Origin of the sequence: Ideonella flava (assembly GCF_051857595.1) — a bacterium.
Lineage (GTDB): Bacteria > Pseudomonadota > Gammaproteobacteria > Burkholderiales > Burkholderiaceae_C > Ideonella.
Genome location: NZ_JBPZHD010000013.1, coordinates 53,806 through 109,858 on the forward strand (window position 1 = coordinate 53,806; position 56,053 = coordinate 109,858).

A 56,053-nucleotide genomic window follows, 5' to 3' on the forward strand; every position below is an offset into this window, starting at 1 on the left:
CCTCCCACGGCGGCTGGGATGCCTTCCTCGCGCAGGCCGGTGAGTTCATGGAGGCGCAGTGGCTCATGAACCGCGACCTGCTGCAGGCGCCCATGCCCTACGCCGCGGCCACCGATCGCAAGAAGATCAACGTCTACCTCTGCGGCACCGGGCTGCCCTTCGTCGACGGCGGCGACCTGACGGACTGCTGGGCCAGCGCCGCCGACGCGATGTGGGTCAGCGCAACGGCCATGGTGCAGGGCCACGTGGTCATGCACGAGTACGGTCACGTGCTGCAGTTCTACTCGGGCGGCTTCCGCGACAAGCCCGACGCCGGCCCGATCTGGGAGACCGGTGCCCAGTGGAACGCCTTCTCGCTGGCGGGCTGGGACGACCTGCTGCAGGACTATGTCGACAACCTGGAGAGCGGGCCTCTTTTCTCGCACGCCCGCTACGGCGCCTATCCCTTCATGCTGTCCCTGCACGAACGCGACGCGACGCGCGACCTGCTGTGGTCGACCTGGCTGAACAACCTGCGCACGGCCACCGGCGCGACGGCCGAAGACTTCGTTCCGGCCTTCGTGCGGCTGGCGCAGGCCGCGGGCGTCTACCCGCAAGGCTGGAAATCCTTCGCCGACGACATGGGCTGGTACGGCGCCCAGTTGGTCGCGATGGACTTCCAGGCGCGGCAATCGCTGTCCGACCTGCTGCGCGGCCGAGATGGCGCCCTGCACTACACCAAGCGCTTCGTGCCGCTGGCCACCACGACGGTGGCGGGCACCTACGACTCATCCGCCGAACGGCCCCTGCTGGAGTTCGGCACCCACCTCGTGCCCCTGACGGCGCAACCCGGCAAGGTGACCGCGACGCTGACGGGAGGCACCCGAGCGAACCAGGCCGCATGGCGTTTCACGCTCGTCGCCGTGGGTGCCGATGGCGCCGTTCGCTACGCCAAGTTGACGCCGGTGGAAGGCACCGGCAGCGCGGCAACCGCCATCGAGTACGCGGCCGGCGAATCGCTCTACCTCGCGGTGACCGCCACGCCCTACACCTACGAGACGCTGGGCTGGCAAGCCGCCGGCGCGACCACCGGGACGACTTTCCCGTATAGCGTCCAGCTGGCCAACGCCGTCCCGTTGACGGGAGCGGCCGCCGCGTGCGACGCCGCGAACGCCAACGGCTGGGATCTCAACTACAACACCAACGGGCACGTCGCGAACGGCGCTGCGTGCCGCTGAATCGCGCCGGATCAATCCACCTCGACGTCGTGCGCGGGCTGGTCGAACTGGATCAGCCCGATGATCAGCAGGGCGGTGGCGGGCAGCATGGCCATCGGATGAACGATGCCCGCCACGACCGGCAGCACCATCAGGAACAGCCGCAGGCCCCAGCTGTACATCAGGCCGGCCCGGCGCACGTGAGTCTGTGCACTGGAGTTGAGTTGGCGGCGCTCGGGGCTGTCCTGCGGCATGGACATGATGAAGCTCGCGTGGCTGTAGTGCCGGGTCGACAGGGCCGAGCAGACGTACGAGGCGAACAGCAGGCCCACCAGGATGGCTTGCAGCGTGGTGTGCAGTGTGTTTTCGCCTGACCAGCGCGCCAGGTTGGCCGCCAGCGAGGCACCCGTCATGGTGAGCGCGCCCATCACGGCCAGCGCCGCCGTGGAGGCCGAGATCGACGCGGCCATGAGCGAGTTGCGCAAGGCCTGCACCGCCACGATCTCGAAACCGGGCCGGTCGGCCAGCGACACCACCCAGTGCATCCGCAGCCGAGCGTTGGCATAGCGGGCAAGCTTCTCGGGAGCGTGCTTGCCGGTGTGGTGGACATGCCATTCATAGGCCAGCAGCAGCAGCACGCTGAGGCCGAAGCTCAGCCAGGGGATCAGGGCATTCATGACGGGTCATGATAGGGGCCTGCCGCGGTCACCCGGGCTTCATCGAGGTCTCACGCTCCTGTCATCGTGGCCGGCCAGCATCGCCCTTCCACCCTGGAGGATGACGATGAACCTTGCCCGTATCGCCCTGGCCGCCACCATGGCCTGCAGCTTCGCCATCACCGCCCACGCCGCCGGCACGCTGGCCGGCTGGGCCGTCATGCCGGCCGACACCTTCGCCCCCGGCCCGACCTCGGGCCAGTTCGTGAGCGATGCCAACGGCCGCGACCTGCCACTGGTCGGCCAGCAGCCCGTGCAGGGCTTCTCGGCCGTGCTGCCCGGCCCCGTCGCCGGCACTTTCATGGTCATGCCGGACAACGGCTTCGGCACCAAGGCCAACTCGCCGGATGCGTTGCTGCGCCTGTACACGCTGCGGCCCGACTTCCGCCTGTGGGATGGCAACGCGCTCACCGGCAGCGCGGCCGTGGTCCCGGTCGATCGCGACAGCGGCGTGGCACTGCCGACCTTCGACGAGCGCAGCTTCATCACCCTGCACGACCCCAACCACCGGATCGGCTTCACGACGGTGGCCGAGCGCAAGTTCTATCCCTATGCCGGCACCGGGCCGGGCAGCCCGGACATTCCGGTCGACAAGGCCATCCGCCGCAAGCGCCTGCTGACCGGCAGCGACTTCGACATCGAATCGGTGCGCAGGGACCGCCAGGGGCGGCTGTGGTTCGGCGACGAGTTCGGGCCGTTCCTCCTCCAGGCCAATGCGCAAGGCAAGGTGCTGCAACGCGAGATCCCCATGCCCGGCGTGATGTCCCCCGACAACCCGTACCTCGATGGCGGCGTGGCCAACATCGGCAGCTCGCGCGGCTTCGAAGGCATGGCCATCGACGCAGCCGGCCGGACGCTGTTCACCCTGCTCGAAGGCACCGTGGCGGGCGACCCGGCGCGCAGCCTGCGCATCAACGCCTTCGACATCCGGTCGGCGGCCTACACCGGCGAGCAGTGGCTCTACAAGCTGGATCCGCAGGGCACCAACATCGGCGACATGACGGCGGTCAACGACCACCAGTTCCTCGTCATCGAGCGCAACGGCACCGAGACGCCGCGCTTCAAGAAGATCTTCCTGATCGACCTCGACGTGGTGGACGGCGAGGGCTTCGTCGGAAAGACCGAGTTGGTCGACCTGATGAACGTGGCCGACCCGCACGACCTGAACCAGGACGGCCAGTCCGTCTTCACCTTCCCCTTCGTGACGATCGAGGACGTGCTGGTGCTGGATGCGAAGACGCTGCTGGTGATCAACGACAACAACTACCCGGGCAGCAGCCGCGACGCGGGCATCCCCGACCCGACCGAGTTCCTGCGCATCGTGCTGGACGCCGAGTTGCCGGTCGGCGACCTTGCGCCGCGGCGCCAGCGCTGAAGCGGACCGGCGGCGGGTTCGGGTTCAGGCCTGGCGCCTGGCCTGGTAGAGCATGTCCAGCGTGATGTGGCGCACCTCGAGTTTGCTCTGCTCGATGTGCGCTCGCAGCAGGCGCTGCGCCTCGTCGGCGCGGCGGCGGGTGATGGCCCGCAGGATGCGGGCGTGCTCTTCGTAGGTGGCCTCGACCCGCGCACGCTTGGTGAAATCCAGCCGCCGGATGATGCGGATGCGCTCGGTGATCTCGCGGTGCACCCGGGCCATCTCGCGGTTGCCGCCGCCCTGCACCAGCAGGGCGTGGAAGGCCTCGTCGAGACGGCCCACCTCGTCGCCTTCGTTCACGCGCTCTTCAGGCGGCACCATCCACACCGCGGCCAACGCCCGCAGCGCCTCGCGCCCACCCTCGTCGCTGTCGTCGCGCTCGGCCAGGCGCCGAGCCGCATGGCATTCGAGCAGCACGCGCAGGTCGTACAGCTCGTCGAAGACGTCGAAGTCCAGCGGCGCCACCTGCCAGCCGATCTTGGGCATGACCTGCAGGAAGCCTTCGCGTTCCAGCCGCTGCAGGGCCTGGCGCAGCGGCGTGCGGCTCACCGCCAGGCGCTGCGACAACTCGCCTTCGCTGAAGCGGTCGCCCGGCATCAGCGTGAAGGCGAAGATCATCTGCTTGATCCGGCCATAGGCCTGGTCGGCGAGGGTCAGCGGCTCGACGGCGCCGGCGTGCAGGGCAGTGGGATCCGACATGGGTGGGATGGTAGCCACCGGCCCCTCACCCGCCCGCGAAGGGAATCATGCTGACGTGGGCCGCGACGATCTTCCAGCCTTCCGGGCCGCTCGCCATTCGGGCCCAGGTCTGCGTCTGGAAGCCATGCAGCGTGGTGTCGCTTCGCCTGAACTCGACCTGCGCCACCGCCAGGTCGGGCCCGAGCGCGAGGATGCGCGGCCGGTGCAGCGTGCGGGTGAAGTCCGGTGCCGGCGTGGCGGCGCGAAAGGCCACCAGCTCGGCTATGCCCAGCTGGCGGTCCGCAATGCCGTAGCGCGTCGTGCGCGGGTCCTGCCAGAAGAAGCCGTTGAGCGCGGCCACGTCGTTGGCCATCAGGGCCCGCTCGTAGGCCTCGAAGACCGCGCGCACCTCGGCCAGCACGTCGGGGCGGTCGATGGACTGCGGCGCCCAGCTCATGGCGTGCGGCGCGAGGCGAGCCAGGCGCGCCAGCCGCCGTGGGCGCTGATGTCCTCGGCGCCCGCCAGCGCCAGCGGTTCGCAGATGAAACCATGGACCCAGCGGCCGTCGGCGAGTTGCACCGAGCCCAGGCCCAGCGGCGGGGGGATGAGCGCGAGGAAGGAGCCAAGCTGGTCCGAGGGCATCTCGTAGACCTCCACCTCGATCGCCTGGCCGGCATCGGCCACCCGCGCGAGGCCCGGCTTGGGCGGCTTGGTTTCGGGCAGGGCGTAGAGCCGGTAGCTTGGCGCCGTGCGCGTCCGCTCGACGAAGCGGCAGCCCCGTTCGACGAGTTGGCCGTGCAACGGCATGCCTTGCAGGTGGGCGCCGACGACCGCGAGTTGCAGCGTGCTGGCGGCGCGGGGCAGCCGCGTGATCGCGCGGTCATCGCCCGTGGGCTGCCTCTGCATCCGGCCCAGCGGCAGGCCTCGTGCCGCCTCCCAGCGCGCGCCCAGCCGGGCCAGGGCCGCATCGCTGCCTCCCGGCGCGATGAAGGTGATGCCGAAGGGCAGGCCCGCCGGCGTGAAGCCGCTGGGCAGCGCCAGCGCGGCCAGGCCCAGGAGATTGACAAAGTTGGTGTAGCGGCCGAGCTCGCTGTTGCGCGCGATCGGCGCTTCGGCCACCGCCGCCCGCGTGGGGCAGGTCGGGGCGGTCGGCACCATCAGCGCGTCTATCGTGTCCCACATCGGCGCGATCTGCTGGCGCAGCGTCTCCAGCGCGTAGCGGCCCTCGAAGGCGGTGACGGCGTCCTGGCCTCGACCGGCTTCGATGACCTGTCGGACGGTGGGATCCATGCTTTGCGGCGCGGTGTCGAGCAGGCTGCGCACCGCGGCCTGTCGCTCGGCGACCCAGGGCCCTTCGTAGAGCAGCTGGGCCACCACGTGCAGGGGCGCCATCTCGACGGGCACCACCTCGACCTCCCACGCGCGCAGCTGCGCGAGGGCGGCGTCGAAGCACTCGGCATAGCCTATGCCCTGGTCCACCGTGGGCAGCGCCGGCACGCCGATGCGCAACGGGCCCTGGCTGCGGCCCAGCCAGGCTGGCCTCGGCTCGGCCCGATGAAAAGCCGGCTCGCATGGCTGCCGGCCCTCGATCAGCGCGGTGACCAGCGCCGCATCGGCCACGGTCAGGGCGAAGACCGACACCACGTCGAGCGTGCGGCAGGCCGGCAGCACGCCGGTCATCGGCATGGCGCCCGGCGTGGGCTTGAGGCCGACGATGTTGTTGAAGCCGGCCGGCACGCGGCCGGAGCCGGCGGTGTCGGTGCCCAGGGCGAAGGGCACGAGGCCACGTGCCACCACCGAGGCCGAGCCCGAGCTCGAGCCGCCGCTGACGTAGGCCGGGTCGAAGCTGTTCGGCACCTCGCCGTAGGGCGATCGCGTGCCGACCAGGCCGGTGGCGAACTGGTCGAGGTTGGTCTTGCCGACGAGCACAGCGCCGGCGTCCATGAGGCGCTGCACGACCGTGGCGTGGCGTGCGGCCCGGTAGGCGAAGGCGGGGCAGGCGGCGGTCGTCGGCAGGCCGGCGACGTCGATGTTGTCCTTCACTGCGAAAGGCACGCCGAACAGCGGCAGGGCCTCGCGATCGGCGCCTTCGAGCCGCGCCAGCTGCGCCTCGATGAAGGCGGCGTCGCAGCGCAGGATCCACGCCGGGTCGTCGTCGCGCAGCGAGGCCAGCACGGGGGACAGGAGCTCGCGTGGCGTGCTTCCGGCCTGCGCATATCGACGCCGCCAGTCGGCCAGTGTCAAGGGCGGCTCGTCCAGGGACACGGTCATGGCGTGGGGTGGCGCAGGGCCTCGATGAGTTCGGCGGAGGCGGCCGTCCAACCGACGATCGCGCCTTGCGCCGTCAGCATGGCCAGGGTCGCGGCCTTGAATTCGGGGAAGTAGCTGGCCGTGCCGTCCTCGACGAGCAGGCACTCGTAGCCGCGGTCGTTGGCCTCGCGCATGCTGGTCTGCACGCAGACCTCGGTCGTCACGCCCATGAAGACGAGCTGCGTGATGCCGCGCGACTGCAGCTCGGCCTGCAGCGGCGTGCGGTAGAAGGCCCCCTTGCCGGGCTTGTCGATCACCAGCTCGCCTTCGATCGGCATCAGCTCGGGCACGATCGAATGGCCGGGCTCCCCGATGACGAGCACGCGGCCCATCGGCCCGGCATCGCCGATGCGCAGGCTGGGGTGACCTCGCTCGCGCTTGGCCGGGGGGCAGTCCGACAGGTCCGGCAGGTGGCCTTCACGCGTGTGGACCACGAAGCCGCCGGCGGCGCGCCAGGCTTGCAGCACGCCACGGATCGCCGGGATGATCGCCTGCAAGGGCGTCACGTCGTTGCCGAGCGAGGCGCCGAAGCCGCCGGGCTCGACGAAGTCGCGCTGCATGTCGATGATGACCAGCGCCGCATGCGCCATCGAAAAACGGAAGGGGAAGGGCGTGGCGCCCGCGACCTCGATCACGCCGCCTCCTTCTGCTCGCCATGGCCCCGGCCGCCCATGAAGGCGCCCAGCTCGTGGCGGTCGGCCCCGGCGGCGGGCACGTCGTGCACGATGCGGCCCTCGCTCATCACCACGATCCGGTCGGACAGGGTCAGCAACTCGTCCAGGTCCTCGCTGACCAGCAGCACCGCGGCGCCGCGGTTGCGCGCGGCCATCAGGCGACCGTGGATCTCGGCCACGGCGGCGAAGTCCAGGCCGAACACCGGGTTGCTGACGAGCAGCAGGGCGGCGTCCCCGTCCAGCTCGCGCGCCAGCACGGCCCGCTGCACATTGCCGCCCGAGAGGGTGCGGATGGGCGCCTGCTCGCTGGTGGTCTTCACGCCGTACTCGGCGATCCACGTGCGAGCTCGCGCCCGCAGGCGGCGCCACTGCACCCAGCCGGCCCGGGCGAAGGGCGGCTCGTCGAACTGGCGCAGGGCCATGTTCTGCGCCACGCCGAGTTCGGCCACGCAGGCGTTGGCCAGCGGCTCCTCCGGCAGGCTGCGCACCTTGAGCACGCGGTTCTCACGCCGGGTCGCACGGAAGTCGCGGCCCGCCACGCGGACGCGGCCTGCCTCGCGCCGGCGCTGGCCCACGAGCGACTGCATCAGCTCGCGCTGCCCGTTGCCCGACACCCCGGCCACGCCGACGATCTCGCCGGCGTGCACGTCGAGGTCCAGCCCTCGAACGGCCGCTTCACCGCGGTCGCCAAGCACGACCAACTGCTCGACCTGCAGTTGCACGGCACCACGCGGCTGCTGCGCACGCACCAGCGGTGCCGCCGCGGCCTTGCCCTCGCCGACCATGGCCTGCGCGAGGCCGGCGGGCGTGCTCGCGGCCACCGACTGGCTCGCGACCAGGTGGCCGCGGCGCAGCACGCTCACGTCATCGGCATGCTCCAGCACTTCGCGGAACTTGTGCGTGATGAGGATCACCGAGCAGTGCCCTGCCCGGGCGCGATCGCGCAGCGCAGCCAGCACCTCGTCGGCCTCCTGCGGCGTCAGCACCGAGGTCGGCTCGTCCAGGATGAGCAGGCGTGGCTCGAGGAAGAGCTGCTTGAGGATCTCGAGCTTCTGCTTCTCGCCGGCCGACAGGTCCGCCGGTCGGGCATCGAGGTCCAGCTTGAACGGCGCGGTCTCGAGGAAGCGGCGCAGCTCGGCGCGGGCTCGCCGCCAATCGATCACCGCGGGCAGGCGGCCCCGGGCGAGCAGCAGGTTCTCCGCCACGGTCATGCCGGGCACGACGGTGAAGTGCTGGTAGACCATGCCGATGCCCAGGTCCCGCGCCACGGTGGGCGAGTGGATGTCGCGCTCGCGCTGGTCGATCATCACCGCACCTTCGTCGGGCCGGTGGTAGCCGACGATGCACTTCACCAGCGTGCTCTTGCCGGCGCCGTTCTCGCCCAGCAGCGCGTGCACCGTGCCGGGCCGCACCGAGAGCGACACGCCGTCGAGCGCGGTGAAGGCGCCGAAGCGCTTGGTGAGCTGGTAGGTCTCCAGGTGCAGCGCCGAGGTCGTCATGGCCATCTGCCCTCAGAGCGCCTGCAGCGCCTCGATCACGGCGCGCGAGTCGGAGACCGCACCGAACACGCCGCCCTGCATCTGGATCATCTTCAGTGCCGCCTCGTGGTTGCCGCGGTCGGTGGCGCCGGTGCAGTCCGACAGCATCACGCACTCGAAGCCGCGGTCGTTGGCCTCGCGCATGGTGGTGTGCACGCACACGTCGGTCGTGATGCCTGTGAGGATGAGGTTGCGGATCCCGCGGGTGTGGAGGATCAGCTCCAGGTCGGTGGCGCAGAACGAGCCCTTGCCGGGCTTGTCGATGATGGGCTCGCCGTCGATGGGCGCCAGCTCGGGGATGATCTGCCAGCCCGGCTCGCCGCGGACCAGGATGCGGCCGCAGGGCCCGGCGTCGCCTATGCCAGCGCCGATGCGTTGTGAACGCCAGCGCTTGTTGGCCGGCAGGTCGGCCAGGTCGGGCCGGTGGCCCTCGCGGGTGTGGATGACGTGCAGCCCCTTGGCGCGGGCGACGGCCAGCAGCGCCTTGATCGGCCCGATCGGCGCGCGGGTGAGCGAGAGGTCGTAGCCCATCTTGTCGACATAGCCGCCCAGGCCGCAGAAGTCGGTCTGCATGTCGATGATGACCAGCGCCGTGTTGGCCGGGCGCAGCTCGCCATCGAAGGGCCAGGCGTAGGGGGTGGAGGCGATCGTCGGCATGGGAAGGGATCTCCTTTCGGCAAGGCGTTGCGGCTCAGCGGGACACGCCCAGCTCCATGGGCGCACCCTTGAGCGCGCGCCGAGGCGACGAACTGGCGACCAGGATGGCCAGCGTCAGTGCATAGGGCATGGCGTTGAAGAGGTAGTAGCCGCCGCTGACGCCGATCGATTGCAGTGCGGGCCCGACGGCGCCGGCGCCGCCGAAGAGCAGCGCGGCACCCAGGCAGCGCCAGGGTTGCCAGCGGGCGAAGATGACCAGCGCCACCGCGATCAGGCCCTGGCCGCTGGACAGGCCCTCGTTCCAGCTGCCCGGGTACGAAAGCGAAAGCGACGCCCCTCCCAGCCCGGCGACGAAGCCGCCCACGGTGGTGGCCGCGATGCGCACGCCGTTGACCGAGTAGCCGAGCGCGCGGGCCGCGTCGCTGGAGTCGCCGGCCATGCGCACGACCAGCCCGAAGCGGGTGTTGGCCAGGCCCCAGGCCAGCAACGCGGCGAAGACCACGCCGAGCGGGAAGAGCGCGTTCACCGCCAGGGCGCTCTGCACCGCGGGCGAGTCGCTCCACGCGCCAAGCGGCAGCGAAGGGATCTGCGGCGCCTGCGGCTGGATCAACGGCTTGCCAAGGTAGAAGGCGAGGCCGGTGCCCAGCAGCATCAGCGCGATGCCGGTGGCGATGTCGGACACGCGGGGAAGCGAGCACAGCAGGCCGTGCAGCAAGGCCAGGGCAGCGCCGCTCAAGCCGGCGAGCAGCACGCCGGCCCAGGGCGAGCCGGTGAGGTAGGCGCCGCCGAAGCCGGCCATGGCCGAGAACACCAGCACGCCTTCGAGGCCGAGGTTGATGCGTCCCGAGCGCTCGGTCAGGCACTCGCCCAGGCTGACGAAGAGGAATGGCGTGCCGACGCGGATGGCCCCGCCGAGGATGGCGATGGCGACGTCGACAAAGGCGTTGGCGTCCATCACACCGTCCTTCCCATCGAGGCCACCACCCGCAGGCGAACCAGGCGCGGCATCCGCAGCGCGAACAGCCGCCCGCGCAGCGCCTCGGCCGCGAGGATGAACACAAAGGCGAAGCCCTGCAGCACCAGCACCGACGCATCCGGCAGGCCCATGCGCCGTTGCAGCAGGCTGCCCGCGGCCGCGAAACCGCCGAACAGCAGCGCGACCGGCGGGATGGCCCACGGGTTGTGCCGTGCCACGAAGGACACCAGGATGCCGGTGTAGCCGAAGCCGGCGATGACCGAGGCGTTGGCCGCGGTGTGGACGGCGGCCACCTCGATCGCGCCGGCGAGCCCGGCGGCGGCGCCGCCCAGCCCGCAGGCCGCGACGATGAGCCGGTCGGTGGGCAAGCCGGCGATGCGAGCCGCGCGGGCATTGCCGCCGACCACGCGCAGGGCAAAGCCCGAGGCGGTGAAGCTCAGCCACACGCCCGCGGCCACGCACAGCAGCAGCCCGATCGCCAGGCCCCAGTGCACGTCGCCGAGCAGGCTGTCGGGCGCGATCGCACCGATGTGCCAGGACTCGGCCAGCGGCCGGGTGCTCGGCTTGTTCAGGCTCGAGGGATCGCGCATCGGCCCTTCGACGAAGTGCTTGAACAGCGCAATCGCGAGGTAGCTCAGCAGCAGGCTGGCGATCGTTTCGTTGACGCCGCGCCATTGGCGCAGCAGCCCGGCCAGCGCCACCCATGCCGCGCCCACCGCAGCGCCTGCCGCCAGCACCGCCACGCTGCCGGCGAGGCCCTCGGGCAGCGGCACGAGATAGGGCAGCCCGGCGCATCCGAGCGCTCCCAGTACGAGGGCGCCCTCGCCGCCGATGACGATCAGCCCGGCGCGCGCCGGCAGCGCCACGGCCAGGGCGGTGAGCATCAGGGGCGCCGCTCGCTGCAGCGAGTTCTGCCAGGAGAAGGCATCGCCGAACGCCCCGCGGAAAAGCAGCGCCCACGCTTCGGCGGGGCTCTGCCCGCCGAACCAGACGAACAAGCCGAAGGCCAGCAGCGAGGCGGCCAGTGCGCCCACCGGCAGCAGCACCGCTTCGGCGAGAGCGTGCCCGCGCGCAGCGCCGGTTCCATACCAGGGCGTGCGCGGATCCGGCTCTGCCGGTCCGCTGCGCGAGCCCCCTCGGGGGGAAGCCCCCGGAAGGGGGCGTGGGGGTTTCATTTCACACCTTGCCGACCACGCCTTCGACCAAGTAATTCATCCCCTCGAGCGTCAGGTCGGTCTGCTTGAGCACCGTGCCCTTGGGGATGACGACCTTGCCGGTGTTGTCCTTCAGCTCGCCGGCGAAGATGTCGAAGCTGCCCTGCAGCATCTTCGCGCGCACGGCTTCGGCGTTCTTGCGTGCGGCCTCGGGCACCGAGCTGCCGTAGGGCGAGCTCTTGACGAAGCCCTCCTTCAAGCCGCCGCGCACGAAGTTCGGATGCGGCTTGCCGGCTTGGGCGGCGTCGATGATCTGCTTGTAGGCGGTGATCCAGTTCCACTCCGCGCCGGTCAGGTAGGCCTGAGGTGCGAGCTTGGCCTGCGAGGCGTGGTAGCCGCAGACGAACTTGCCGCGCTTGGCGGCGGTCTCGACGATCACCTTCGGGCCGTCGACGTGCATGGTGAAGACGTCTATGCCCTGGTCGGCCAGGCTGTTGGTGGCCTCGGCCTCCTTGACCGGCATCGACCAGTCGCCGGTGAAGATCACGGTGGTGGTGATCTTCGGGTCGACCGAACGCGCGCCCAGGGTGAAGGCGTTGATGTTGCGCAGCACCTGTGGGATGGGCTTGGCCGCGACGAAGCCGATCTTCTTGCTCTTGCTGACGTGGCCGGCGACGACGCCGTTCAGGTACTGGCACTCGTCGATGTAGCCGAAGAAGCTGCCGACGTTCTTCGGATGCTTGGCCTCGTTCCACAGGCCGCCGCAATGGGCGAAGCGCAGGTCGGGGTACTTCGGCGCCAGCGCCAGGATGTGCGGGTCGAAGTAGCCGAAGGAGGTGGGCACCAGCAGGCTCGCACCGTCCTGCGCGATCATGGCCTGCATGGTCTTCTGCACGGCCACCGTCTCGGGCACGTTCTCTTCCTCGACCACCTTCACGCCGGGCATCTTCTTGACCAGGGCGGCGGCTTCCGCATGCGCCTGGTTGTAGCCGTAGTCGTCCCGCGGGCCGACGTAGATGAAGCCGACGGTCAGCGGCTTCTGTGCCCAGACCGGCCCCGCGAGCCCCGATGCCGCCAGCGCCCCTGCGCCGGCCAACCACTCACGACGAGACCAATCCTGCTGCTGGGCCATGCTTGCCGCTCCTTGCTCGGTTGAAGAGACCACGCCCGCCCCACGTTGGGCGGCCATCTGGTGTTCCAGCTTGTATACATGCAAGGCGCGGGCCAGCCTTTGCAGGGCTTGGCGGCCGGTTCGTGCACCGCCAGCGTGCCTTTGGCGGTCCCCGCCACGACCATCGGCGGGCGTGTGCACCGGCGGCGTGCGGCGGTTCAGAACTGGCCGGGGTCTATCTCAGTCCGGATAGCGCGGGTGTAGCGTGCGCGCCACCGACCGCTGGTGGACGGGTGGCTGTCGAGCGGCCGGCCGAGGTCGGCCGTAAGTGCTCGTCCGGGTGGAGGGAACGCCCGTCGTGTGCGCACCGGTGCGCCCCGAGGCGCCTCAACGCACGGCCATGCCGGCGAACGAAGTCATCTCGTCCGTCGTCCGGGCCGTGACCTCGCCTGTCGAGAAGTCGAGCAGCGAGACCTCGCATTTCACCAGCCGGCCCAACTCGACGGACCACCAGCATTGGCGATCCGTCCGTTCCAGGCCCCCAGCCAGCCAAGCCAACGGCGTGATGCTGAGGTGGATCCTCAGGGCATCGAACGTCCCTGCCGGTACGCTGACACGCTCGTAGGCCTGCACTTCGCCTGCCGCCATCCCGTCGCCACTGTTCAGGTCGATGCAGTGGGTCGTGGTCCACGGCGCCTCCCAGCGCTGCTCGACATGGAGTGGAAACACGAACTCCGCCACTGGCGGAGAGAAGTGGCAATCGGAGGGGTAGTCGTTGCCGTCGGCGTCATAGGAAACGAATGCCCGGGAGACTGCGTTGTCTTCGCCGTCCAGTTCGGTATAGGCAATGGGCTTGCCGTCCTCGAGCCGATGCGTCACGACGAACGCGATGCCGGGTCCGGTGAAGTGAGTCGTGTCACGGCGATACGCCCAGACCTGAGGTTCCTGCCCGTCGCGCACGACGCTTGAGCGCCATTCTTCGCTTTCGCCGGGCTTGCGGGGTACGGCGGCGAACTGGCGGGCATCGATCACCACCATCAGGCGGATAGGAGGTCCGGCGCGATCTCGAGCGCTGGCTTCGAAGGTGGACCGGCTGCTGAGCACGCCATCGTTGACCAACGTGAGCTGCCTCGCATTGGCCACGGTCGATTCATCGCGGGGACTGGCTCGCACGAATTCGTCCGTCCAGTTCACCGGCTCGGACGCTCGCAGCTCGATCCGGCTGCCGTCGGGCACGTTGACCGTGAGCTCCTCGCCCTCGCGCAATGCGGGTCGGCTCGCCGTGACGCCGTTGACCACGAGAGTGACAGTCAGGCTGTCGCCGGATCCGCCGCAGGCAGCGACGATGGCAGCGACGAGCAAGGCTGCCGCCCGCTGCCATCGCTGCCACCTTGAGACAACCAGCATGTCCACGTCGCCCCCGTTGCGGCGCAAGCTTGCGCGCAACGATGGGACGCGTCAATGCCGTGACACGGCCCCAGCGGCGCTCGCAGCTGACCGCCTACCGCTTGGGGCGCCGGATTCCATGGCCGGCTCAGAACTCCTCGGTGTCGACCTCCGTCTGTGTCGCTGCGCTGTACCGCGCACCCACCACGGACTGCTGGTTGATCAGCGCGCCGGAGCGATCGAGGATGTCGAGCGGCAGGGCCAGGTCAGCGGCGCCGAGGTCGTCTTCCAGGTGCGCGACGTTCGTCGTGCCCGGGATGGGGATGATGTGTTCGCCCTGGGCCAGCAGCCACGCCAGCGACAACTGGGCGGGCGTGCACCCCGCTTCGACGGCGAGGTTTCTCAAGGCATCGGCCAGCGACAGGTTCTTCGCATAGGCTTCAGGCGTAAAACGCGGCATCGCGCGGCGAATGTCCTTGGCGTCGAAGGCACTCACGTCCCGCAGCGTGCCGGGCAGGAAGCCTCGGGCGAGAGGGCTGAAGGCGACGAGGGTGGTGCCGAGCTCGCGGCAGGCATCGAGCACGGCGATCTCGGGGTTGCGGGTCCACAGCGAATACTCGCTCTGGACTGCCGCGATCGGGTGCACGGCATGCGCGCGGCGCAGCGTCGCGGCCGAGACCTCGGACAGGCCGATGGAGAGGATCTTGCCTTCGCTCACGAGGTCCGCCAGCGCGCCGACCGAATCCTCGATGGGCACCGCCCGGTCCCAGCGGTGCAGGTAGTACAAGTCGATGACGTCCGTGCGCAGGCGCTTCAGGCTCTCTTCGCAGGTGCGCTTGAGCGTCTTGGGCCGGCCGTCGATGACGCGCTTGCCGTCGACGCCCGTCATGCCGCACTTGCTCGCCAGCGTGAACTTCGCGCGGTGCGGCGAGAGCACCTGGCCGACCAGCTCCTCGTTCGCTCCGAAGCCGTAGAGCGCCGCGGTGTCGAACAGCGTCACGCCGCGGTCCAGTGCGTGCATCAGCAACCGCTCTGCCGCCTCGAACGAGGGCGGCTGGCCGTAGGCATGGCTGAGATTCATGCAGCCGAGGCCGATGGCGGAGACTTTGAAGGGGCCGAGTTGACGTGCAGGCAGTGTCATGACGCGAGCATCCGTGGCTTGATTGGTCAGGTCGGCGTTTTCATCGCGTTGCCAGCCACGCATTGTGCAAGAGACGCTTGCACAGACTTGCGGTCCCGCCAGTCGCCCACGAAGCACCCATGTATTTGGGGTTGCGCGGCCAGAGGCCGGTCATGTCGTGGAAGGACTGTCGCAGATCGGCTGCCAGCCGGTCGATGAATCAGCCCGCCGCCAGCTGCTTCTCCAGCCTGTCCAGCACCTGGTAGCAAGGCAGCACCTGGGCCACGCTCGCGTTCGGCTCGCGGCCTTCGCGGATCGCGGCGAAGAACTCGCGGTCCTGCAGCTCGATGCCGTTCATCGACACGTCGACCTGCGACACGTCGATCTTCTCGTCCTTGCCGTTGAACAGGTCGTCGTAGCGGGCGATGTAGGTGGCGGTGTCGCCGATGTAGCGGAAGAAGGTGCCCAGCGGGCCGTCGTTGTTGAAGCTCAAGCTCAGAGTGCAGATCGCGCCATTGGCGGCCTTGAGCTGGATGGACATGTCCATCGCGATGCCGAGCGTCGGGTGGATGGGGCCTTGCAAGGCGTTGGCCTGGACGATGGGGCTGCCGCACTGGTAAGCGAACAGGTCCACCGTGTGGGCGGCGTGGTGCCAGAGCAGGTGGTCCGTCCACGAGCGCGGCTGGCCCAGCGCGTTCATGTTGGTGCGGCGGAAGAAGTAGGTCTGCACGTCCATCTGGTGGACCTTGAACTCGCCGGCCTGCACCTTCTTGTGCACGTACTGGTGGCTGGGGTTGAAGCGGCGGGTGTGGCCGCACATGGCCACCAGTCCTTTCGCGCGCTGCAGCTGGACCACCTCTTCGCCATCACGCAGCACATCGCACAGCGGGATCTCGACCTGCACGTGCTTGCCGGCCTTCAGGCAGGCGATGGACTGCTCGGCGTGCATCTGCGTGGGCGTGCAGAGGATGACCGCATCGACCTCCTTCAAAGCGAGGCTGTCGTTCAGGTCGGTGGTGACGTGGCCTATGCCGTACTTGGCCGCCACTTCCTTCGTCTTGTCCAGCTCGCGGCTGACCAGCGACACCACCTCGACGCCGGCGATGTTCCTGATGCCGTCCAGGTGCTTGATGCCGAAGGCGCCGGCGCCGGCCAGCGCGACCTTGATCGTCTTGTCGTTGCTCATTGCGGGTTCTCCAGGATCAGGTGGCCCACGGCCGTGTTGGATGCCGGCACGTGATAGAAGCGGTGCTTGACCAGGGGCTTCGGGCCGCCGGCCACGTCGGCCATCGCGCCGCGGGCGATGAGCCACATCACCAGCTCTATGCCTTCGCTGCCGGCTTCTCGCACGTAGTCGATGTGAGGCACCTGCGACTGCGCTTCAGGCTCGGCGATCAGGCGGTCGAGGAAGGCGTTGTCCCACTCGCGGTTGATGAGGCCGGCACGCGGGCCCTGCAGCTGGTGGCTCATGCCGCCGGTGCCCCAGATCTGCACCTTCAGCGGTTCGTCGAAGCTCTCCACTGCGCGGCGGATGGCCTGGCCGATCTGGAAGCAGCGCCGGCCCGAGGGCACGGGGTACTGGACCACGTTGACCGCGAAAGGGATGACCGGGAAGGGCCAGCGGAAGTCGGTTTGCGGCGGCTGTCCGCACATCAGCGACAGCGGCACGGTCAGGCCATGGTCGACGTCCATCTTGTTGACGATGGTGAGGTCGAAGTCGTCCTGGATCACGCTCTGCGCGATGTGGGCAGCGAGCTCGGGGTGGCCTTGCACCACGGGGACGGGGCGCGGGCCCCAGCCCTCGTCGGCGGGCTTGAACTCCTGGGCGCAGCCGATGGCGAAGGTGGGGATCATCTCCAGGCTGAAGGCGGTGGCGTGGTCGTTGTAGACGAGGAACACCACGTCGGGCCGGTTCTCGCGCAGCCACTGCTTGGAGTAGTCGTAGCCGGCGAACAGCGGCTGCCAGTAGGGATCCTTGGTCTTGCCCAGGTCCAGTGCCGCGCCGATGGCGGGCACATGGGAGGTGTAGACGCTGGCGGTGATCTTGGCCATTACTTCTTGTCTCCGGGCTTCTCGCCGATCTGTCGGTTGCCCTCGGGCGAACGGCCGCCGGCGAGCATCATGGCGGCGTACTCCTCCTGCGTCATGCCGGTCATGCTGGCGGCCATGTACTGGAAGCTCTTGCCATCGGTGGCGCCGATCTTGGCGAGGAAATAGATGTTGCCTCCGGCGGCGATGCAGCGGTTCAGGTCGCGCGCGAGCACGGCCTGCTTCTGCTCTTCCGTCATCGGCCATTCGTCGAGGTAGGCGCGCTCGTTCGACTTGAATCGCTCGCGGTTGTCGGCCTTCATCAGCGACATGCAGAACTGGTTGAGCCAGTAGCCCTTGCGGGACTGCTCGGCGTCGAAGATGGTGGTGCCGGGGATGTCGAGGTAGGGTTTGTGCAGCGACATGGAATCACGCCTCCTCGGGCCAGTACAGGCGCATGGGGTTGTCCACGAGCAGCTTCTTTTGCAGCTCGGGCGTCACCGCGATGTGCGGGATGAAGTCGACCAGCAGGCCGTCGTCGGGCATGTGGTCCTTGAGGTTCGGGTGCGGCCAGTCGGTGCCCCAGAGCACGCGATCCGGGAAGGTCTCGACGATGCGGCGGGCGAAGGGCACGACGTCGCGGTACGCGGCCTGCTCTCCGTCCAGCGCCTTCGGCCCGGTGACGGAAAGGCGCTCGGGGCAGCTCACCTTGCTCCACACGTTGGGATGCTCGCGCATGAACTTCACGAAGAGTTCGAACTCGGGTCCGTCGATCGGCTTGGACACGTCGGGCCGGCCCATGTGGTCGACCACCACGGTGGTGGGCAGGGCGGTGAAGAAATCCCACAGCTCGGGCAGGTCCACCGCCTCGAAGTAGATGACCACGTGCCAACCCAGCTTGGCGATGCGGCCGGCGATCTCCATCAGCTCGTCCTTGGGCGTGAAGTCGACCAGCCGCTTGACGAAGTTGAAGCGCACGCCGCGTACGCCGGCCGCGTGCAGCTCCTGCAGCTCGCCGTCGGTGACGGAGCGGCGCACGGTGGCCACGCCGCGGGCCCTGCCCTCGGAGGACAGGCAGGCATTGGCCATGGCGCGGTTGTCGGCGCCGTGGCAGGTGGCCTGCACGATCACGTTGCGCGAGAAGCCCAGGTGATCGCGCAAGGCGAACAACTGCTGCTTGGAGGCGTCGCAGGGCGTGTACTTGCGCTCGGGAGCGAAGGGGAACTCCGCGCCCGGGCCGAACACGTGGCAGTGGGCGTCCACGCTGCCGGGCGGCAACTGGAAGCGAGGCTTGGAGGGATGGGCATACCAGTCCAGCCAGCCCGGGGTCTTGTCGAAAGCCATGTCAGTCCTTGGTCTTCAGGTGGGCGAGGAGGCGGTCCGCCTCGGTGCGCCAGTCGGGGCTGCGCGCGAAATCCTGGGTGCCGCGCGCGCCGAACAGGCCCGCGTCGCCGAGGTCGGCCACCCAGGCCTGGCGCTCGGCGGTGCCGGCGGCGCTCCAGGGCTCGAGCCCGGCTTCACGGACGGTCTGCGCGACTTCGCGCACCTCCTCGCTGCGGCGGCGGCCATGCTCGATGACGCGCTGGAAGAAGTAGGCGGCTTGCTTCTCCCAGTCGATGCCGGGAAAGGTCTCGTACAGCGAGGCGATCACCGCATCCTCCACGCCGTAGTGGCGGGCGGTGGTGAAGCTCTCGATCACCATCGCCTCCAGGCCCTTGATCATCACGCTGCGGCACATCTTGGTGGCCGAGGCCACGCCGAGCTGGTCGCTTGCCACCTTGGCCGCGAAGCCCAGCGCGTTGACCAGAGGCTGCAGCACCGCCGCATCCGGCCCGCCCAGCAGCAACGGCACCTTGATGCGGTAGGGCGGCACGCTCGTCATCACCGCCCCTTCGACATAACGGCCGCCGGCGGCGTTGACGATCTGCGCCGCGCGAAGCTTGGCGCCCGGCGAGGCGGAGTTGAAGTCGAGGAAGAAGGCACCACCGCGCAAGGCCGGCGCGCAGGCCTCGGCCACCGTGACGGCCTGGCTGGCGGTCACCGCGCTGATGATGAAGTCGCTGCGCGCGGCCAGCTGGGAGTGGGTGGCGGCGAGCACCACGCCGTGCTGCTCGGCATGCGCGCGCATCGCGGCGGCGGTGGTTTCGCCGTCCAGCTTCAGGTCGTAGGCGCCGACGGCGATGCCCTGCGCGCGCAGGTCCTCCGCGAGGATGCGGCCTACTTCGCCGTATCCGACGAGGCCGATCTGCCAGTGCTTGGGGTCCATGGGGTCAGGCTGCAGGGAGATGAAAAGAGGGCTTCGACAAGCTCAGCCCGAACGGACTCACACCACTTCCGTTCGCCCTGAGCCTGTCGAAGGGCCGGGTGGTGCTGCGAGTGGGCTTCGACAGGCTCAGCCCGAACGGAATCACACCACTTGCGTTCGCCCTGAGCCTGTCGAAGGGCCGGGTGGAGCTGCGAGTGGGCTTCGACGAGCTCAGCCCGAACGGATTCACAACATCTCCGTTCGCCCTGAGCTTATCGAAGGGCCGCGTGGCGCTGTGAGTGGGCTTCGACAAGCTCAGCCCGAACGGACTCACACCAATCCCGTCCGCCCTGAGCCTGTCGAAGGGCCGCGTGGCGCTGCGAGTGGGCGTCGACAAGCTCAGCCCGAACGGATTCACAACATCTCCGTTCGCCCTGAGCCTGTCGAAGGGCCGGGTGGTGCTGCGAGTGGGCTTCGACAAGCTCAGCCCGAACGGACTCACACCAATCCCGTTCGCCCTGAGCCTGTCGAAGGGCCCGGTGGTGCTGCGAGTGGGCTTCGACAAGCTCAGCCCGAACGGACTCACACCAATCCCGTTCGCCCTGAGCCTGTCGAAGGGCCGGGTGGCGCCGCGAGTGGGCTTGGACAAGCTCAGCCCGAACGGACTCACACCAATCCCGTTCGCCCTGAGCCTGTCGAAGGGCCCGGTGGTGCTGCGAGTGGGCTTCCACAAGCTCAGCCCGAACGGATTCACAACATCTCCGTTCGCCCTGAGCCTGTCGAAGGGCCGGGTGGCGCCGCGAGCGGGCTTCGACGAGCTCAGCCCGAACGGATTCACAACATCTCCGTTCGCCCTGAGCCTGTCGAAGGGCCGGGTGGCGCCGCGAGTGGGCTTCGACAGGCTCAGCCCGAACGGACTCACACCACTTCCATTTGCCCTGAGCTTGTCGATGGGTCCGCGCATGGCCGCACCCCTTCCCATCAGTCGAGGGCGACCTTGGCGCGCTTGATCACTGCGTCGTACTTCGCTGACTCGGCGGCGATGAAGGCGTTGAACTGGTCGCGGGTCGTCGGGAAGGTCTCGTAGCCGAAGGTGGCGTAGCGCTCCTTGATGTCGGGCTCGGACAGCGCCGCCTCGATGTCCTTCTGGATCTTGTCGGCCACCGCCTTGGGCAGGCCCTTGGGGACGGCGATGGTGGTCCAGCCGGTCACCTCGTAGCCGGCCGGACCGCCGGATTCGGCCACCGTCGGCACGTCAGGGAAGGCGGGGTGGCGCTTGGGCGCAGTGACGGCGATGAACTTGATCTTGCCCGAGCGCTGCATCGGCCCGGCGGTGGCCAGCGAGCCCAGCGCGAAGTTGAGTTCGCCGTTGGCCACGCCGGTGTAGAGCATCGACGTCTCCTTGTAGATGACGTGCTGCATCTCGGTGTTGGTCATCGCCTCCAGCAGCGCCGAGCCCAGGTGCACCGGGTTGCCGACCGACCAGGAGCCGTAGTTCAGCACGCCCGGATGGGCCTTGGCGTCGGCAATGATGTCGCCCACCGTCTTGTACTTGCTGCCCGAGCCGACGCCCACGAAGAAGTAGGTGCGGAACAGCGGCGCGATCTGCTCGAAGTCCTTCGCCGGGTCGTAGGGCAGCTTCTTGAACAGGTGCGGATAGGCGACGAGGTGCACGTTGTCCAGCTGGATCAGGTCGGTGCCGTCGGTGGCGCCGCGCTTGAAGGCGTCGATCGCGATGAAGCCGTTGGCACCGGGCTTGTTCTCCACGACGACCGGCTGGCCCCACTTCTTCTGCAGCTTCTCGGCCAGCACGCGCACCACGGCCTCGGGCCCGGCGCCGGCCGGGAAGGGCGTGATGATGCGCACCGGCTTGGTCGGCCACTCCTGCGCCTGCGTTGGCAGCACGGTGGCCATCAAGGCCGCGGCGGCGGCAACGCCGATCGCGGCGCGGCGGGTCAGGGTCTTCGTCATGCTCTTGTCTCCATCCACATCCAGAGGCTGATTCGGTCGAACGCGAAGTCAGTCGATGTAGCGCAGGCCGGCTTTTTCCAGCGGCTCGCGCATCTTGTACATGTCCAGGCCCAGCACGCCGGAGGCCAGCTTGGCGCGCTTTTCGCCCTCGTTGGCCTCGCGCGCCGCGGCGGCTTCGAGCGTCTGGGCGGCGAGGGCGCGCGGCACGCAGACCACGCCGTCGTCGTCGGCCACGATCACGTCGCCCGGCGTCACGTACTGGCCGGCGCAGACCACGGGGATGTTCACCGAGCCGACGGTGGCCTTGATCGTGCCCTTGCTGCTGATGGCCTTGCTCCACACCGGGAAGCCCATCTCGGTGAGCGTCTTCACGTCTCGGCAGCCCGCGTCGATGATCAAGGCGCGGGCGCCTCGGGCCTGGAACGAGGTGGCCAACAGGTCGCCGAAGTAGCCGTCGGTGCACTCCGCCGTGACCGCCGCGACGACGATGTCGCCCGGCCGGATCTGCTCGGCGGCCACGTGCATCATCCAGTTGTCGCCCGGGTGCAGCAGCACGGTGACCGCGGTGCCCGAGACCTGGGCGCCGGCATAGATCGGCCTCATGTAAGGCTTGAGCAGACCTACGCGGCCCATGGCCTCGTGGACGGTCGCACTGCCGAATTTCGCGAGCGCGTCGGAGACGGCCGGATCGGTGCGCTGGATGTTGCGGTAGACGACGCCGAGTTCGTACATGGTCAGAGTCCTTTCGCCTTGAGTGCCTGGTCCAGGCGCGGGTAGACGCGCCGCGCATTGCCTTCGTAGATCTGCTGCTTCTGCTCGGGGCTCAGCAGCGTGCTGGCCTCGATGTAGCGCCTGGTGTCGTCGTAGTTGAAGCCGGTCTCGGGATCGATGCCGCGCACGGCGCCGATCATCTCGCTGGCGAACAGGATGTTGTCCACCGGGATCACCTTGGTCAGCAGGTCGATGCCGGGCTGGTGGTAGACGCAGGTGTCGAAGAAGACGTTCTTCAGCAGGTGGTCGGCCAGCAGCGGCTTCTTCAGCTCCTGCGCCAGGCCGCGGTAGCGACCCCAGTGGTAGGGCGCGGCGCCACCGCCGTGCGGGACGATGAACTTCAGGGTCGGGAAGTCCTTGAAAAGGTCGCCCTGGATGAGCTGCATGATCGCCGTGGTGTCGGCGTTGATGTAGTGGGCGCCGGTGGTGTGGAAGCAGGCGTTGCAGCTCGTGCTCACGTGCACCATCGCCGGGATGTCGTACTCGGCCATCTTTTCGTAGATGGGGTACCAGTGGCGGTCGTACAGCGGCGGCGAGGTCCAGTGGCCGCCCGAGGGATCGGGGTTCAGGTTGATTGCCACATTGCCGTACTGCTCGACGCACTTGACCAGCTCGGGGATGCACGTGGCCGGGTCCACCCCGGGCGACTGCGGCAGCATCGCGGCCGGAATGAAGTGCTCGGGGAAGAGCTGGCTCACGCGAAAGCAGAGCTCGTTGCAGATTGCGGCCCAGGTCGACGAGGTCTCGAAGTCGCCGATGTGGTGGGCCATGAAGCTGGCGCGCGGCGAGAAGATGGTGAGGTCCGAGCCGCGCTGCTTCATCAGCTTGAGCTGGTTGGTCTCGATGGTCTCGCGGATGTCGTCGTCGCTGATCTTCAGTTCCGAGGCCTTGGGCGCCTTCGAAGGATCCTTCAAGCCCGCGATCTGCAGGTCGCGCCAGGCGCCGAGCGCGGCGGGGGCGGTGGTGTAGTGGCCGTGGATGTCGATGATCATTCCAGTGGTCTCCTCTTGTTCGTTCAATGGGCCAGGGCCTCGCCCAGGCGACGCAGGCCGCTGCCGGGGCGATCGGGGTCGCTGGCGCGCTTGACCAGCAGCGCGATGGCCGCGAGCAGGCCAGGCACCGCGACGACGGTGAAGATGCCGGCGAAGCTCATCTGCTGCGCACTCAGCTGCGCGACCAGGAAGGAGCCGGCGATGCCGCCGAAGCGCCCTATGCCCATCATCCAGGCGACGCCGGTGGCGCGGGCGTTGGTGGGGTAGTAGGCCGCGGCCAGGGCCGGCAGCGATGATTGCGCGGTGTTCATCAGCACGCCGCCCACGAAGACCGCCACCACCAGCCAGGCCAGTTGACCCGAGGTCTGGCCGATGGCCCAGATCGACACGGCGGTCAGCGCGAAGCCGATGGCCAGGATGCGGTTGGGCTCGAAGCGGTCCATCAGCCAGCCGAAGACCAGCGCCCCGATGCCGCCGAGCGGGAACAGCGCGGCGATCAGCGTGGCGGTCTTGGGCTCCAGCCCGGCGTCCTTGAAGAGGATGGGCATCCAGTTGATCAGCGCGTAGAAGATCACCAGGCCCATGAAGTAGGTGGCCCACAGCATGAGCGAGCCCAGGCGGTACGGCCGCGAGAGCACCAGCGCCAGGCCGCCGCGCTCATTGGTCACCGGCCGCGTCTCGGTCAGGCGGAAGCGTTCCACCGAGGCCACCTTGGCGTGGCCGATCACCCGGCCGAGCACCGCGCGCACGCGCTCCACCGGCTGGCGCCGCGTGACCAGGAAGCGCACCGATTCGGGCAGCAGCACGGCCAGCAGCACGACCAGCACCAGGGGCGTCACGCCGCCCAGCTGCAGCACGCTGCGCCAGCCCCACTGCGGGATCATCCAGGCCGCCAGGAAGCCGCCGAAGGCCGCGCCGAGCGGGAAGCCGCAGAACATCAGGTTGGTCAGCGTCGAGCGACGCTTGGCCGGGCAGTACTCGCTCATCAGCGTGACGGCGTTGGGCATCGCGGCGCCCAGGCCAAGGCCGGTGAGGAAGCGCAACACGCTCAGCGAGGTCAGCCCGTCGGCGAAGGAGGAGCCGAGGCACGCCACGCCGAACACCGCCACCGAAACGACCAGCACCGCCTTGCGCCCCAGGCGATCGGCCAGGGGGCCGGCCGCCAGGGCGCCGGCGGCCAGGCCGAACAGCGCGGCGCTGAGCACCGGGCCGAGCATCGGGCGCGTGACGCCCCACTCCTTGATCAGCGAGGGCGCGATGTAGCCGATCGCTGCCGTGTCGAAGCCGTCGAGCAGCACGATGACGAAGCACAGCGCGAACACCACCCACTGGTAGGCGGAAAACGGGCTGTCGTCGATCAGCGCCTGGACATCGGCGCTGCGGGAGGTGTTCGAAGTCACTTGAAACGGTCCCCGAAGAATGGAAGTCAGCGCTGCCAGACGGAGGCGGGCACCATCGCCTCGCCACGCATCAACAGGCGTGCCGTGCGCAGAAGCGCGGCCTTGGTGACCTTCTGCGGGTCGGCGGGGTCGGTCTCGAGCTCGACGCTGAATTCGCCGGTGGGGTGCTCGACCGAGACCTTCTTGCTGGCGCCCGAGGGCATCACGGCCACGCCTTCGCAGACGCTGCCTTCGAGCACGCAGGCCGTGGCCACGGTCACGGCCGCCAGCACGCCGATGGCGTCGTGGCAGACGTGCGGGATGAAGCTGCGCGTGGTGATGGCCCCGCCTTCGCGAGGCGGCGCGACCAGCGTCATCTTGGGGTAGGGCTTGCCGCTCACGTCGCCCAGGCCCATCTGGCGGGCGGCCGCCAGGCGCAGGGCCTCGATGCGGGTCTTGAGCTCGCTGTCGGCGTTCAGGCCCGCGACACTCTCGTAGCCGGTGCGTCCCAGATCCTCGGCCTTGAAGATCACCAGGGGCATGCCGTTGTCTATGCAGGTCACGTCGATGCTGAAGGGCGCGAAGCCTTCGCCCTCGACGGGGATCGTGTCGCGCACCTGGCCGGTGGGCAGCAGGCCCGAGCAGACCGAGCCGGCGGTGTCGAGGAAGTTGATGGTGATGGGCGCCGAGGTGCCGGGGGCGCCGTCGATTCGGGCGTCGCCTTCGTACTCGACCTGGCCACCGGGCGTCTGCACGGTGATGTCGCAGGCCATGTCGGTGTTGAGGGTCAGCACGCGGAAGGTGCTGGTCGCGCCCTGCGGCTGGACCATGCCGGTCTCGAGCGCAAAGGGCACGACGGCGGCCAGCATGTTCCCGCAGTTGGGCGTGGTGTCGACGGTGTCCTTGTCGGGCTGCAGCTGGGCGAACAGGAACTCCAGGTCGACGCCGTCACGCTCGCTCGTCGACACGATGCCGACCTTGCTGGTCAGCGGGTGCGCGCCGCCCAGGCCGTCGATCTGGCGCTTGTCGGGCGAGCCCATCACCGCCAGCAGCACGCGGTCGCGGGTGGGGAGGTCGGCCGGCAGGTCAGCGGCGCGGAAGAACGGCCCTTTGGAGGTGCCGCCGCGCATCAGCAGACAGGGAAGGGCGGTCTGGGGCATGGCCACGGGTTCCGAACAAACGATCAGCCATTGTCGGAACCGGTGCCCATGCCGGCTAGGTTGAGCCTGGACTAGCAGCTATCTGGCAGCGGCATGGCTCGGCCATCCCCGCCGGCGCGAGGACGGCTCAGGCGGCGTGGCCGGCGGGCGCCGCCACGAGGGCGCGCAGGCCCTCCATCACCGGCGCCAGCTCGCCTTCCACGCCCTGGACCAGCGTCTCGACCTCGGCGGCCGGCGCGTGCCCGGAACAGGCCATCTCGAGCGCCGAGGCGGCTTTGGCGAGGGAGAAGGCGCCGGCCGTCGCGGCCACGCCCTTCAGGTCGTGGGCCATCCGGTGCGCAGCCTCCAGGTCGCCCGACCCGTGCAGGGCGCGAAAGCTCTGCGGGAACCCGGCCTGCGAATCGAGGAAGCGGCCCAGCAGCCGGCGGTAGATGCGCTCTTCTCCGCCCAGGGCCTGCAGCGCTGCGCGGCTGTCGATGCCGGGAAGCGTCTCCAGGGTCGGCACGGAGGAGGGTGAGGGCGGGATTGAAGACATGTCGGCTACCTCCTGCCGTGGCCGCACCCAGCGCGACAGCACGGCGAACATCTGTTCCACATTGATGGGCTTGGCGATATGGTCGTTCATGCCGGCGGCGATCACCCTCTCGCGATCGCCCACCATGGCATTGGCCGTCATGGCGATCACCGGCAGATCGTGCCAGCGCGAATCCCGCCGCAGGACGCGCGTGGCCTCGAACCCGTCCATCACCGGCATCTGGCAGTCCATCAGCACGCCGTCGAAGGGCTCGTCGTCGAGCATGCGCAGCGCCTCGCGGCCGTTGGCGGCCACGCGCACCTGGACGTCGGCGCGTCCGAGCAGTTCCTGGGCCAGTTCCTGGTTGAACACGTTGTCCTCGACCAGCAGTATGCGCGCGCCGGCCAGGCTGGCCAGCTGGCTGCTCAGCGCCTCCTCGCGACGCACGCCGCGCGAGCTGCGGGGCTTCGGCCGGCCCAGCGCCTCCATGCAGGCGTCCAGCAGCGTGGAAGGCGTCACCGGCTTGCTCAAGGTGCTGGCCACGTCCAGGCGGGCCATGTCCAGGCGGCGCAGGATTTCGTCCCGGCTGTAGGCCGTGAGCATCAGCACGGTGGGCACGCGGTGGCGCAGCTCGCTGGCCGCCAGGCGCCGCACGCATTCCACGCCGTCCATCCCGGGCATCCTCCAGTCCAGCAGCAGCAGCTCGAAGGGTTCGTCCCGGCGGTCGGCCTCGATGACCGCGCGCAGTCCGGCTTCGCCCTCGACCGCAGTCGATGGACGCATGCCCAGGGACGCCGTCATGTCGCTCAGCAGTTCGCGAGCGAATTCGTTGTCGTCCACGATCAGCACCCGCACGTCGTGCAGGCTCCTCTCGGAGGCGGGATGGGCCGGTGCCTGCTCGGCGGCCAGGCCCAGCCGGGCGGTGAAGTGGAATCGGCTGCCCTGGCCGGGCACGCTGTCCACGCCGATCTCGCCGCCCATCATCTGCACCAGGTGGCGGCTGATGGCCAGGCCCAGGCCGGTGCCGCCGAACCGGCGGCTGGTCGAAGCGTCGGCCTGCGTGAAGGGCTGGAAGAGCCTTTGCTGCTGGTCCGCCGGGATGCCGACGCCGCTGTCGCGCACCTCGAAGCGCAGCACCACCGAGTCGCCGTCGCGCTCCACCTCGTCGACCGAGACGACGACCTCGCCGCGCGCGGTGAACTTGGCCGCGTTGTTGCCCAGGTTGAGCAGCACCTGGCCCAGCCGGAGCGGATCGCCGACCAGCGTGGTGGGCAGGCCGGGCGCCAGGTCGAACAGCAGCTCCAGGCCCTTCTCCTCGGTCTTCAGGCCGACGAGGTTGGCGAGGTTGTCCAGCACGTCGCCGAGTTCGAAGGGGATGCTTTCCATGTCGAGCTGTCCGGCCTCGATCTTCGAGAAGTCGAGGATGTCGTTGATGATGCCCAGCAGCGATTCGGCCGAGCGATGCACCTTGTGGACATAGTTGCGCTGCTGCGGATCGAGCTCGCCCTCCAGGGCGAGGTGGGCCATGCCGAGTATCGCGTTCATCGGCGTGCGGATCTCGTGGCTCATGTTGGCCAGGAACTCGCTCTTGGCCCGGTTGGCGATCTCGGCCCGCGTCATCGCCTCCTGCAGCTGCGCGGTGCGTTCGCGCACGGCCTGCTCCAACTGGTCCCGGTGGCGGCGCAGGTCCTCCAGAGCCTGCTTGCGCTCGGTGATGTCGGTGATCAGCCCGTCCAGGCCGGTCACCGGGCCGGCGGACGAAGCGGCGCCGCCCTGGGGCCGGGCATTGAGCTGGACCCACAGCGGGCTGCCGTCGCGCCGCTTCAGCTCGAGCTCCATGCCCGGGATCTCGCCGTCGCGCTCCAGCGCGGCGAACTGGGCCTCGATCTGGTCGGGCGTGAACAGCGCCGGACCGGCCATGAGCTCGGCCGCTGTGGAGTAGCCCAGCAGCCGGGCGAGGGCGGGGTTGGCATCGAGCAGCCGCCCCTGCCGGTCCAGCCGGAAGATGCCCTCCAGCGAGTTCTCGAAGATGCCGCGGTAGGTGGCCTCGCTGTCCCGCAGGCGCCGGGCGGAATCGCTCAGGCGGTCCGCCATGGAGTTGACACGCTCGGCCAGACGGCCCAGCTCGTCGCGCGAATGGATGTCGCTGCGGGCGTCCAGGTTGCCGGCCGCGAGGCGGTCGACGGTGTGTTCCAGGCTCCGGATGGGCGATGCCACCATGCGCCGGATCAGGAAGAAGGCGGCCAGGTACAGCACCGCCACCATGCCGGCCGCCAGGCCCACGATGGCTCGGCGGGCCGCAGCAATGGCCTGCTCGGCCACGGCGCGGGTCAGCACGACCCGGATTTCGCCGAGCTTCTGGGGCTCGACGCCGCCCGCCGGGGTGTACTCGATGGGCTTGACCCGGACGATGGCGTTCTCCAGGTCGGCGCCCTTGAGCTTGGTGACGTCGGACACGACGCCGAAGTTCAGCGCGGTGACGCGGAACTGGGCGACCTCGGGGTTCGGCGCCAGGGCGGCCAGCTGGGTGTCTATCGCTTCGCGGTCGACGTTCCACAGCGGGTACGCGAGCGAGCGGCTGTAGAGATCGGCTATGCGGCCGGCACGGCCTTCCAGCTCGAGGAAGCGGCGCTCGCGTTCGCGCTCGACCAGGAGGTAGGTGGCCACGGCTGTGACCAGCGTCAGCAGCGCCGTCAGCGTCAGGACCAGCTTGGTGTGCAGGCTCGTCGCGCGGGGCATCAGGCGCATCATCGATCGCGCAGGAACGGCGCGAGGTTGAAGTCGTAGCGCGCGAGCTTGGGATGCATCGCCCTGGAGAAGGTGGTGAAGTCCATCGAGTCCTGTCGCTGGTACACGGCCTGGTCGAAGCGCGCGGCGCCGTCCCGGTTGACGACGTGCATGTGGTCGATCTTCAGCGTCGGGCCGCCGACAGCCGCGAAATCCAGGCCCTGGTGGTAGTCGTAGAGCAGCACCATGGCCCAGGCGCCGATCAGGAAGTGGCTGCCCACGCTGGCTGCCAGTCCGCCCTCGGCCATGCTGGCCAGGGCGTCGGGCCAGGCGCCGCTGCCGCCGACCAGGACCTTGGCGTTCCTGGCCTTCACCGCGCGCAGGGCGCCCAGCGCCATCGAGTCGTTGGCGGCCCAGACGATGTTGGCCTCGGGGTAGCGCGACAGCAGCAGGTGGGCCTTGCTCTCGGCATCGGTCACGCTCCAGTCGCTGAACGCCGTCTGCAGCACCTGCCCGCGGCCGGAGCGCGTCATGAACTCGCTCACCCCCTGGGCCCTTTCCAGCGACACCGGGGTGGCCCGGTCGCCGGTGATGCCGATCACTCGCGGATCCTTGTCGCCCAGCTGGCGCACCAGCTCGGCCATCAGGCGGTACTCGGCCGCGGCCTCGTCGGTCGTCGCGGTGCCTATCCAGTGGCGCATCTGCTCGCGCTCATGGCCGACCTCGCGCCGCTGCTCGGGCGTGAGGTCGTTGTGGATCATGAGCACCTTGGCGCTCGTGCGGGCCAGCGTCTTGAGCATCTGGGGTCCGGCCAGCTTCTCGTTGACGATGACGATGTAGTCCGGCCATTCGCCGCGCTGCGCCACCTCCTCGGCCTGACGCAGCATCAGCAGGTGGTCGCGTTCGGCGTAGAGCACCTCCAGCTGCATGCCGAAGGCCTTGGCGGCGACGGCCATGAAGCGGGCCGCCATGCGCCAGTGCGGGCCCTTGCCGCGCTCGACCGGCTCACCGGGGTTGAGGAAAAGCACGCGGGGCGGCGGCCGTTGGGCGGCCACCCGGCCTGCGGCAGTCCACAGGCCGGCACCGGCAAGCAGGGCAGTTCGGCGGTCCATGGCGGGTCCCTTCGGGATGCCTTTGATTGAGCCACGCCGGCAGGGGGGGCACAAGCCGGGGTCCGCCCGGGGGTGTCAGGCGCCGGCGACCAGCAGGCCCTTGCGCTCGATGAAGCCGATCACCTCGTCCAGCCCCGAGCGGGTCTTGAGGTTGGTCATGACGAAAGGCTTGCCCCCGCGCATGCGGCGGGTGTCGGCCTCCATCACCGACAGGTCGGCGCCCACGTAGGGCGCCAGGTCGGTCTTGTTGATGACGAACAGGTCGCTCTTGGTGATGCCCGGCCCGCCCTTGCGGGGGATCTTCTCGCCGGCCGCGACGTCGATCACGTAGATCGTCAGGTCCGACAGCTCCGGGCTGAAGGTGGCGGCCAGGTTGTCGCCGCCGGATTCGATGAAGACGATGTCGGCGTCGGGGAAGCGGTCGAGCATGCGGTCGACGGCCTCGAGGTTGATGGAGGCGTCCTCGCGGATCGCGGTGTGCGGGCAGCCGCCCGTCTCCACGCCCATGATGCGCTCGGGCTCCAGCGCCCCGGCGACGGTGAGCAGACGCTGGTCCTCCTTGGTGTAGATGTCGTTCGTGACGACCACCAGGTCCCAGCGTTCCCGCATGGCCTTGCAGAGCATCTCGACGAGCGTCGTCTTGCCGGAGCCCACGGGGCCGCCGACACCGACGCGCAAGGCAGGCAGCGGCTTGGTGCGCCGGGAGGAGAGGGTGGGGGTCATGCGTGCGGGCCTCGGAAAGTCGCGGGGGATGGGATCGCCGCGATGATGGCATGCACGCTTCGTGCCGGTTGAGCACCCGCTGTTGGGGGCGCCGGCTCGGGGGAGGGTGTGCGGGCGGCCTGGCCAGCCTCGGGTGAGGGAGGGGGCACCGGGACCGGCCAGGCCGCTCGCACAGGAAGAATGATCGCGACCGGCTGTTGCGGCTGTGTTGCTCGGGCCTTGCTGGCCTGCAAAACCCGAGGCGTACAGTGCGGCCATGCTCGACGATGGCAACTCGAAGCTGGCGCCTTCACCGGTCGCCCCGCAGTCCGCGGGAACCACCGTGCGGCATCTGCGCCAGGTGCTGCTGTGGCCGCTGCGGCTGATCCCTGACGGGCGCGGTGAAGCCAGCCCGCCCTGGCAGCGCCTGCGCGAAGCCGGCCCGGGCTGCCCGTGGCAGGAGCACGTCGACGAGTACACCGGCGACTCCGGACAGTTCCACGAGCGCCACTACAACGAGTTCGTCACCTTCCTGCCGTACGTGCAGCACTTCCTCTACGGCGAGGGCCGGACGGCCCGCGGCGAGGAAGACGAGGAGGGAGGCGGGGCGCCCATGCGGGTGTTCCGCCGGCGGGACGTGGCCCGCGCTCGCGTCTGGCCGCACGCCGGCGCCGCGCCGGTCGAGCTGCGCGTCGTGCACGTCGACCTGTACTTCTTCTTCGACGTCGACGTGGTGCTGCTCAACGTCGAGCTGGAGGCCCAGGATCTGAACCTGGGCGTGGCGCAGGAGCTGCTTTACCGCACCGGCCGCGCCTACCCGCCCGGCTGGGATGCGGCGGGCCGGCCGCAGCACTGCCACTTCGAGGCCGAGTGGCTCTCGGCCGATGGCCAGGTGCTGGCGCGATCCGACGCGCAATCGCGCGAGCTCTTCCTGGCCCACGTGGCCGAGCACCGGGCGCCTCGCGTCTCGGCCCACTGGGCCTGGCTGCTCGAGCCGCTGGTGCCCGATCATTCGCCCAAGGAGGGCCTGCTGCGCTACCGGCAGATCGAGTACTACCGCATGCCGATGATGGCCTACCTGGCGCTGGACGATCCGCGCGCGCTGGGCCGGGCCGATTTCGTGCGGCTGGGTCTGGTCACTGGCGCCGCGGCGGACGCGCCGGAGCAGGGCGCCGAGGCCGGGCTGCCCTATGCCGAGCGCTACCTCAGCGACTTCGAGGCCCGGCACTGCTATGACCGTTTCTGGTCCGCCAGCGGCGCCGCGCCGCACACCCGCTACCTCTGCAGCGGACACGCCATGGTGGTGGTGGGCCGCGCCGACGCCGAGTTCTTCTGCTGCGGCGACCGCGGCGTTCTGGCCCAGTTTCGCCATCCGCACTTCATGATCTTCCTGATCGCCCACTTCCAGAAGGCGGCGCTGCTGATGTTCAGCGACCGGCTGGTGGCGGCGCTCAAGCGCCTGAACGTGCGCGATGCGGGCAGCGTCAGGCGCTTCAAGCGCGAGATCCGCGCCTGCTTCGAGGGCTTCTTGCGCTTCACCCATCGCTACTGGTTCCACCAGGTGGCCGAGCAGGCGCAGGCGCGGGCGCTTTTCGAGATGACCGTGCGGCACCTCGGCATCGACGCGCTCTACGCCGAAGTGAAGGAGCGCATCGCCGACATGAACAGCTACCTCGATGCCGACAGCCTGCGCCGCCAGGCCAACACGGTGGTGCGGCTCACGGTGGTCACGATGTTCGGCCTCATCGGCACGGTGACGACCGGCTTTCTCGGCATGAACCTGCTGGCCGAAGCCGACGCGCCCATGTCGCGCCGCATCGGCTTGTTCAGCGGCATCTTCGTGCTGACGACGGCGCTGACTTTCTACACCATCGCCAAGTCCAAGCGCCTGTCGGACTTCCTCGACGTGCTGTCCGACGAGCGGGTCTCGGTGTGGCAGAAGCTGAAGGTGTGGCTCGGCGTGTGGGGGCGCGAAAAGGATTGAAGGGCCGAGCGGCGGACGCCGCTCGGCCCTTCGGTGCCTCTTCTCGGCCTCCTAGGACCGGAACAGCCGCGAGTACTGCGCCTCGTGCTGCGCCGAGACGATGGCCAGCATCGGGGTGAAGGCCTGGCGGGCGTCGTCGGGCAGCGCCAGCGCGGCGTCGACCACGGGTTCGATGGCCTCGACGAGGGTGGCCAGCAATCGCTGCCCGGCGCTCTGGCCCAGCGGCACGGCTTTCAGGGCGGCCTGCACCATGTTCTCGGCCCAGCCGAAGGCGAAGGTCAGGAGAGCCTCGCGCGCGGCGGCGCCTGCCAGCACGCAGGCGAGGGCAAAGGCCAGCGGCCAAGTGGGCGCGGGCGACAGCCGGCCGAGGAAGGCGACGCGCGCATCCTCCGGCGCGCGCTGGCGCAGCCAGTCGTGCAGCGAGCGGCCCATCTGCTCGGCCTGCAGGCGCATCTCGCTGCTCTCGCGGGTGCAGCGTTGCCAGTCGTTCAGGGCCTCGGCGCGAGGCAGGTCGCCGCAGGCCCAGGCGGCATGGGCCTGGGCGACGAGCGGCAGCTCGCTGCGGCCGAGGGCGAGCGCCAGCTGGTCTCGCAACCAGACGCCGGCGGTGGCTTCGTCGCCCACGCGGCCGGATTCGATCGCGGCCTCCAGCCCCTCGGAGTAGCTGAAGCCGCCCACCGGCAGGGCCGGCGAGGCCAGCCACATCAGCTTGAGCAGCGAGGTGGCGGACAGCGCGTCAGTGCTGGTGGCCACCATGCCCGTGTCCATGGGCGTGGTCATGGGGGTGGTCATGGCCGTGATCGTCGTCGTGGGCATGGTCGTGACCATGTGCGTGGCCATGGCCGTGCTCATGCCCGTGGGCGCCGGTGGCTGCGTAGGCGCCGGCCTCGGGTTCGAAAGGCGCTTGCGTCTCGGTGACGATCAGGTGGCGCTGTCGCAGCATGTCGGCGAGCACGTGGTCGGGCTCGAGCTTGAGGTGGTCCGGCTGCACCTCCAGCTGCACGTGCCGGTTGCCGAGGTGATAGGCCGCACGCAGCAGGTCCAGCGGCGTGCCGTGCTCGGCACAGGCGCGCACCTCCAGCACGGCCTGCAGCGCGGCCTGGACGGCCACCAGGCTGCCATCCTCGGCCACCAGCACGTCACCGCCCCGCACCACCTGCCCGCGCGGCAGGAAGACGCCGAGCGCGCGGCCGCTGCTGTCGGTGGCATCGAAGCGGCTTTTCTGCCGAACGTCCCAATCGAGCTCCACGGTGGGTGCGCGCTTGAGCAGCGCCGGCGCCAGGCCGCGCCCGCGCGGCATCAGTTTGGTGACTTTGAGCATGGTTTCCGCCAGATATGGGAGTCCCGGACAGTATCGAACGAAAGCCCTGCTCCCCAGGGCGGACCTGCCGATGGCGCGAGCACTCAGCCACGGCGGAGCATCCGCCGCCCTAGTGCGCCCGAGTCAGAACAGGAAGTAGCGCTGCGCCATCGGCAACGCCGTCGCCGGCTCGCAGCCCAGCAACACCCCGTCGGCACGCACCTCGTAGGTCTGCGGATCGATCTGCATCGCCGGGGTGTAGGCGTTGTGGATCATGTCGCGCTTGGTGGCCTGGCGGCAGCCCTTCACGGCGGCCAAGCGCTTGTGCAGACCGTAGCTCTCGGCGATGCCGCCGGCGAGCGAGGCCTGGCTGACGAAGCTCAAGGACCCGCGCGCGATGGCGCCGCCGAAGGCGCCGAACATGGGCCGCATGTGCACCGGCTGCGGTGTCGGGATGCTGGCATTCGGATCGCCCATCGCGGCCAGCGCGATGAAGCCGCCCTTGAGCACCAGGCTCGGCTTGACGCCGAAGAAACCCGGCCGCCAGAAGACGAGATCCGCCCATTTGCCGACCTCGATCGAACCCACCTCGTGCGCGATGCCGTTGGCGATGGCCGGGTTGATCGTGTACTTGGCGACGTAGCGCTTCGCACGGTGGTTGTCATGGCGCTCGCTGTCGCCTTGCAGCGGCCCGCGCTGCGCCTTCATCTTGTGCGCCGTCTGCCAGGTGCGGATGATGACCTCGCCGACGCGGCCCATGGCCTGGCTGTCCGACGACATCATGCTGATCGCGCCCAGGTCGTGCAGCACGTCCTCGGCGGCGATGGTCTCGCGCCGGATGCGGCTCTCGGCGAAGGCCAGGTCCTCGGCGATGCCCGCGTCGAGGTGATGGCAGACCATCAGCATGTCCAGGTGCTCGTCCACCGTGTTGACGGTGTAGGGCATGGTCGGGTTCGTCGACGAGGGCAGGAAGTTCGCCTCGCCCACCACCTTCAGGATGTCCGGCGCATGGCCGCCGCCTGCGCCCTCGGTGTGGAAGGCGCAGAGCGTGCGGCCCTTGGTCGCTGCGATCGTGTCCTCGACGAAGCCGGATTCGTTCAGCGTGTCGCTGTGGATGGAGACCTGGGTGTCGGTCTCCTCGGCCACCGACAGGCAGCAGTCGATCGCCGACGGCGTGGTGCCCCAGTCCTCGTGCAGCTTCAGGCCGATGGCGCCGGCCTCGATCTGCTGCCGCAGTGCCTCGGGCCGGCTGGCGTTGCCCTTGCCGAGGAAGCCCAGGTTCATCGGGAAGGCATCGGCCGCGAGCATCATGCGCTCGATGTTCTCGGGCCCCGGCGTGCAGGTGGTGGCGAAGGTGCCGGTGGCCGGGCCGGTGCCGCCGCCGAGCATGGTCGTCACGCCCGACGACAAGGCCTCGTCGATCTGCTGCGGGCAGATGAAGTGGATGTGGCTGTCGATGCCGCCTGCGGTGATGATGAGCCCCTCGCCGGCGATGATCTCGGTGCCCGGGCCGATGACGATGTCGACGCCCGGCTGCACGTCCGGATTGCCGGCCTTGCCGATGGCGGCGATGCGCGAGCCCTTGATGCCGATGTCGGCCTTGACGATGCCCCAGTGGTCGAGGATGAGCGCGTTGGTCACCACGCAGTCCATGGCCTCGCCGGGGCCCGGGCCGTTGGGGCGCTGGCCCTGGCCCATGCCGTCGCGGATGGTCTTGCCGCCGCCGAACTTGACCTCCTCGCCGTAGCCGCCGGCGCGCAGGGTCAGGTCCTGCTCGACCTCGATCACGAGGCCGGTGTCCGCCAGGCGCACCCGATCGCCCACGGTGGGGCCGTACATCTCGGCGTAGGCGCGCCGTCCGATCGTGGATGCCATTTCAGAGCTTTCCTTGCACCAGGCCACGGAAGCCGAAGACCGCGCGGTCGCCGGCATAGTCGACCAGCTCGACCGTGCGCTGCTGCCCCGGCTCGAAGCGCACCGCGGTGCCCGAGGGGATGTTCAGGCGCATGCCTCGCGACGCCTCGCGGTCGAAGCGCAGGCCGGCGTTGGTCTCGGCAAAGTGATAGTGCGAGCCGACCTGGATCGGCCGGTCGCTGGCGTTCTCGACCACCAGCGTGTGGGTGCGCCGGCCCGCGTTCAGCGGCAGTTCGCCGGCCTCGGTGAGCAGTTCTCCAGGGGTCATGTCGGCCGCCTCCTCAGGCGATGGGTTGGTGCACCGTCACCAGCTTGGTGCCATCCGGGAAGGTGGCCTCGACCTGGATCTCGGGGATCAGCTCCGGCACGCCCTCCATCACGTCGGCGCGCTTCAGGACGGTCTTGCCCTCGCTCATCAGCTCGGCGACCGTCCTGCCGTCGCGGGCGCCCTCCATGATGGCGGCGGTGATCAGGGCCACCGACTCGGGGTAGTTCAGCTTCAGGCCGCGGGCCTTGCGGCGCTCGGCCAGCAGGGCGGCGGTGAAGACGAGCAGCTTGTCTTTCTCGCGCGGGGTCAGGTCCATCGCTTGTCTTTCGGATGCCGGCCGGTGCTGCCGGTGCAGCGGCACAGTATCCTGCAAGGCCGATGCCAGCCGGTCGCCGACTGGCTGGTTGATCAGCAGCGACCCGGCCGGGCGCGGCCGGCGACGGCAGAATGGCGGCGCCGCGCAGAAGATCCGTGCCCGCGTGACGGTCGTTACGACGGAACTCGCCCGGGGTGTCCGGGCTCAAGAGGGCGGCAAGGATAATCGTCTCCCAGATGCGCCACCGACTTCTCCTGCCCGCCGCTGCGGCCCTGGCCTTGCTGGCCACGGCCTGCACCACCAATCCGGCCAAGGTCAAGGTCTACCAGGACGAAGGCTTCGAATCGAACGAAGTCTTCTCGCGCCTGTTCGACGCCCCGGTCGACCAGACCTGCGAGGCCGCGCGCCGCGCCCTGCTGAGCCAGGGCTACCTAGTCTCGGTGATCAAGCCCGACGCGCTCAATGGCACCAAGAGCTTCCAGCCCCAAGGCGACGTGCACGTGCAGATCGAGTTCCACGTCGTCTGCGCGCCGGACGGCACCGGCGGCAAGGTGGCGACGGCCTACGTGAACGCCCTGCAGGACCGCTACGCACTCAAGAAAAGTCCCAACTCGGCCAGCGTCGGCCTGGCGGCGATCGGCTCGCTGTCGATTCCCCTGACGGCCAGCGACGACTCGATGGTCAAGGTGGCGAGCGAGACGATCCCCGCGGGGCCTTTCTACGACCGCTTCTTTGCCCTGATGCAGCGTTTCCTGCGGGAGACTTCGACCGAGTAGGCGGCGCCGGTGCGGCAGCCTGCTGCACCAGGTGGTCCACCAGCATCCGCGCGGCGGCGGTCAGCCCCGCCGGGTCTCGCAGGCAGATGACGAAGCGCCGGCTCCCCCAGGGCTCGGCCAGGGGCACGAAGCGCAGGTCGAGGGCCTGCACGTGCGGCTCGGTGGCTTCGCGCGGCAGCACCGCCACCCCCAGTCGAGCGGCCACGATGCGGCAGGCCGCATCCAGCGTCGACACCTGGATCCGCGGGCTCCAGGCCCGCCCGATCCGGGCCGCGTGCCGGCGCAACATGGTCTCCATGATGCTGCCGGGGACGACGCCGACCATGTCGCGCTGCAAGACCTCGGCGAAGCGCAGACAGGCGCGCGTGGCGAGCGGGTCGTCGGCCGGCACGATGAGGCCGATCTCGTCCGAGCGGTAGGGCAGGGTGGCCAGGCCGTGCATCTCGCCGGCATCCCACAGCACGCCGAAATCCGCGGCGCCTTCTCGAACCTGCCGGACGATCTCGGCGCTCACCCGCTCCTCGATGCTGACCCGCACCGACTGGTAGCGCGAAAGGAAGCCGGCCAGATCCTGCGGCAGGCCCTCGGACAGCACGGAGATGCTGGCGAGCACCCGCACGCTGCCCTGCACGCCACTGGCGAATTCGCTCAGCTCCGCGTGCAGCCGCTCCAACCCTCCCAGCACCTCCCTCGCTTGCCGCAACAGCGCCTGGCCCGCGGCGGTGAGCGCGATGCCGCGTCGGCCCCGCTGGATGAGCTGCACGCCGGCCTCTTCCTCCATGGCCGCGATGCGCTTGCTGATGGCGGAAGGGACGATGGATTCCCGCTGCGCCGCGCGGGCGATATTGCCCTCTTCGCAGACCGCGACGAACAGGCGCAGGGTGACCGGGTCGGCGTTGTGCAGCATGGCGTTCCGAACGAGAACGATATCGCTTCTGAAATACCGCTTCAACCTTGGATCGGAATCTTCCAGACTGCGGCCCGAACCCACCGACGAAAGCTGCCGATGCCCACCGAGCCCCACTTCCCCGCCCGCGTCGCCCTGCGCGAGGTCGGCTTGCGCGACGGGCTGCAGAGCATCGCCACCATCGTCTCCACCGAGCGCAAGATCGAGTGGCTGCGCGAGGCCCACGCGGCCGGCGTGCACGAAATCGAGGTCGGCTCCTTCGTCCCGGCCAGGCTGCTGCCGCAGCTGGCCGACACCGCCGACGTGCTGGCGGCGGCCCGGTCGCTGCCGGGCCTGACGGCCTCGGTGCTGGTGCCCAACCTGAGGGGCGCCGAGAGGGCGTTCGAAGCAGGAGCCGACCTGCTCGTGCTGCCGCTTTCGGCCAGTCACGCCCACAGCCTGGCCAACCTGCGCAAGACGCCCGACGAGGTGGTGGCCGAGATGGGGCGCATCCGCGCGCTGCGGGATTCGTCCGGCGCGAAGACCGTGCTGGAAGGAGGCGTCGGCACCGCCTTCGGCTGCACGATCCAGGGCCCCGTCGACCCGGCCGAGGTGCTGCGGCTGATGCAGGCGCTGCTGGACGCCGGCGCCGATCGCGTCAGCCTGGCCGATACCGTCGGCTATGCGGATCCGTGGGCCGTGCGTCGCCTGTTCGAGAAGGCGATAGCCATCGCCGGCGATCGCCTGTGCTGCGGGCACTTCCATGACACCCGCGGCCTGGGGTTGGCCAACGTCTATGCCTGCCTCGAGCTGGGCATCGCGCGCTTCGATGCCTCGCTCGCCGGCATCGGCGGTTGCCCTCACGCGCCTGGGGCCAGCGGCAACGTGGCCAGCGAAGACCTGGCCTGGATGCTGGCCCGCATGGGCCTGGACACCGGCATCGATGTGCCGCGCCTGCTGGCCCTGCGCGAGAAGGTCGCCGGCTGGCTGGCGGGCGAGACGCTGCACGGCACGCTTTGGCGCGCCGGCCTGCCCAGGACGCTGGCCACACAGGCCGCCTGAAATTCGGAGCACGCATGAACGAAACCCCCTCCCGATCGCTGCCGCTGGACGGCATCCGCGTCGTCGAGTTCAGCCACATGGTGATGGGCCCGACCTGTGGCATGGTGATGGCCGACCTCGGGGCCGAGGTGATCAAGATCGAGCCGCCCGGCGGCGACAAGACGCGCCGCATGTCAGGTGTCGGGCTCGGCTTCTTCCGCAGCTTCAACCGCAACAAGAAGAGCGTCGTGCTCGACCTGCGGAAGCCCGAGGGCCTGGCGAGCGCCCGGGCGCTGATCGCGCAGAGCGACGTGCTGGTCGAGAACTTCCGCCCCGGCCTGATGGAAGGCATGGGCCTGGGCCACGAGGCGCTGGCGGTCGACCATCCACAGCTCGTCTACGTGTCCCTCAAGGGCTTCCTGCCCGGGCCTTACGAGAACCGGCTGGCGCTCGACGAGGTGGTGCAGATGATGGCGGGCCTGTCGTACATGACTGGCCCGGAAGGCCGGCCGACACGGGCCGGTGCCAGCGTCAACGACATCATGGGCGGCATGTTCGGCGCCATCGGGGCGATGGCCGCTCTGTGGGAACGCCAACGCACCGGCCGCGGCCAGCAGGTGCAAAGCGGCCTGTTCGAGAACTGCAGCTTCCTGGTCGGCTCGCACCTGCAGCAGTACCTGATGAGCGGCGAGGCGCCGCGGCCCATGCCGAGCCGCTCGTCGCCCTGGTCGGTCTACGACGTGTTCACCCTGGCCGATGGGCAGCTCTTCATCGCCGCGGTGAGCGACAAGAACTGGCGCCTGCTGTGCGAGGTGCTGGAGCGCCCGGACCTGTTGGCCGACCCGGCGTTGGCCACCAACGAGCAGCGCGTGGCCGTTCGCCCGCAACTGCTGCAGCGCCTGGGCGAGATCCTGCGCACGCACCACCAGGCCGAACTCTCGGCGAAGCTCGAGGCGGCCGGCCTGCCCTATGCCCCGATTGCCCGGCCCGACCAGCTCGCCACCGACCCGCACCTGGTGCAAAGCGGCGCGCTGGTGCCCATCCAGGCCGAGGATGGCCGTGCCACCCAGACCATGCTGCTGCCCTTCACGTTGGGCGGGCGCCGGCCGGGCGTGCAGCGACCGCTGCCACGGGTCGGGGAGCACACCGAGGAAGTGCTCGCGCGGCTCATCGCTTGAGCACGACACGACCACACAGGAGACAAGACATGCCTCATGACCTCGCCCTGCATCGCCGCCGTGCCGCGGTCGCGTTCCTCGCCAGTTCGCTGGTCCTGGCCGGTATCGCCTGGCCGCGGCCCTCGCAGGCGCAGGCGACCGACAAGCCGCTGAGGATCATCCTGCCCGTGGGAGCCGGTTCCGGCGTGGACACGATCGCCCGCGCCGCGCAGCCGGCTCTTTCCAAGGCGCTCGGGGGCCAGCCCATCGTGATCGAGAACCTGCCCGGCGCGGGCGGCATCACCGGCGCCTCGGCCATCGTCAAGGCGGCGCCGGACGGCCTGACCATAGGCATGGTCTCGAACAACCACGTCATCAACCCCAGCGTCTACAAGAAGATGCCCTTCGACGCGGTCGAGGACATCACGCCGATCAGCGTCATGGGCACCAGCCCGCTGGTGCTGGTGGTCAATCCGGCCAAGGTGGCGGCGAAGAACGCGCGCGAACTGGCCGCCTTCCTCAAGGCGAGCCCGGATGTCTACAACTACGCCTCGTCGGGCAACGGGACCATCCTGCACCTGGCGGCCGAGATGTTCGTCGACGAGGCGGGGGTGCGGATGCGGCACATCCCCTACAAGGGCGTCGGCCCGATGGCGGCCGACCTCATCGGCGGACAGGTCGAGATGGGTGTGCTGGCGCTGCCGTCGATCCAGGGTCACCTGAAGAGCGGCGCCTTGCGCGCCATCGGCGTGATGGCACCGAAGCGAAGCCCCGCCGCACCGGACCTGCCGACGATCGCCGAGCAGGGCTATCCGGGTGTCGATGTCGAAGGGTGGTTCGCGGTCGTGGGCCCCAAGGGCCTGCCGGCGGCCGAGGTCAAGCGACTCCACGATGCCTTCGTCGCTGCCTTCAACGCGCCGGAGGTCAAGGAGGCGATGGCGAAGCAGGGCAACGACATCCACCCCGGCACGCCGGAGGCCGCGGCCGCCTTCTTCCGCAGCGAAGTGGCCAAGTACGCCCGGCTGGTGGCGAAGGCGGGGATTACCCTGGAATGAGTCTGTCCCTGCGCCGCCTTTGGCGTCGGTCCCCCAGGGGGAGCAGTCGTCTAGGGAGCGGCCCGTCGACGACTGACCATTTGACACTTGGCAAAAGAAAATTGCGGACGTACACTGACGATCTCTTAGCGCACCTCCGCACGCTGCCACCCCATGACCACGCCGGTCTATCAAGTCGTCATTGGCGACCACCTCGCTCGCAGTGTGCGCGGCGTACCCTGTGCTCCACCGGGGGCGGCCATCGATCACACCCTTTTCATCGATGACCGTGACCACACCAAGGAGCACTTCCATGGCCGACCTGTTTGACAACCCGATGGGGTTGATGGGCTTCGAATTCGTCGAATTCGCCTCGCCGACCCCGAACCTGCTGGAGCCGCTGTTCGAGACGCTGGGCTTCAGCCTCGTCGCCAAGCACCGCTCGAAGAATGTGCTGCTGTACCGCCAGGGCGACATCAACTTCATCGTCAACAACGAGCCCAGGAGCCAGGCGGCGTACTTCGCCGCGGAGCACGGTCCCTCGGCCTGCGGCATGGCGTTTCGCGTCCGCGATGCGCACAAGGCCTATGCCCGCGCGCTCGAGCTGGGCGCCCAGCCGGTCGAGATCCCGACCGGCCCGATGGAGCTGCGCCTGCCGGCGATCAAGGGCATCGGCGGTGCGCCGCTGTACCTGATCGACCGCTTCGAGGACGGCAAGAGCATCTACGACATCGACTTCGAGTTCGTCGAGGGCGTCGAGCGCCATCCGGTGGGCCACGGCCTGAAGATCATCGACCACCTGACGCACAACGTGTACCGCGGCCGCATGGCCTTCTGGGCCGGGTTCTACGAGAAGCTGTTCAACTTCCGCGAGATCCGCTACTTCGACATCCAGGGCGAGTACACCGGCCTGACCAGCAAGGCCATGACGGCCCCGGACGGCAAGATCCGCATCCCGCTGAACGAGGAGTCTTCCAAGGGCTCGGGCCAGATCGAGGAGTTCCTCATGCAGTTCAACGGCGAGGGCATCCAGCACGTGGCGCTGCTCACCGATGACCTGAAGGCCACCATCGACAGGCTGGCCCTGGCGGGCGTGCCGCTGATGACCGCGCCCAACGACGTCTACTACGAGATGCTCGGCGAGCGCCTGCCCGGCCACGGCGAGGAGGTGTCGGAGCTCAAGACCCGCGGCATCCTGCTCGACGGCACCACCGCCGGCGGCAAGCCGCGTCTTTTGCTGCAAATCTTTTCGCAGACGCTGCTCGGCCCGGTGTTCTTCGAGTTCATCCAGCGCAAGGGCGACGACGGCTTCGGCGAGGGCAACTTCAAGGCCCTGTTCGAATCGATCGAGCGCGACCAGATCCGCCGCGGCGTCCTGCAGACGGCCTGAAGGAGTTCCCAATGAAAATTCAGCGAATCCACCACGTCGCCTACCGGTGCAAGGACGCCAAGGAGACGGTGCTGTGGTACCAGAAGATGCTGAAGATGGACTTCGTGCTGGCCATCGCCGAGGACCACGTGCCGTCGACCAAGGCGCCGGATCCGTACATGCACGTCTTCCTCGACGCCGGCATGGGCAACGTGCTGGCCTTCTTCGAGCTGCCCACCCAGCCGCCCATGGGGCGCGACCCCAACACGCCGGAGTGGGTGCAGCACATCGCCTTCAGGGTGAAGGACCGCGCGGAGCTGCTCCAGTTCAAGGAGCACCTCGAGGCCCAGGGCGTCGACGTGCTCGGCGTGACCGACCACGGCATCTTCCACTCGATCTACTTCTTCGATCCCAACGGCCATCGCGTCGAGCTGGCCTGCCCGGATCCCGCCGAGGAGGCCCAGCTCAGGCAGCTGGATGCGGTGAAGTGGGACATGCTGGAGGAGTGGTCCAGGACGAAACGCGCGCCCAAGCACGCGGCCTTCCTGCACAGCAAGGAGTTCGAAGGGGTCGACAAGGCATGAGCACCGTCTGCACGCCCTCAAGGGCTCATTCCCTCCTCGTGGCATCGGCCCAAGGCCCCGGGGCGCATCCATGAGCGATCTGGACGACACCCTGGACCCGGCCCTCAGGAGCTGGGTCGAATCCGCCAACGAGCCGCTCACCGATTTCCCGCTGCAGAACCTGCCCTTCGGCCGCTTCCGCATCGCACCTGATGCCGGTTGGCGCCTGGGCGTGGCCATAGGCGACCAGGTGCTGGATCTGCAGACCTGCGGGCTGGTGGACACGGCCGACATGAACCAGCTGATGGCCCGGGGGCCGGCCGCGCGCCGGGCGCTGCGCTCGGCGCTGTCGCAGGGCCTGCGTGCCGGTTCGCCGTTGCAGTCGAGCTGGAAGGAGGCGCTGCATCCGCAGGCCGCCGTCGAAATGGGTGTGCCCTGCGAGATCGGCGACTACACCGACTTCTACACCAGCATCCACCACGCCACCACCGTGGGCCGGCAGTTCCGTCCGGACAACCCGCTGCTGCCGAACTACAAGTGGGTGCCCATCGGCTACCACGGCCGGTCCTCGACCATAGGCGTCAGCGGCCAATCGTTCCCGCGCCCCTGGGGCCAGACGCGAGCCGCCACCGCGCCCGAGGGCAGCCCGCCGAGCTTCGGGCCTTGCCGGCGGCTGGATTACGAACTGGAGCTGGGGGTGTTCATCGGCAGCGGCAATGCGCCCGGGTCACCGGTGCCCATCGCCAGCGCCGAGGATCAAGTCTTCGGACTGACGCTGTTCAACGACTGGAGCGCGCGCGACATCCAGGGCTGGGAGTACCAGCCGCTCGGCCCCTTCCTGTCGAAGAACTTCGCCAGCACGGTCTCGCCCTGGATCGTCACGATGGAGGCGCTCGCGCCATTCCGTCGGCCTTTCCACCGGGCCGAGGGCGACCCGGCGCCGCTACCCTACCTGGACTCGCCCGCCAACCGTGAACGGGGGGCGTTCGACATCCAGCTCGAGGTCTGGCTGCAGACGGCGCGCATGCGCGAGGCGGGCCATGCCGGCGACCGCATCTCGAGCTCGAACTACGCCGACGCCTACTGGACGGTGGCGCAGCTGGTCGCGCACCACACGGTCAACGGCTGTGCCCTGAGGCCGGGCGATCTCTTCGGCACGGGCACGCTTTCCGGCCCTGCTCCGGACCAGGGCGGCTCGCTGCTGGAGCTTTCGGCCGGCGGCAAGCAGCCGTTCACCTTGTCCACGGGCGAGCAGCGCAGCTTCCTGGAGGATGGCGACACCGTTATCCTCAAGGCGAGCTGCGAACGTGCAGGCACGCGCCGCATCGGCTTCGGCGAATGCCGCGGCACGGTGCTGCCGGCTGCCGCGTACCCGGCCTGATCAGGCGCGGGCCGTGGCGCGTGCGGAACCGCGAGCGCTGGCGGATGTCCGCGAGGGGGCGGCCGGCGGCTCCGCCATCGCAGCCTTCAGTTCGCGCCCCGCGGCCCGCATGGCCCGCGTGGTCGCGGTCTCGTAGGCCGCAACCGCTTTCTCGCGCAGCTCCACCGCCTTGGCCAGCGCCTGCTCGAAGCGCTCGGGCGTGTAGGTGTTCTCGGTGCCGATGTAGACGTTCACCCGGCGGGCGGGCTGACCGTAGCGGGGCAGGAGCACCGCGAGGCTGCAGTCCCGCACCCGGCCGCCACGGCGTTGCCGCACGATCGGGCCGGAGATGCCGACCGGCAGGTCGCTCGTCTTGTTGTGGTTGGGCCGCTGCTGCAGGCGCGAGGGCGCGGGCAGCTTGGCGATGCGGCGTATCAGTTCCTTGGTCGCCGCCTCCAGCGCCGCTTCGGCGCCGCTGCCGTCATTGGTGTGATCGGAGAACAGCTTGGTGCCGCCATAACGCAGCTGCCAGCCGTGGGTCGCAAGGTGGTCGATACGCTGGATGTTCTGCGGCACCTTGAACTTCTGGCCGCTGAAGATCACGACGTCACGGTATTTCATTGAGGGTCCTCGGTACAACATGATGAACCTCCCGTTCTTTGGGGAAAGTGTAACTACCTAACTGTCCACTGTGTGTCCCACTATGGAGGCAACAGTCGTTCCTTGGTACGTTGAACATAGGGGGTAGGTTCCCGGCAATCGCCGTGCCCGAGGCCAAAAGGGGGGTGGATCCCCGATTGACGGACAATTCCTCCATCGGGCCGGCATGGCCCGATTTTTCGTGTGACCGGTCGTTTTGCTGCGAGGAGGGGCCGCGTGGCCTTGTTGATGTTCAAGAACCTGGTGGTCTACCGCATCAGCGGCACCACCGGAGAAGCCTGGCCGGCGACGCTGGCCGATGTGGAGGCGGGCCTGGACAAGGCACGCTTCGTGCCGTGTGCGCCGACTCAACCCCTGTCTGCCGGCTGGGTGCCGCCGCGCGAGTCCTCTGCCGACGGCCAGCCCGGCACTGCGCCGCTGGTCGAATCGGTTGGCGGCCAGTGGCTGATGCGCCTGATGGTCGAGCAGAAGGTGCTCCCTTCGGCGGTGGTCAAGCGCCGCGTCGAGGAGCTGGCGCGCCAGGCCGAGGCCGCCACCGGCCGCAAGCCGGGCAAGCGGCAGGCCAAGGAGCTGAAGGAGGAGGCGGTGCTCGCACTGCTGCCGCTGGCCTTCACCAAGCAGGCCTCGGTCAATCTCTGGCTGGACCCGAAGGCGGCGCTGCTGATGATCGATGCCGGCAGCGCCAAGCGGGCGGAAGAAGCCGCCACGATGCTCGTCAAATCGCAGGATGGACTCGCCCTGCGCCTGGTGCAGACCGCGCTTTCGCCTGCCGCAGCGATGACGGCGTGGCTCGCGCAGGGCGAGGCGCCGGCCGGCTTCAGCGTCGACCGCGAATGCGAGCTGAAGTCCTCCGACGAGATGAAGTCGGTGGTGCGTTATGCGCGCCATCCGCTGGACACCGAAGAGGTCCGGGCCCACGTGCAGACTGGCGGCAAGCTGCCCACGCGACTGGCGATGACCTGGAAGGGCAAGGTGTCCTTCGTCCTGACCGACAGCCTGCAGATCAAGAAGCTCAGCGTCGACGACGGGCTGTTCGATGCCGGCAGCTCGCGCGGCGGCGACGAGGGCTTCGACGCCGACGCGGCCATCGCCACCGGCGAACTTCGCCAGCTCATTCCTGACCTCGTCAACGCCCTGGACGGCGAACTGGCGCCGGCCTGAGGCCGCGGGCGCCTGCACGGTAGCGCCGCTGCGGGCGTCTGGCTATGCTGACCGGCCGGGCTGCGCATGAACCTCACGCTCAAGATCAAGGCCGCGCTGGTCACCACGCTGGTGGTCGTGGGCGCTGTGTCGCTGGGCGGCTGGACCCTGTACCGCCAGCAGGCCAGCGACCATGCGGAGGTGCTGCGCATCCAGCAGGACGCCCTGGCCGATGCCATGGCGGCCGACGTCGACGAGAAGCTCGCTACCCATCTGGCACTGCTGGTGCGGGCATCGAAGCGGCTCGACGAATCCCACATCGTCCATCCCGCCGCCGGGGCCCGGTTTCTCGAGCAGGCGGCGCTGCGACCGCCTTTCGACGGCGTTGCCCTGATCGCTGCCGACGGCATGGTCGCGTCCAACGATCCGCCCAATGCCACGCCAGTCAGCATCGGGGACAGGGACTACTTCCGCCAGGCGCGGGTCACCGGGGTGCCGACCATCTCGCCGCCGGTGATGATGCGCACCGTCCAGCATCCCGCGGTGCTCATGACGGTGCCGCTGTTCGATGCCGACCACCGTTTCGTCGGCGCCCTGGCGGCCAGGCTGGACCTGCTGGGCGACAACATGCTGGGCCGGATGGGCCGCGCCCGCATCGGCCCGACCGGTCGCTACGAGATCGTCACCCACGACTCCTCGCCGATCTACGTGATGCAGCCTGACGCGTCGCGCCTGCTCAAGCCCGCGCCGACGCTGACGATGCTCGATGACCTGGACACCCGGGCCGACTTCGTCACCCGCCGAACGCTGCGCAAGGTGCCGTGGGAGCTGCGAATCGTGCTGCCGGCGCGCGAGGCTCACGGCCCCCTCCTGCGTGCGCGCCGCGCCTTGCTGACCTCGCTGGTGCTGCTGGCGGTGGGCACGGTGCTGGCGGTCAGTGCCGGCATCGGATGGCTCATGCAGCCGCTGGAGACCTTGTCGCAGGCCATGCGCCGCCAGCGCATGTCGCCCGACGAACGGGTGACCATAGACACAAGCGCCAGTGACGAGCGCGGCCAGCTGGCCCGCGAGTTCGAGGCCCTGATGGGCGAATTGCAGGCGCATCGGGCGGAGATGGCCGCCGTCAGCGACACGTCGCCGCTGGGGCTGTTCCGTGCCGGGCTCGACGGCCGGCTCACCTACGTCAACGATGCCTATCTGCGCATCCACGGCTTCAACTCGCGCGAGGAGGCGGAGCAAGGCTGGATCGACCTGCTGCCGCCCGACCAGCGCGAAGCAGCGCGCGCCGACTGGCGCCGAATCGTCAACGAGCCGGTGGGCATGCACGTGACGCGCCGGCTCAGGCGAGCGGATGGACGGCCGATCGTGGTGGTGGTTCGCAGCGCGCCGGTGGTCGTCAACCGCGTCGTGAAGGGCCACGTCGGGACCGTGTCCGACGCGACCGAACGCATCGAGGGCGAGCGGGCACTTCGCACGCTGACGGCGATCTTCGACGCGACGACCGACATCGTGCTGCAGACCGATCCGCACGGCCAGATGCTGTATGCCAACCTCGCCGCGCGGCGCATGCTGGGACTCACGCCGCAACAGCCGATCGGCCACCTCAACGCGCTGTCTTTCAACCCGCCGCAGACGGTGGCCCGGCACGCGGTGGAGATCGTTCCCGAAGCGCTCGAAAAGGGCGTCTGGGCAGGCGAGACGCTGCAGTGGGACGCGCAGCACCGCGAGCTGCTGGTCAGCCACCTGCTGATCGCGCATCGGGATCGCCACGGCAAGCTCGAGTACTTCTCGGCCATCCTGCGCGACATCACGGCTCAGCGTGCGGGACAGCAGGCGCTGCACCGCAGCGAGGCGGTGCTGCGCTCGGTGGCGGAGGTGGTCCCCATGGCGATCGCGGTGTTCGACCGCTCGTTGCACTGCCTCCTGGTCAACCAGGCGTTCGAGGCCAAGATCGGCCGCCCGCGCGAGCTGCTGCTCGGACGCGGCGCCCAGGAGGTGATGGGCAGCGAGGAGTTCGCCATCCGCGAGCCCTGGATTGCCCGCGCGCTGGCCGGCGAACGCGTGCGCTTCGAGCGCGACCATCCCGATCGCGACCAGCATCGCCACGTGCAGGTCGAGCACATCCCGCTTCTCGATGCCTCCGGCGAGGTGGAGGGTTTCGTCTCGGTCACGGCCGACCTCTCGGCCACGCGCGCCGAGGAGCGCCGCCTGCGTGACCTGGCCCAGACCGATCCGCTAACCGGGCTGCTCAACCGCACCGGCTTCGAGCAGGTGCTGGACGATCGTGCCGCACGCGCCCGCGACGACAGCGAAGCGGCAGAGCTCGTCGCCGTGCTCTACATCGATCTGGACCGATTCAAGCCGGTCAACGATGCCCACGGCCACGCGAGCGGCGACGCGCTACTGCAGGCCTTCGCGTCACGCCTGCGCACGCTCGTGCGTCCCACCGACACCATTGCCCGCCTCGGCGGCGACGAGTTCGTGATCGTGCTGGACGGCCTGCGCGAGCAGGCCAATGCCGTGCCGGTGGCCGAGAAGGTGGTCGCCGCGGCGCAGCAGCCCTTCGACGTAGGCATCGGGCCGCTGCTGCGCATCGGGGCGAGCGTCGGCGTGGCCTTCTGGCGGCCGGGGCACGAAGCCTGGCCAGACGTGGTCGCCCATGCCGACGCGATGCTCTACCGCGCCAAGGCCGGCGGGCGGGGCCGGGCCGCGTCGGCACTGGGCTGAACCCTGAAGCCGCTGCGCTGCACTGGCCCAGTGCGGCGCCGCACTGGCTTGGGGCTGCGTCGGGCGCGAACCGCCCGGCCGCGAGGTCGGATGTCCCACCCTGGTGCGCCTGGCCTGCTGCAAGTGGGTGCGGATCTTGAATCGCCTGGGGGATGGCTCCCCTCCCGCCCACCGCCGCCTCGCCGCCCCGCGCGCAGCAGGTCATCACGATCCGGCGCGACTACAACGCCTGGGTGGCGAGCGAGACGATCGAGGATTACGCGCTGCGCTTCACCCCGCGCTCGTTCCGCAAATGGTCGGAGTGGCGCGTGGCCAACACGGCCTTCGGAGCGGCGTCGTTCCTGGTGCTGGAGGCGGTCGGCGCGACGCTGCTGGTGCGCTACGGCTTCGTCAACGCCTTCTGGGCCATCGTGGCCACGGGCTTGATCGTCTTCGCCGCCGGATGGCCGATCAGCGTGTACGCCGCCCGGCACGGCGTCGACATGGACCTCCTCACGCGCGGGGCGGGCTTCGGCTACCTCGGATCGACGCTCACTTCGCTCATCTACGCCAGCTTCACCTTCATCTTCTTCGCCCTCGAGGCGGCGGTGATGGCCTATGCGCTGGAACTGGCCTTCGACATCCCGCCCGCCTGGGGCTACCTGCTCTGCGCGCTGGCGGTCATCCCGCTGGTCACCTACGGCGTCACCTGGATCAGCCGGCTGCAGGTGTGGACGCAGCCGCTATGGCTGGCGATGCTGCTGCTGCCTTACGGGGCCGTGCTGTGGCTCAACCCCGGCCTGCCGGCGCAGTTGATGGGACACGCGGGCGAGCAGGGCACGCCGGGCTTCACGCTGGCCGGCTTCGGCGCCGCGTTGACGGTGGGGATCGCGCTGATCACCCAGATGGGCGAGCAGGTCGATTACCTGCGCTTCATGCCCGAGCGCACGCAGGCCAACCGCCGGCGCTGGTGGGTGGCGGTGCTGGTGGGTGGCCCGGGCTGGGTGCTGCCGGGTGTGGCCAAGATGCTGGGCGGTGCGCTGCTGGCCTACCTGGCGCTCACGCACATGGTCTCGCCGGACCGCGCGGTGGATCCGAACCAGATGTACCTGGCGGCCTGGGAGCCGCTGATGCCGCACTACGGCTGGGCGGTGGCGGTGACGGCCTTGTTCGTCGTGATCTCCCAGCTGAAGATCAACGTCACCAACGCCTACGCCGGCTCGCTGGCCTGGTCGAACTTCTTCTCGCGCCTGACGCACAGCCACCCGGGCCGGGTGGTTTGGATGGTGTTCAACCTGCTCATCGCCCTGGTGCTGATGGAGCTCGACGTGTTCCAGGCGCTGGGCGGCGTGCTGGGGCTGTTCTCCAACATCGCCATCAGCTGGATCATCGCGGTGGTGGCCGATCTCGTCATCAACAAGCCGCTGGGCCTGAGCCCGCCGGGCATCGAGTTCCGCCGGGCCTACCTCTACGACGTGAACCCGGTCGGCGTGGGCGCGATGGCGCTGGCCTCGGTGCTTTCGGTGGCGGCCCACCTCGGCGCCTTCGGGCCGCTGGCTCAGGCCTTCTCGGCCATGATCGCGCTGGTCACGGCGCTCGTCGCCTCGCCGCTGATCGCCTGGGCGACGAAGGGGCGCTACTACCTTGCACGTCCCGTCGAGGACGGCAGCTATCAGCGCCTGAAACTCCAGCGTTGCGTGGTGTGCGAGCGCGAGTACGAGGGCGAGGACATGGCCGGCTGCCCGGCCTACGGCGGCCCGATCTGCTCGCTGTGCTGCACGCTGGACGCGCGTTGCGGCGACCGTTGCAAGCCGGTGCCTCGTTTCACCGACCAGCTCTGGGCGAGCTGGTCCGCCCTGATGCACCGCCTGCTGCCGCGCCGCTTCGTGACGCAGGTCGATTCGGGCCTGGGGCAGTACCTGCTGCTGATGGCCTTCATCGTGCCCTTGCTCGGGGCGCTGTTCGGCCTGCTTTACCACCAGGAGCTGCGTGCGCTGCAGTCGCGCGGGCTCGATGCGGCGCGCTGGCTGGAGCCGGCGCTGCGCTACGGCTTCCTCAAGGCGTATGCGGCCCTGCTGCTGGCGGCCGGCATCGTCGCCTGGTGGCTGGTGCTGGCGCAGCAGAGCCGCCGTGTCGCGCAGGAAGAGAGCCTGCGCCAGACGGAGGCCTTGCAGCGAGAGATCGACTCGCACCGCCAGACCGACCTCGCGCTGCAGCAGGCACGCCGCCGTGCCGACGCCGCCAACCGCGCCAAGACTCGCTACATCACCACCGTCAGCCACGAGCTGCGAACGCCGCTCAACAGCATCCTCGGCTATGCGCAGCTGCTCGAGGACGACCCGGCGATGCCCACCCACCGCCGCCATGCGGTGAGCGTCATCCGCCGCGGTGGCGACCACCTGCTGAGCCTCATCGAGGGCACGCTCGACCTGGCACGCATCGAGGCCGGCAAGCTGCGCCTCGAACAGAAGCCGATGCGCTTTCGCGAATGCGTCGAAGAGATCGCCGGCCTGTTCGAGCTGCAGGCGCAGTCCAAGGGCATCGCTTTCTCCTTCGAGCCCGAAGGAGTGCTGCCCGAGCTGGTGCGGGCCGACGAGAAGCGCCTGCGCCAGATCCTGATCAACCTGCTCGGCAACGCGGTGAAGTTCACCGCGCAGGGCCACGTGCGCTTTCGCATCTCGCACCGGCGCGAGATCGCCCGCGTCGAGATCGTCGACTCGGGCCCCGGCATGAGCGAGGACGAGCTGGAGCGCGTCTTCGAGCCCTTCGCCCGCGGCGCCGCCGGGGGGGCGGCGGTCGGCGGCACCGGCCTGGGACTGACCATCAGCAAGATGCTGACCGACCTGATGGGCGGCGAGATGCTCGTGGCCAGCAGGCCGGGGCAGGGCAGCACCTTCACCCTGCGACTGTTCCTGCCCGAGCTGCGCGTGGAAGGCCCGGCGGCACTGACGGCGCCCGGTGCCCGCCACGGCTACGAAGGGCCGCGCCGCACCATCCTCGTCATCGACAACGAGGAGGCCGACCGCCAGTTGCTGGCCGACCTGCTGATGCCGCTGGGCTTCGTGATCGAGACGGCGGCCAGCGGCGAGGAGGGCCTGGAGCGCGCAGCAGCGCTGCAGCCCGATGCGATCTTCGTCGACCTCGCGATGCCCGGCATCGACGGCTGGGAGACCATCCGCCGCCTGCGCGGCCATGCCGTCGAGCACCTGGCCCGGGTGCCGGTGGCGATCGTCTCCGCCAACGCCTTCGACCAGGGCCTGCCCAACGACGTCGGCCTGCCGCCGGCGGACTTCCTCGTCAAGCCGGTGCGCCTGCCCACGCTGCTCGACTGGCTGGGCCGCCGCCTCGATCTCCAGTGGCTGTCGCACGAACCCGTCGCGACGCCGCCGCCTGCGGCGCCCGCGCCGGAGGTCTGGCCATCGCGCGAGCGCCTGGCGGCCCTGCATGGCATGGTCAAGCTGGGCTACCTGCGCGGCATCACCGACCAGCTCGACGAGATCACGACGGCCGAACCCGCCAGCGCGAGCTGGGTCGCGAGGCAGCGAACACTGGCCCGCGAATTCCAGCTCGATGCGATGAACCGACTCCTAACGAGTGTCCTGGATGAACAGCCCCGCGCCTGACACCCCCGCCCTTGCGCTGGTCGATGCCACCGACGTCGTGCTCATCGTCGACGACGTGCCCGACAACCTGGCCGTGCTGCACGACGCGCTCGACGAATCCGGCTACACCGTGCTGGTGGCCACCTCGGGCGAAGCCGCGTTGAAGCTGGCTGCGCAGGCACCACCCGACATCGTGCTGCTCGACGCGATGATGCCGGGGCTGGATGGCTTCGAGGTCGCGCGGCGCCTGAAGGCCGACCCCGCCACCGCCGCGGTGCCGATCATCTTCATGACGGCCTTGAGCGAGACCGAGCACGTGCTCGAAGGCTTCGGTGCCGGCGGCGCCGACTACGTGACCAAGCCGATCCGCCCGCGCGAGGTGCTGGCCCGCATCGCCGCCCACCTGAACAGCGCCCGCAGCCAGCGCCAGGCCCGCCAGGCGCTCGATGCCTTCGGCCATGCGACGCTCGTGGTGCGCGAGCGGGACGGCCGCCGCATCTGGCAGACGGCCCTGGCGCGCGAGCTGCTGGGTCGCTACTTCGTCGACCTGCCGGACCATCTGGCGCCCGCCGAGCTGATGGCCTGGGTCAGCCGACAGGCCATCCGCCAGCGGGCCGGCGCCGAGGCGCAGACCATCACCATCCACCGAGGCGCCGGCCGGCTGACCTGCGCGATGCATCCGCTGGAGGACGCCCCCGCGTCCGACGGCCAATGGCTGATCGTGTTGCGCGAAGCCTCCGAGGCCGCGATGCTCGCCAGCTGGGTGCAGGCCTTCACGCTCACCACGCGCGAGGCCGAGGTGCTGTACTGGGTCATCCAGGGCAAGACCAACCGCGACATCGGCGACATCCTCGGCGCCAGCCCGGCGACGGTGAAGAAGCACCTGGAGCGCGTCTACGGCAAGCTGGGGGTCGAGACGCGCACCGCGGCGGCCAGCCTGGCGATGAGCCGGGCCAGGGGCTGAACCATCCTCAGTTCGCGCCGTCCAACCGCACCCAGCGCAGGTCCAGTGCGTTCCAAGGCGTGTGGACCACCTGCACGCCCTGGCGCATCGCCCAGGGCAGCATCTGCCGGTGCAGCGGGATGAGGTAGGCGCCCTCGTGCAGCTTCAGGAAGGCCGAGCGGATCATCGCGATGCGCTTGCCTGTGTCCATCTCGGTCTTCATGGCGTCGATCAGCCGGTCGATCTCGGGATCGGAGAAGCGGCCGGTGTTGAAGCGGCCGTCGCCGGTGGTGGTGCTCTCCGAATGGGCCACCAGGCTCAAGGGCGTCTGCGGGTCGTTGCCGGAGCCGCCTATGCCCACCATGAAGAGGCTCGTGTCGCGCTTGTCCAGCCGGGGTGAGTACGAGGCCATCGGCTCGGCATGCACGGGCGCCTTGATGCCGATGCGCGCCAGCATGGCCGAGATGGCGACGCACAGCTTCTCGTCGTTGACGTAGCGGTTGTTCGGGCAATCCAGGCGCACCTCGAAGCCCTGCGGATAGCCGGCCTCGGCCAACAGCTTGCGCGAAGCCGCCGGATCGAAGGGATAACGCGCCTCGGTCTCGGGCCCGCCCTGCGCCGGCGCGTAGCCTATCGAGCCGGCTGGCGCCGCGGAGCCGCGCATCACCTTGGCTCGCAAGGCGTCCACGTCAATCGCCTGGTAGAAGGCCAGCCGCACCCGACGGTCCTTGAACGGGTTCCTGCCCTTGACGCTGGAGTAGAGCAACTCGTCGCGGTGCTGGTCGAAGCCCAGGTGCAGCACGCGCCACTCCAGGCCTTCGACGACCTGGATGCCCTTCTCGCCGCGCAGCCGGTCGATGTCCTGCGGCGGCGGGTCCTGCACGATGTCCAGCTCGCCCGACAGCAGCGCCGCGATGCGCGTCGGGCCGCTGTTGATCGGCAGGTAGACGACCTGGTCGACCTTGCCGTCGAAGCTGCCCCAGTAGGCGGGGTTGCGGACCAGCACGGTGCGCACGCCGGGCTCGTAGGACTTGAGCATGTACGGCCCCGTGCCCATGGCGTGCCGCACGGCGTAGGTCTCTTCGCTGTCGGCATTCGACTGCGGCCGCGTGGCGCCGTGGGCCTCGGACCAGGCCTTGCTCATGATGGCAGCGGGCAGCAGGTGCTCCAGCAGCACCGGGTTGGGCGTCTGCAGCTCGAACTCGACCGTCCACTGATCGAGCTTGCGCGGCTTGCCCAGGCGCGTGGTGAGCGCGCGGTTGGAGGCATTGGCATGCTGCGAACGCAGCACCGAGAAGACGACGTCGTCGGCGGTGAGGGGCGTGCCGTCCTGGAATTTCACGCCCTTGCGCAGGTGGAAGCGCCAGTGCAGGGGATCGCGCACCTCCCAGGATTCGGCCAGCGCCGGCTCGAAGTTCGTGTCCTTGCCGCGTCGCACCAGCTGCTCGTAGATGAGCGCGGCGAAGTTCTGCGAGAAGGAGTCCGTGGCGGCGTGGAAGTCCAGGGTCAGCACATCGCCGGCGGTGGACCAGCGCAGCACGCGGTCGGCGGCCCGGGGTGCCGACGCGGCCAGGGCCAGCATGCTCAGGGCGATCGCGCGAACACAGGCTCCGATGCGCATGGCTGCCTCCTGGTGTGCGGGCGATCATAGATGTCGCCCCCGGGCTGTCAATTCGCGGCGGTGCTCGATGAACACGAGCGATGGCCCTTTTCTTGCGTGAAGTTGGCACGGTCCATCGGCCGGCGAAGGCCAGGCCCTGGGCTATCGTTCAGGCACGAAGAGGGGGGGCGTCGGTCGTGTTGTGGCGAGTGGTGTTCGGGCAGCGGGTGCGAGAGCCGGCCAACCTGTGGGCCGGTCCGTGGCACCCCAGCAAGGACCATGTGGAGCGCTGGGCGGCCTGGTTCCGCAGCCTGGGCCAGGATGCGCTGGTCCAGTCCAGCACCGACACCGGCGCGATGCTGCGCGAGCGGGGGAGGTCGGCAGACCTGGGCGGGCGCTGAGGCCCGCCATCGGCCTCAAGCCTGCAGCGCGCGTTGACGCCAGTCCGAAAGCACCCGCGTCCAGGATTCGCTCAGGCCTGCCTCTTCCTTGAGATCCGAGCGGGCGGGCGACTCTTCGTCCGACCAGGCCCAGGTCCAGGTGGCGCGGCCGTCTTCCTGCACGGTGGCCTCGAAGAAGCCCGCCAGCAGGCCGGCGGATTGCGCATCGCCCACCTCCGCCCTGAAGGTCTCGGCGTTGTAGGTGACGATGTTGCAGCCACTCTCCAGGCAGTAGCTGGCCAGGCTGAACCAGCGGGCGGCCAAGGGTTGTTGATCGTGGACGGCGAGCAGATCGGTGTCTTTCATGCCCGGATTGTCGGTGACGGCCGGATTGCCCTTGGAAGCCGGAGTGTGGTAGGGGCGAGCGACGGGGCACGGGGTCTGTACGCCATCCGGCGTATTTCTCGCCAAGGCGGCCTTGCCTAACCTGAGGGCGTTCCATCCACACGCTCTCGAGGAGTCC

Annotated in this window: 50 protein-coding genes (1 of these 50 cut by a window edge); 16 read left to right on the top strand and 34 right to left on the bottom strand. The window is 69.4% G+C overall.

The window, feature by feature from the left end; genetic code table 11:
- On the top strand, positions 1–1,217 hold the 3' portion of the coding sequence (locus tag ACS5PM_RS25960; protein WP_439390725.1) for a DUF6055 domain-containing protein. It extends 553 nt beyond the left edge of the window; only the last 1,217 of its 1,770 coding nucleotides appear in the window; its start codon lies beyond the left edge, outside the window; the stop codon is at positions 1,215–1,217.
- A gap of 11 nt (positions 1,218–1,228) precedes the next feature.
- Here the strand turns inward: ACS5PM_RS25960 and ACS5PM_RS25965 are convergent, their stop codons facing one another.
- On the bottom strand, positions 1,229–1,873 hold the full coding sequence (locus ACS5PM_RS25965; RefSeq protein WP_439390726.1) for a DUF599 domain-containing protein: 645 nt from the start codon (positions 1,871–1,873) through the stop codon (positions 1,229–1,231).
- A gap of 106 nt (positions 1,874–1,979) precedes the next feature.
- On the opposite strand from ACS5PM_RS25965, the gene ACS5PM_RS25970 reads away from it, so the two are divergent.
- Positions 1,980–3,287, top strand: coding sequence for an esterase-like activity of phytase family protein (locus ACS5PM_RS25970; protein ID WP_439390727.1), 1,308 nt, complete (start codon positions 1,980–1,982; stop codon positions 3,285–3,287).
- Positions 3,288–3,311: 24 nt separating this feature from the next.
- On the opposite strand, the gene ACS5PM_RS25975 is transcribed toward ACS5PM_RS25970, so the two are convergent.
- The 16 genes from ACS5PM_RS25975 to ACS5PM_RS26050 all read right to left on the bottom strand — a co-directional run bounded on the left by ACS5PM_RS25975 (position 3,312) and on the right by ACS5PM_RS26050 (position 19,224).
- Entirely contained in the window at positions 3,312–4,025 is a 714-nt protein-coding gene (locus tag ACS5PM_RS25975; RefSeq protein WP_439390729.1) for a GntR family transcriptional regulator, read from the bottom strand.
- A 25-nt stretch (positions 4,026–4,050) separates the two neighbouring features.
- Complete coding sequence (gene hpxZ / locus ACS5PM_RS25980) at positions 4,051–4,461, bottom strand: oxalurate catabolism protein HpxZ (protein ID WP_439390731.1); 411 nt, start codon at positions 4,459–4,461, stop codon at positions 4,051–4,053.
- The gene (atzF, locus tag ACS5PM_RS25985) at positions 4,458–6,275 is read right to left on the bottom strand and encodes an allophanate hydrolase (protein WP_439390733.1); all 1,818 of its coding nucleotides are present in this window, start codon (positions 6,273–6,275) and stop codon (positions 4,458–4,460) included. Before atzF ends, hpxZ begins: the two co-directional genes overlap by 4 nt.
- Positions 6,272–6,904: a cysteine hydrolase family protein gene (locus tag ACS5PM_RS25990; protein WP_439390918.1), complete on the bottom strand. Its 633-nt coding sequence runs from the start codon at positions 6,902–6,904 to the stop codon at positions 6,272–6,274. The genes atzF and ACS5PM_RS25990 overlap by 4 nt, the downstream gene beginning before the upstream one ends.
- A gap of 41 nt (positions 6,905–6,945) precedes the next feature.
- A complete protein-coding gene (locus tag ACS5PM_RS25995; protein ID WP_439390734.1) occupies positions 6,946–8,493 on the bottom strand; it encodes an ABC transporter ATP-binding protein in 1,548 nt (515 codons plus the stop codon).
- 6 nt (positions 8,494–8,499) lie between these two features.
- Positions 8,500–9,183, bottom strand: coding sequence for a biuret amidohydrolase (gene biuH / locus ACS5PM_RS26000; protein ID WP_439390735.1), 684 nt, complete (start codon positions 9,181–9,183; stop codon positions 8,500–8,502).
- Between the two features lie 34 nt (positions 9,184–9,217).
- On the bottom strand, positions 9,218–10,138 hold the full coding sequence (locus tag ACS5PM_RS26005; RefSeq protein WP_439390737.1) for an ABC transporter permease: 921 nt from the start codon (positions 10,136–10,138) through the stop codon (positions 9,218–9,220).
- Positions 10,138–11,334, bottom strand: coding sequence for an ABC transporter permease (locus ACS5PM_RS26010; RefSeq protein ID WP_439390739.1), 1,197 nt, complete (start codon positions 11,332–11,334; stop codon positions 10,138–10,140). Before ACS5PM_RS26010 ends, ACS5PM_RS26005 begins: the two co-directional genes overlap by 1 nt.
- 1 nt (position 11,335) lies before the next feature.
- Entirely contained in the window at positions 11,336–12,445 is a 1,110-nt protein-coding gene (locus ACS5PM_RS26015; protein ID WP_439390741.1) for a BMP family ABC transporter substrate-binding protein, read from the bottom strand.
- Between the two features lie 366 nt (positions 12,446–12,811).
- Positions 12,812–13,723, bottom strand: coding sequence for a hypothetical protein (locus ACS5PM_RS26020; RefSeq protein ID WP_439390742.1), 912 nt, complete (start codon positions 13,721–13,723; stop codon positions 12,812–12,814).
- 235 nt (positions 13,724–13,958) lie between these two features.
- Positions 13,959–14,945 (bottom strand): aldo/keto reductase, encoded by a 987-nt coding sequence (locus tag ACS5PM_RS26025; RefSeq protein ID WP_439390919.1) that lies wholly within the window; start codon positions 14,943–14,945, stop codon positions 13,959–13,961.
- 205 nt (positions 14,946–15,150) lie between these two features.
- A complete protein-coding gene (locus tag ACS5PM_RS26030; RefSeq protein ID WP_439390743.1) occupies positions 15,151–16,116 on the bottom strand; it encodes a Gfo/Idh/MocA family oxidoreductase in 966 nt (321 codons plus the stop codon).
- Positions 16,113–16,982 (bottom strand): class III extradiol dioxygenase subunit beta, encoded by an 870-nt coding sequence (locus tag ACS5PM_RS26035; RefSeq protein WP_439390744.1) that lies wholly within the window; start codon positions 16,980–16,982, stop codon positions 16,113–16,115. The genes ACS5PM_RS26030 and ACS5PM_RS26035 overlap by 4 nt, the downstream gene beginning before the upstream one ends.
- Positions 16,982–17,383: a protocatechuate 4,5-dioxygenase subunit alpha gene (gene ligA / locus ACS5PM_RS26040; protein WP_439390745.1), complete on the bottom strand. Its 402-nt coding sequence runs from the start codon at positions 17,381–17,383 to the stop codon at positions 16,982–16,984. The genes ACS5PM_RS26035 and ligA overlap by 1 nt, the downstream gene beginning before the upstream one ends.
- A gap of 4 nt (positions 17,384–17,387) precedes the next feature.
- Positions 17,388–18,302, bottom strand: coding sequence for an amidohydrolase family protein (locus ACS5PM_RS26045; RefSeq protein WP_439390746.1), 915 nt, complete (start codon positions 18,300–18,302; stop codon positions 17,388–17,390).
- 1 nt (position 18,303) lies between these two features.
- On the bottom strand, positions 18,304–19,224 hold the full coding sequence (locus ACS5PM_RS26050) for a DUF1932 domain-containing protein (RefSeq protein ID WP_439390747.1): 921 nt from the start codon (positions 19,222–19,224) through the stop codon (positions 18,304–18,306).
- A 278-nt stretch (positions 19,225–19,502) separates the two neighbouring features.
- Between ACS5PM_RS26050 and ACS5PM_RS26055 the strand changes: the two genes are divergently transcribed.
- The gene (locus ACS5PM_RS26055; protein ID WP_439390748.1) at positions 19,503–20,213 is read left to right on the top strand and encodes a hypothetical protein; all 711 of its coding nucleotides are present in this window, start codon (positions 19,503–19,505) and stop codon (positions 20,211–20,213) included.
- Here ACS5PM_RS26055 and ACS5PM_RS26060 read toward each other — a convergent pair.
- The 8 genes from ACS5PM_RS26060 to ureG form a co-directional block, all read right to left on the bottom strand.
- Positions 20,185–21,174 carry a Bug family tripartite tricarboxylate transporter substrate binding protein gene (locus ACS5PM_RS26060; protein ID WP_439390749.1) on the bottom strand — a complete coding sequence of 330 codons (990 nt, stop codon included), beginning with the start codon at positions 21,172–21,174 and terminating at the stop codon, positions 20,185–20,187. The genes ACS5PM_RS26055 and ACS5PM_RS26060 overlap by 29 nt on opposite strands.
- A 48-nt stretch (positions 21,175–21,222) precedes the next feature.
- On the bottom strand, positions 21,223–21,906 hold the full coding sequence (ligK, locus tag ACS5PM_RS26065) for a 4-carboxy-4-hydroxy-2-oxoadipate aldolase/oxaloacetate decarboxylase (RefSeq protein ID WP_439390750.1): 684 nt from the start codon (positions 21,904–21,906) through the stop codon (positions 21,223–21,225).
- A 2-nt stretch (positions 21,907–21,908) separates the two neighbouring features.
- Positions 21,909–22,937: an amidohydrolase family protein gene (locus ACS5PM_RS26070; protein ID WP_439390751.1), complete on the bottom strand. Its 1,029-nt coding sequence runs from the start codon at positions 22,935–22,937 to the stop codon at positions 21,909–21,911.
- Positions 22,938–22,960: 23 nt separating this feature from the next.
- A complete protein-coding gene (locus ACS5PM_RS26075) occupies positions 22,961–24,337 on the bottom strand; it encodes an MFS transporter (RefSeq protein ID WP_439390752.1) in 1,377 nt (458 codons plus the stop codon).
- 26 nt (positions 24,338–24,363) lie between these two features.
- Positions 24,364–25,476, bottom strand: coding sequence for a 4-oxalomesaconate tautomerase (locus ACS5PM_RS26080; RefSeq protein ID WP_439390753.1), 1,113 nt, complete (start codon positions 25,474–25,476; stop codon positions 24,364–24,366).
- Between the two features lie 127 nt (positions 25,477–25,603).
- Complete coding sequence (locus ACS5PM_RS26085) at positions 25,604–28,729, bottom strand: response regulator (protein WP_439390754.1); 3,126 nt, start codon at positions 28,727–28,729, stop codon at positions 25,604–25,606.
- An 8-nt stretch (positions 28,730–28,737) separates the two neighbouring features.
- On the bottom strand, positions 28,738–29,829 hold the full coding sequence (locus tag ACS5PM_RS26090; RefSeq protein ID WP_439390755.1) for an ABC transporter substrate-binding protein: 1,092 nt from the start codon (positions 29,827–29,829) through the stop codon (positions 28,738–28,740).
- A gap of 75 nt (positions 29,830–29,904) precedes the next feature.
- Complete coding sequence (gene ureG / locus ACS5PM_RS26095) at positions 29,905–30,552, bottom strand: urease accessory protein UreG (RefSeq protein ID WP_439390756.1); 648 nt, start codon at positions 30,550–30,552, stop codon at positions 29,905–29,907.
- 256 nt (positions 30,553–30,808) lie between these two features.
- Here ureG and ACS5PM_RS26100 point away from each other — a divergent pair, with 256 nt between their 5' ends.
- On the top strand, positions 30,809–32,515 hold the full coding sequence (locus ACS5PM_RS26100) for a hypothetical protein (RefSeq protein ID WP_439390757.1): 1,707 nt from the start codon (positions 30,809–30,811) through the stop codon (positions 32,513–32,515).
- 51 nt (positions 32,516–32,566) lie between these two features.
- Here the strand turns inward: ACS5PM_RS26100 and ACS5PM_RS26105 are convergent, their stop codons facing one another.
- From ACS5PM_RS26105 to ureA, 5 genes are all read right to left on the bottom strand, one after another.
- Positions 32,567–33,307, bottom strand: coding sequence for an urease accessory protein UreF (locus ACS5PM_RS26105; RefSeq protein ID WP_439390758.1), 741 nt, complete (start codon positions 33,305–33,307; stop codon positions 32,567–32,569).
- Entirely contained in the window at positions 33,252–33,836 is a 585-nt protein-coding gene (gene ureE / locus ACS5PM_RS26110) for an urease accessory protein UreE (RefSeq protein WP_439390759.1), read from the bottom strand. Before ureE ends, ACS5PM_RS26105 begins: the two co-directional genes overlap by 56 nt.
- Positions 33,837–33,959: 123 nt before the next feature.
- The gene (gene ureC, locus ACS5PM_RS26115) at positions 33,960–35,690 is read right to left on the bottom strand and encodes an urease subunit alpha (protein ID WP_439390760.1); all 1,731 of its coding nucleotides are present in this window, start codon (positions 35,688–35,690) and stop codon (positions 33,960–33,962) included.
- Between the two features lies 1 nt (position 35,691).
- Positions 35,692–35,997, bottom strand: a complete 306-nt coding sequence (locus ACS5PM_RS26120; protein WP_439390761.1) for an urease subunit beta — start codon at positions 35,995–35,997, stop codon at positions 35,692–35,694.
- Positions 35,998–36,010: 13 nt separating this feature from the next.
- Positions 36,011–36,313: an urease subunit gamma gene (gene ureA, locus ACS5PM_RS26125; RefSeq protein ID WP_439390762.1), complete on the bottom strand. Its 303-nt coding sequence runs from the start codon at positions 36,311–36,313 to the stop codon at positions 36,011–36,013.
- Positions 36,314–36,549: 236 nt separating this feature from the next.
- On the opposite strand from ureA, the gene ACS5PM_RS26130 reads away from it, so the two are divergent.
- A complete protein-coding gene (locus tag ACS5PM_RS26130) occupies positions 36,550–37,089 on the top strand; it encodes a DUF2242 domain-containing protein (protein ID WP_439390763.1) in 540 nt (179 codons plus the stop codon).
- On the opposite strand, the gene ACS5PM_RS26135 is transcribed toward ACS5PM_RS26130, so the two are convergent.
- Positions 36,995–37,996 carry a LysR family transcriptional regulator gene (locus ACS5PM_RS26135; RefSeq protein ID WP_439390764.1) on the bottom strand — a complete coding sequence of 334 codons (1,002 nt, stop codon included), beginning with the start codon at positions 37,994–37,996 and terminating at the stop codon, positions 36,995–36,997. The two genes, ACS5PM_RS26130 and ACS5PM_RS26135, sit on opposite strands and share 95 nt — an antisense overlap.
- A 99-nt stretch (positions 37,997–38,095) precedes the next feature.
- Between ACS5PM_RS26135 and ACS5PM_RS26140 the strand changes: the two genes are divergently transcribed.
- From ACS5PM_RS26140 to fahA, 6 genes are all read left to right on the top strand, one after another.
- On the top strand, positions 38,096–39,037 hold the full coding sequence (locus ACS5PM_RS26140) for a hydroxymethylglutaryl-CoA lyase (RefSeq protein WP_439390765.1): 942 nt from the start codon (positions 38,096–38,098) through the stop codon (positions 39,035–39,037).
- A gap of 14 nt (positions 39,038–39,051) precedes the next feature.
- Positions 39,052–40,194, top strand: a complete 1,143-nt coding sequence (locus ACS5PM_RS26145) for a CaiB/BaiF CoA transferase family protein (protein WP_439390766.1) — start codon at positions 39,052–39,054, stop codon at positions 40,192–40,194.
- Between the two features lie 29 nt (positions 40,195–40,223).
- Positions 40,224–41,228, top strand: coding sequence for a Bug family tripartite tricarboxylate transporter substrate binding protein (locus ACS5PM_RS26150; RefSeq protein ID WP_439390767.1), 1,005 nt, complete (start codon positions 40,224–40,226; stop codon positions 41,226–41,228).
- Between the two features lie 292 nt (positions 41,229–41,520).
- Positions 41,521–42,597 (top strand): 4-hydroxyphenylpyruvate dioxygenase, encoded by a 1,077-nt coding sequence (gene hppD, locus ACS5PM_RS26155; protein WP_439390768.1) that lies wholly within the window; start codon positions 41,521–41,523, stop codon positions 42,595–42,597.
- 11 nt (positions 42,598–42,608) lie between these two features.
- On the top strand, positions 42,609–43,160 hold the full coding sequence (locus ACS5PM_RS26160) for a VOC family protein (protein WP_439390769.1): 552 nt from the start codon (positions 42,609–42,611) through the stop codon (positions 43,158–43,160).
- Positions 43,161–43,230: 70 nt separating this feature from the next.
- Complete coding sequence (gene fahA, locus ACS5PM_RS26165) at positions 43,231–44,520, top strand: fumarylacetoacetase (RefSeq protein ID WP_439390770.1); 1,290 nt, start codon at positions 43,231–43,233, stop codon at positions 44,518–44,520.
- Here the strand turns inward: fahA and ACS5PM_RS26170 are convergent, their stop codons facing one another.
- The gene (locus tag ACS5PM_RS26170; protein ID WP_439390771.1) at positions 44,521–45,120 is read right to left on the bottom strand and encodes a hypothetical protein; all 600 of its coding nucleotides are present in this window, start codon (positions 45,118–45,120) and stop codon (positions 44,521–44,523) included.
- A gap of 255 nt (positions 45,121–45,375) precedes the next feature.
- Here ACS5PM_RS26170 and ACS5PM_RS26175 point away from each other — a divergent pair, with 255 nt between their 5' ends.
- From ACS5PM_RS26175 to ACS5PM_RS26190, 4 genes are all read left to right on the top strand, one after another.
- On the top strand, positions 45,376–46,320 hold the full coding sequence (locus ACS5PM_RS26175) for a recombination-associated protein RdgC (RefSeq protein WP_439390772.1): 945 nt from the start codon (positions 45,376–45,378) through the stop codon (positions 46,318–46,320).
- 66 nt (positions 46,321–46,386) lie between these two features.
- Positions 46,387–49,026: a diguanylate cyclase domain-containing protein gene (locus ACS5PM_RS26180; RefSeq protein ID WP_439390773.1), complete on the top strand. Its 2,640-nt coding sequence runs from the start codon at positions 46,387–46,389 to the stop codon at positions 49,024–49,026.
- Positions 49,027–49,178: 152 nt separating this feature from the next.
- Positions 49,179–52,628, top strand: a complete 3,450-nt coding sequence (locus ACS5PM_RS26185; RefSeq protein ID WP_439390774.1) for a hybrid sensor histidine kinase/response regulator — start codon at positions 49,179–49,181, stop codon at positions 52,626–52,628.
- Positions 52,609–53,571 carry a response regulator gene (locus ACS5PM_RS26190; protein ID WP_439390775.1) on the top strand — a complete coding sequence of 321 codons (963 nt, stop codon included), beginning with the start codon at positions 52,609–52,611 and terminating at the stop codon, positions 53,569–53,571. Before ACS5PM_RS26185 ends, ACS5PM_RS26190 begins: the two co-directional genes overlap by 20 nt.
- Positions 53,572–53,578: 7 nt before the next feature.
- On the opposite strand, the gene ACS5PM_RS26195 is transcribed toward ACS5PM_RS26190, so the two are convergent.
- The gene (locus ACS5PM_RS26195; RefSeq protein ID WP_439390776.1) at positions 53,579–55,171 is read right to left on the bottom strand and encodes an ABC transporter substrate-binding protein; all 1,593 of its coding nucleotides are present in this window, start codon (positions 55,169–55,171) and stop codon (positions 53,579–53,581) included.
- Positions 55,172–55,347: 176 nt separating this feature from the next.
- Between ACS5PM_RS26195 and ACS5PM_RS26200 the strand changes: the two genes are divergently transcribed.
- Positions 55,348–55,551 (top strand): hypothetical protein, encoded by a 204-nt coding sequence (locus tag ACS5PM_RS26200; RefSeq protein ID WP_439390777.1) that lies wholly within the window; start codon positions 55,348–55,350, stop codon positions 55,549–55,551.
- A 15-nt stretch (positions 55,552–55,566) separates the two neighbouring features.
- Here the strand turns inward: ACS5PM_RS26200 and ACS5PM_RS26205 are convergent, their stop codons facing one another.
- The gene (locus ACS5PM_RS26205) at positions 55,567–55,896 is read right to left on the bottom strand and encodes a hypothetical protein (protein ID WP_439390778.1); all 330 of its coding nucleotides are present in this window, start codon (positions 55,894–55,896) and stop codon (positions 55,567–55,569) included.
- Positions 55,897–56,053 lie beyond the last annotated feature (157 nt).

What these genes read in the sequence shown, in the direction of transcription:
- ACS5PM_RS25965 (WP_439390726.1), bottom strand. Translation starts at nt 1,873, where the DNA reads ATGAATGCCCTGATCCCCTGGCTGAGCTTCGGCCTCAGCGTGCTGCTG.
- ACS5PM_RS25970 (WP_439390727.1), top strand. Translation starts at nt 1,980, where the DNA reads ATGAACCTTGCCCGTATCGCCCTGGCCGCCACCATGGCCTGCAGCTTC.
- ACS5PM_RS25975 (WP_439390729.1), bottom strand. Translation starts at nt 4,025, where the DNA reads ATGTCGGATCCCACTGCCCTGCACGCCGGCGCCGTCGAGCCGCTGACC.
- hpxZ (WP_439390731.1), bottom strand. Translation starts at nt 4,461, where the DNA reads ATGAGCTGGGCGCCGCAGTCCATCGACCGCCCCGACGTGCTGGCCGAG.
- atzF (WP_439390733.1), bottom strand. Translation starts at nt 6,275, where the DNA reads ATGACCGTGTCCCTGGACGAGCCGCCCTTGACACTGGCCGACTGGCGG.
- ACS5PM_RS25990 (WP_439390918.1), bottom strand. Translation starts at nt 6,904, where the DNA reads ATGGCGCATGCGGCGCTGGTCATCATCGACATGCAGCGCGACTTCGTC.
- ACS5PM_RS25995 (WP_439390734.1), bottom strand. Translation starts at nt 8,493, where the DNA reads ATGGCCATGACGACCTCGGCGCTGCACCTGGAGACCTACCAGCTCACC.
- biuH (WP_439390735.1), bottom strand. Translation starts at nt 9,183, where the DNA reads ATGCCGACGATCGCCTCCACCCCCTACGCCTGGCCCTTCGATGGCGAG.
- ACS5PM_RS26005 (WP_439390737.1), bottom strand. Translation starts at nt 10,138, where the DNA reads ATGGACGCCAACGCCTTTGTCGACGTCGCCATCGCCATCCTCGGCGGG.
- ACS5PM_RS26010 (WP_439390739.1), bottom strand. Translation starts at nt 11,334, where the DNA reads ATGAAACCCCCACGCCCCCTTCCGGGGGCTTCCCCCCGAGGGGGCTCG.
- ACS5PM_RS26015 (WP_439390741.1), bottom strand. Translation starts at nt 12,445, where the DNA reads ATGGCCCAGCAGCAGGATTGGTCTCGTCGTGAGTGGTTGGCCGGCGCA.
- ACS5PM_RS26030 (WP_439390743.1), bottom strand. Translation starts at nt 16,116, where the DNA reads ATGAGCAACGACAAGACGATCAAGGTCGCGCTGGCCGGCGCCGGCGCC.
- ACS5PM_RS26035 (WP_439390744.1), bottom strand. Translation starts at nt 16,982, where the DNA reads ATGGCCAAGATCACCGCCAGCGTCTACACCTCCCATGTGCCCGCCATC.
- ligA (WP_439390745.1), bottom strand. Translation starts at nt 17,383, where the DNA reads ATGTCGCTGCACAAACCCTACCTCGACATCCCCGGCACCACCATCTTC.
- ACS5PM_RS26045 (WP_439390746.1), bottom strand. Translation starts at nt 18,302, where the DNA reads ATGGCTTTCGACAAGACCCCGGGCTGGCTGGACTGGTATGCCCATCCC.
- ACS5PM_RS26050 (WP_439390747.1), bottom strand. Translation starts at nt 19,224, where the DNA reads ATGGACCCCAAGCACTGGCAGATCGGCCTCGTCGGATACGGCGAAGTA.
- ACS5PM_RS26060 (WP_439390749.1), bottom strand. Translation starts at nt 21,174, where the DNA reads ATGACGAAGACCCTGACCCGCCGCGCCGCGATCGGCGTTGCCGCCGCC.
- ligK (WP_439390750.1), bottom strand. Translation starts at nt 21,906, where the DNA reads ATGTACGAACTCGGCGTCGTCTACCGCAACATCCAGCGCACCGATCCG.
- ACS5PM_RS26070 (WP_439390751.1), bottom strand. Translation starts at nt 22,937, where the DNA reads ATGATCATCGACATCCACGGCCACTACACCACCGCCCCCGCCGCGCTC.
- ACS5PM_RS26080 (WP_439390753.1), bottom strand. Translation starts at nt 25,476, where the DNA reads ATGCCCCAGACCGCCCTTCCCTGTCTGCTGATGCGCGGCGGCACCTCC.
- ACS5PM_RS26085 (WP_439390754.1), bottom strand. Translation starts at nt 28,729, where the DNA reads ATGCCCCGCGCGACGAGCCTGCACACCAAGCTGGTCCTGACGCTGACG.
- ACS5PM_RS26090 (WP_439390755.1), bottom strand. Translation starts at nt 29,829, where the DNA reads ATGGACCGCCGAACTGCCCTGCTTGCCGGTGCCGGCCTGTGGACTGCC.
- ureG (WP_439390756.1), bottom strand. Translation starts at nt 30,552, where the DNA reads ATGACCCCCACCCTCTCCTCCCGGCGCACCAAGCCGCTGCCTGCCTTG.
- ACS5PM_RS26100 (WP_439390757.1), top strand. Translation starts at nt 30,809, where the DNA reads ATGCTCGACGATGGCAACTCGAAGCTGGCGCCTTCACCGGTCGCCCCG.
- ACS5PM_RS26105 (WP_439390758.1), bottom strand. Translation starts at nt 33,307, where the DNA reads ATGACCACCCCCATGACCACGCCCATGGACACGGGCATGGTGGCCACC.
- ureE (WP_439390759.1), bottom strand. Translation starts at nt 33,836, where the DNA reads ATGCTCAAAGTCACCAAACTGATGCCGCGCGGGCGCGGCCTGGCGCCG.
- ureC (WP_439390760.1), bottom strand. Translation starts at nt 35,690, where the DNA reads ATGGCATCCACGATCGGACGGCGCGCCTACGCCGAGATGTACGGCCCC.
- ACS5PM_RS26120 (WP_439390761.1), bottom strand. Translation starts at nt 35,997, where the DNA reads ATGACCCCTGGAGAACTGCTCACCGAGGCCGGCGAACTGCCGCTGAAC.
- ureA (WP_439390762.1), bottom strand. Translation starts at nt 36,313, where the DNA reads ATGGACCTGACCCCGCGCGAGAAAGACAAGCTGCTCGTCTTCACCGCC.
- ACS5PM_RS26130 (WP_439390763.1), top strand. Translation starts at nt 36,550, where the DNA reads ATGCGCCACCGACTTCTCCTGCCCGCCGCTGCGGCCCTGGCCTTGCTG.
- ACS5PM_RS26135 (WP_439390764.1), bottom strand. Translation starts at nt 37,996, where the DNA reads ATGCTGCACAACGCCGACCCGGTCACCCTGCGCCTGTTCGTCGCGGTC.
- ACS5PM_RS26140 (WP_439390765.1), top strand. Translation starts at nt 38,096, where the DNA reads ATGCCCACCGAGCCCCACTTCCCCGCCCGCGTCGCCCTGCGCGAGGTC.
- ACS5PM_RS26145 (WP_439390766.1), top strand. Translation starts at nt 39,052, where the DNA reads ATGAACGAAACCCCCTCCCGATCGCTGCCGCTGGACGGCATCCGCGTC.
- ACS5PM_RS26150 (WP_439390767.1), top strand. Translation starts at nt 40,224, where the DNA reads ATGCCTCATGACCTCGCCCTGCATCGCCGCCGTGCCGCGGTCGCGTTC.
- hppD (WP_439390768.1), top strand. Translation starts at nt 41,521, where the DNA reads ATGGCCGACCTGTTTGACAACCCGATGGGGTTGATGGGCTTCGAATTC.
- ACS5PM_RS26160 (WP_439390769.1), top strand. Translation starts at nt 42,609, where the DNA reads ATGAAAATTCAGCGAATCCACCACGTCGCCTACCGGTGCAAGGACGCC.
- fahA (WP_439390770.1), top strand. Translation starts at nt 43,231, where the DNA reads ATGAGCGATCTGGACGACACCCTGGACCCGGCCCTCAGGAGCTGGGTC.
- ACS5PM_RS26170 (WP_439390771.1), bottom strand. Translation starts at nt 45,120, where the DNA reads ATGAAATACCGTGACGTCGTGATCTTCAGCGGCCAGAAGTTCAAGGTG.
- ACS5PM_RS26180 (WP_439390773.1), top strand. Translation starts at nt 46,387, where the DNA reads ATGAACCTCACGCTCAAGATCAAGGCCGCGCTGGTCACCACGCTGGTG.
- ACS5PM_RS26185 (WP_439390774.1), top strand. Translation starts at nt 49,179, where the DNA reads ATGGCTCCCCTCCCGCCCACCGCCGCCTCGCCGCCCCGCGCGCAGCAG.
- ACS5PM_RS26190 (WP_439390775.1), top strand. Translation starts at nt 52,609, where the DNA reads ATGAACAGCCCCGCGCCTGACACCCCCGCCCTTGCGCTGGTCGATGCC.
- ACS5PM_RS26195 (WP_439390776.1), bottom strand. Translation starts at nt 55,171, where the DNA reads ATGCGCATCGGAGCCTGTGTTCGCGCGATCGCCCTGAGCATGCTGGCC.
- ACS5PM_RS26205 (WP_439390778.1), bottom strand. Translation starts at nt 55,896, where the DNA reads ATGAAAGACACCGATCTGCTCGCCGTCCACGATCAACAACCCTTGGCC.